The organism is Leptospira soteropolitanensis (assembly GCF_026151655.1).
In the GTDB taxonomy this organism is placed as follows: domain Bacteria; phylum Spirochaetota; class Leptospiria; order Leptospirales; family Leptospiraceae; genus Leptospira_A; species Leptospira_A soteropolitanensis.
The window spans coordinates 173,014-230,684 of record NZ_JAMQPN010000002.1 but is presented as its reverse complement, the minus strand read 5'-3'; the positions used below and the strand labels follow the sequence as shown (position 1 = coordinate 230,684).

The following is a 57,671-nucleotide window of genomic DNA, read 5'->3' as shown; positions in this document are numbered from 1 at the left end:
ACGAAATGTGGGGCCAAAACAGTAGACTTTCGAGTGAGCAAAGGCTGCCGTTTCTAAATACAATTGTCCCGTTTGGGCCAGATAAGCCTGTCCTAAATCGAAATATTCTGTGGAAAAAAGAGTTCCGGCTGATTCGCCAATGGAGCCTGTGAGAATGGGTGTGTCGATGAGGGTGTATCCGTCATTACGAAAGAATTCTCTGATGGCAAAGGACAATTCGGATCGCACTCTTTGGATGGCAAGTTGGCGTTTGGAACGTAACCATAAATGTCTATGATTGTGTAAAAAATCGGGTCCATGTTCTTTCGGAGTGATCGGGTATTGGTCGGACTCACCTACTATGGATAAAGCGTGTAAAAACAATTCCTTTCCGCCCGGTGCCTTGGCATTCTCTTGTAAAATACCCTCTACCACAAGTGAGGTTTCCTGAGGAAGGCCTTTGACCTGTTTGAAGATATCTTCCCCTAAAAATTCTTTTTCTGCTACCACTTGGAAGATTTTTCCCTCGGAGCGGAGTTGGAGGAATTGGACATGGTTATTTCCTCGGAGTCCTTGGACCCAACCTTGGAAGCTATGAGTGGAAGTGGGATGAGAATTGGATTTTGATGGATCTAAACTTGGAATCATTGATGGTTTTTTCTGTTTGCCAGTTCAATTTTCTCTGAAAATTTGAACTTACAGAATGAAATCTAGCATCCTATTAGACGGTAAAGCGATTTCCGAAAAAATTCGAAATCGAATCGCAGAAACATTAGCGAAAGCAAAATCCGAAGGCAAAGGGGTTCCCACTCTTGCCACCATCCTTGTTGGGGATAACCCTGCATCGGAAACTTATGTGAACATGAAAGTAAAAGCCTGCGAAAAAGTGGGAATGGGTTCTCGGTATGTTCGGATGAAAGAAGAAACAACCACAGAAGAGCTGTTAGCCGAAATTAAAAAACTGAATGCAGATAATTCAGTTCATGGAATTCTTTTACAACATCCAGTACCGCACCAAATTGATGAACGTTTGTGTTTTGATGAAATTGCTTTAGAGAAGGATGTGGATGGTGTGACTACCATTTCCTTTGGAAAACTTTCTATGAATAGTGAAGCATATTATCCGTGTACTCCTTATGGAATGGTTTTACTCCTTCAAGAATATGGAATTGATGTAACTGGTAAACATGCAGTCGTTGTTGGACGTTCTCCTATTCTTGGAAAACCTATGGCAATTATGCTCACAAATTTAAACGCTACAGTTACTTTATGTCATTCGAAAACTAAAAATTTACCTGACCTTGTGAAACAAGCAGACATTGTGGTAGGTGCAGTTGGAAAACCTGAGTTCATAAAGGCTGATTGGATTAAGGAAGGAGCAGTGGTTTTGGATGCTGGCTATAATGTTGGCAATGTAGGAGATATTGAAATTTCCAAAGTAAAAGACAAAGCTTCTTATTATACGCCAGTACCTGGTGGAGTTGGTCCAATGACAATTTCAGTTCTTCTTTTACAAACTATGTATAGTTTTTTAAATCAGTTTTCACCTAAGTTGGATTCCCATGCCTCAAACCGTTAGTTTTGATGAATGTTTCCAGACGGTTCCAAAACTTGATCCTCCTTCGGATTTAGATAGTTTTTGGAAAGAAGGAATTTCCGAATTAAAAAAAGTTCCCATCAAAGCCAGTTATAAAACCGTTCTGAAAGGTTCTTTTATTTGGGAATCACTGAACGATGTGAGTTTTCAAAGTATCGGCAATCATGTGTTACATGGGAAATTGGCTATCCCTAGAAAAAGGGGAAACAGGCCAGTCATTGTTTATTTTCATGATTATTTAGCGCTTCCAGAAGAAATTCAAAAAGGGTATTCTGATTTGGGAGTGGCACAGCTACATCTCACCTTACGTGGTCATGGTGAAGAAATGATTCATGCACCCATTGATCCGGTTACAGGAAAAGCACCAATTGGCTGGACTCCTAATTATTTTGCGTATGGTCTCGACCAAAAAGAAGAGTTTTATATGCGTAAACTTTATTTAGATGTAATTCGTACGATTGAATTTTTACGTTTAACCGATGGAATTGATGGTGATCAAATTATTTTGCATGGGAAGTCATTAGGATCCGCACTTTCTGTCTTTGGAGCAGCTTACTCAGATAGAATTAAAGGACTCATTTTAGAAACACCTTCCTTTTGTTATATAGACAAAGACCAGATTTCTTTAAAAGGAAATCCTTGGGTGAGAGAGCTTACACCTTTTTTGGAAAAGAGAGCTACTAAAAAAATAGATTATAAAAAGGAACTTGCTTATTTTGATGCATTAAACTTTGCAAAAAAAATAAAGATTCCGGCACTATTCTCTTGTGGTATGGAAGATGTGATTTCCCATCCAAAATCTACATTTGCTTTGTTTAATCATATGAATTGCGATAAACGAATGCAGTTGTATCCTACAGAAGGAAACGAAGCAGGAAAAGATAAACAACCTCAAGCCAACCTTGAGTTTGTTAAAGAAATTTTTGCCTTATGACAGTTGTTCCTTTTGTATTTCAAAATTCAAAATCGGGTAAAAAAGAAAAATTTTTACCAAAAGATCCTTCTAATGTGACCATTTACTCGTGTGGGCCAACGGTTTATAACTTTGCCCATATTGGAAATATTCGATCTTTTTTGTTCGTAGATGTTCTTCGGCGCTCTCTTTTGTTAGGTGGTTATAAGCTGAATCAGTCAATGAATATCACTGACATAGATGATAAAATTATAAACGAATCAATAAAAAGAAAAATAAGTGTAGAAGAATTCACAAAACCTTGGACAGAGGCTTTTTTTAAAGATTTAGAAACTCTCCATGTTCAGAAATTAGAACATTACCCGAAAGCCACTGAATCCATTGACGCAATGGTTGGACTTGTGGAAACATTGAGTTCCAATGGACTTGTTTACGAAAAAGATGGAAACTTATACTTTTCGATCCAGAAATTTAGTCGATACGGGGAACTATCTAAAATTGATGTTTCTGGTATGAAGGCAGGGGTTCGTTATGATGCTGATGAATACGAAAAGGACGACGTAAGAGATTTTGTCCTATGGAAAAATCAAAAGAGTGAAGAAGAAAAATGTTGGCATACTCGGATTGGAAACGGACGTCCTGGTTGGCATTTAGAATGTTCAGCAATGATTCGAAAGGTTTATGGTTCTGGTGTTGATATTCATACGGGAGGTATTGACCTCCTCTTCCCTCATCATGAGAATGAGGCGGCTCAAAGCCTTGGTGCCTACCCAAATGAGGAATTTGTTGGAACATGGCTTCACTGCGAGCATTTGTTAGTTGATGGTGAAAAAATGTCAAAAAGCAAAGGTAACTTTTACACTTTGCGAGATATTTTAGAGAAAGGATACGATCCGAATTCAATTCGTTATCATTTGATTTCTGCACATTACAGAAGTAAGTTGAACTTTTCTCTTGGCAAATTGGAAGAATCAAAAATTGCTATGGAACGAATTCAGAATACGATTTACCGCGTATTAGAAGTGGGAAATTTATGGGATACTGTTCCCGAAAAGTTTGAAGAATTCCAATTTTCTGCTTTAGATTTACAAAATATAAATTTGGAATTTATGAATTCTTTGGCTGACGATTTGAATGTTCCGAAGGCTCTTGCTTCTGTATTTGAACTTGTTCGCATTGTGAACCAATATTTGGATTCTCATGTTTCAAACATTGATACTCTGTATTTAAAGGAAATAGCTCATTTGTTTTTTAAAATCAATGAACTATTTGCTGTATTTCAGTTTAAAAAACAAAGTCAGGATTTGGACGGACTTTCGGAAGAATGGATCTTAGAGCAGATTGCAATAAGAAAGACGGCCAAACAAAATAAAGATTTCTCTTCTGCAGACAGAATTCGTAAAGAATTGGAAGAAAAAGGGATAGTTCTTGCTGATACAAAAGATGGAAAAACCACATGGAAAAAAGCCCAGTAGAAATCCTTTTTGGAAAACGTAATTTTTTTGAATTTTTGGAATCCTTAGATCAAATGGCTCCCGAACGAGGGATTAAAACCATTCGTGAAGTCATCATTAAAGATTCACTTGGAAATGAGGAAAAACAAAGAATCCGAAGTTACCTTCCTAATTCAGTTAAATTTACAACTACATCTACTCGAGAACTAGATCGGATTGCCTCAGATAAAAATCACCAAGGTTATGTAATCATTCGAACCAAACAGAAAGCTTTTTCTTCATTAAGTTTTGAGAATTTTAAACAAAACGTTGAAGCAGGGGAAGGTCCTATTTTAATTTTAGATAGGATACAAGACCCAGGAAACTTAGGAAATATTTTGAGAACCGCCGAATGTATGGGAGTAAAACATGTATTAATGTCTGATAGGGATACTTCCCCTATTACTCCTGTTGTGGAAAAGGTTTCTGCCGGAGCGGTCCACCACTTACAGATTTATCGAGTTGCCAATCTTATGCATGGAATGGAGTTTTTGAAAAAGAACGAATATTGGATTCTTGCAACGGATGAGGAAGGAGAAGAATCCATTTGGGAAACTTTACCTGAGGCATCGCAGATGGCTGTCATTATGGGAAATGAAGGGGAAGGTGTGAAACGTTTGCTTTTGGAAGAAGCAGATTATGTAGCAAGGATTCCACTTTTTGGATCTGTCACTTCTTTGAATGTTGTGGTTGCTTGCGGAATTACTTTAGATAGGATACAAAATGTTTCGCGTTAGGCGAAATAAACTATCGACTTTCGTATTTTTCTTCATTGGGATTTTTGTATTCCAATCTTGCATTTATGATTTTTATAGAAAGGAATTTGTTTCTGAAAAGAAAAAGAACTACGAATTGTTACTTCTCGCTTGGCTTGGTCTTATGCAAAATCCAAACCAAAAACTTTTTGGTTTTGTTCCTGGATTCTCTAGAAATTTGTCTGATGCGCAATTTGTATCATCTGATTATTTTGCAAAGACCGGCAAAAAAAAGATAATTTTTATTCATGGTTGGAATCCAGCAGAAAGAGATTCTGATCCTGTTACAAACGACGAAAAAAAGATCCAGAATATAAAAAATACTTTTTCCAACGGAATGATTCATTTCCAGGAAGGAAGGGAGTCTGCCATTAGTGAGTTTGATCTTTATCTTTACACTTACCGAACATCCAATAGTATTCTAGTGAATGGAAGGCAATTTCACTCTACTCTACGTTCTCAGTTTTCAGATTCTGACCAAGTATATATAGTAGCACATTCAATGGGAGGACTAGTGACTCGGATGGCTTTGGCACCAGAAAACGGATTTTTACCTTTTGTTCGTTTGGTAGTAACCTTAGCAAGTCCTCAATTTGGATCCCCATTTGCTACTCCCAGTTTTTTAAACAGTAATCCCTTTTTAAATGAGTTAGGAAGTTATCTTGTGGGAACGCAAGGTGGTTCGGAGCTTGGTCATACCAACCAAGGCGTAGGGCAAACTAATTTGGCGGGAGCAAACAATCCGGTTTTAGATGCTTTGAATCAATCCTATTTAAGTTCCGGTTTGAATGGAAGATTTGTGAGTTTTGCCGGAGTGATGAGTGATTGTAATGTCGGAGAAGCCGAATATTACAAGGCAGGTTGTTCCATTTTGAATAACGCTAGTTTTACGCAGTCTGATGGGATTGTACCCATCAATAGTGCTTTACTTGGGAATTTATCCTACAAACAGATCCAAGTGGCAGACGTTGACCATTCCATGATGGCCTTCCAAACAAAAAATGTTGATGATACGAAAAGCAGAAATCTATTTATGTCAGTGATATCTGAAATCAGAAATTCCCCTTATTAAATTAGATTCGTGAAAGATTTTTAAGTTTTTTCTTGTAACGATTGGATTGAAAAATATAAGCCAAAGAATCCTAAAAGAAAGGTCGGTAAACCAATCAAAATTTCTCCTTCTTTCCAAACCAAACATTGGATCGAATATAATCCCCCAAATACAAAACAAAGACCGGAAATAGTCCCTAAAAAAGAGACAATCAAATGATTCGGATAAATGATTTGTTTTTGCTCCTTTTCTTTTTTAAATAAACCTTTCCAAAAGAAAAAAGGAGGTTTCGTTGTTTCATAAAATCGAACTAAAACATCTTGTTTGGTAGTAGGTAAAACATAAGTAGAAAGAATCAGAATGATGCTAGAAGTGATTGCCGTATAGAAAATAGAATATGGAAATACTGCTTTTAGATAAACAGCAAAAAGTAAATATAAAATCGGGGAAAGGATAAAGGCCAAAATTTCTGTCCATGCAGAAATACGCCAAAAAAACCAACGGGCAATTAAGATAAAACCAATCCCGGAAGAGGCCTCAAGTAAAAATACCCAAGCACCTTTGATGGTTTCCATTCCATAAACAGCAAGAAAAAAGGAACAAACCGCTGTTAGGATTTGGATTCCATAGGAGATTTTGAGATAATAAGAATCTGGTTTACCAACTTTTGTCATTGGTTTTAATAGGTCATTGACAAGGTAAGAGGCTCCCCAATTCAAATGTGTTGCTAAAGTTGATAAATAAGCCGCAAGAAAGGCACTTAGCATAAGACCCATCATTCCACTAGGCATTCCTTCTTGTAGTACCATAAGGAATCCTTTCCCACTTTCTGCTTCAGAGAGATTGGGATAAAGCACAATCGATACGAGAGCAACTAGAATCCAGGGCCAAGGCCGAACAAAATAATGGGCAACCACAAACCAAAGAGAACCTTTTAGTGCAGCGTTTTCATTTTTTGTTGCAAGGATTCTTTGGGCTATGTATCCTCCTCCGCCTGGTTCCGAACCGGGATACCAACTTGACCACCAAAGTACTGTTAGTAAGATTAAGAAATGATCCCAAGGAAGGGTTCCCGATTTCCCATTCGGAAGGAATAAAATTTTGTTTGCATCTAACTTATGTTTTAATCCTTCCAATCCACCAACGGAAGGTAAATTTACTGCGAAATAAGCAAAGAGGATACACCCTATCCATGCTAAAAAAAACTGAAAGACATCGATATAAGAAATTCCACGAAGTCCCGCAATCGAAGTATAAAACACTCCAAACAGTAATAAATATATGAGTAATTGTGGGCTTGTTAGATTCGGGAAAAAAACTGGAATGATTTTTAACATGGCTAAATTGACCCAACCGAGAATCACAAGATTGAGTAAAAAACCAATCACAAAGGCTTTGAATCCTCTTAAAAAATCTGCTTCTTTTCCGCTATAACGTAGTCCTATTAGTTCTAAATCGGTCGTTGCGCCGGATCTTTTCCAAAGTTTGGAAAAGAAAAATACTGTGACAAATCCACCCACAGCCATATACCACCAAATCCAATTACCAGAAATTCCTTGTCCTCGTATAATTTCCGTTACAGCAAGTGGTGTATCTGCCGCAAACGTGGTGGCCACCATTGCTGTACCTGCCACAAACCAAGACAAACTTCCTTCTGCTTGGAAGTATTCTTTAGTGGATTTTTGTTTGGAGCGAAAACGAAATAAAAGAAGGACAATAATGACAAATGGAGAGAGGAAAAAAACAAAATCTAGAAAATGGAACGGAATCATAATCTCACTTTGATTCCCATCTCTTTCATTGTTTGTTTTGTTTCTTGAATTGAAAATTCACCGAAGTGAAAAATGGAGGCGGCAAGTACGGCATCGGCACCACCACGAAGGATGACTTCTGCCATATGTTCTGGATTCCCTGCACCACCGGATGCAATGATTGGAATGGAAAGATTGGAAGTAAAAGACTTCATCAGTGTGATATCAAAACCATCTTTGGTTCCATCTTTATCCATTGAAGTCAGTAAAATTTCGCCGGCACCCATTTCAAAAGCTTCCTTACCCCAATCTAAAGCTTCTCTACCAGTTTCTAAGCGTCCGCCATTGAGATATACTTCATAACGTTTGCGTTCTGGATGAAATTTTACATCAATCGCACAGACGATACACTGAGATCCATAAATTTCACTAGATTCCTTCAGTAGTTTGGGATTTTGAAAGGCACTTGTATTAATGGAAACTTTATCGGCTCCCTTGTTTAAAACAGCCTTTACATCCTCAACGGTTCGAATTCCGCCACCTACCGTGAAAGGAATAAAGAGTTTATTTGCCACTTGTTCTACTAAATGTAGAAGAATGTCTCTTTTATCAGAAGAGGCAGTAATATCTAAAAAACAAAGTTCATCTGCTTTGTTTTCTTCGTAAGCGACTGCGCAAGATACAGGATCACCAGCATCGATTAGGTTTACAAACTGTACGCCTTTTACGACCCTTCCCCCTTTGATATCCAAGCAAGGGATAACTCTTTTGGTAAGCTCGTCCATGTTAGGCGATCTCTTGGGGAAGTGCCAACTTACACAATTCTAGTTCCGAAACTGATTTTGCGAAACTTAAGAGTTTTGTTTCATCAAAATGTTCTGATGTAATCTGTAAACCAATAGGAAGACCATTTGAATCAAGGCCCGCAGGACAACTGATCGCAGGAACCCCTGCTAAGTTCACAGATGTAGTCAAAATATCCGCCTGATACATTTGAATTGGATCTTTTGTTTTTTCTCCTACTTTGAATGCAGTTGTCGGAGATGTAGGTTGAAAAATAATATCTACCGATTTAAAAAACTCTGCATATTGTTTACGGATAAGAACCCTTGCTTTTTGAGCTTTACCATAATAAGCATCGTAATAACCAGAACTGAGTGAGAATGTTCCAAGTAATATACGGCGTTTGACTTCAGCACCAAATCCTTCGGTTCTAGATTCAGAGTATAAATCTTCTAGTTTCCCAGCACCTTCTTTTCGTAATCCATAACGAATCCCATCAAATCGGCTTAAATTTGAAGAACATTCTGCTGTTGCGATCAAATAATAAACGGGAATGGCATACTTTAACAATGAAAAATCAAGTGGAACTAATGTTGCCCCTTTTGATTCTAAGTCTTTTAAGATATCCGTATAACGTTTGTTTACATCTGGTGAGAAGTTGAATTCTTCTGACTTCATCACGCCAATTCGTTTGCCTTTCCAATCAATGGAGGAAACAGAGTTTGCTTCAAATGAAGTTACTTTGGCAGTAGTTTGGTCTTTATGGTCTAGACCTGAGAGGATCTCCATAAGGTCGGAGATTCCTTGTAAGTCATTCGAAAAGGGACCAATTTGGTCAAGACTAGATGCATATGCGATAAGTCCATATCTAGAAACTCTTCCATAGGTAGGTTTTAAACCCCAAATACCACAAAGGGCGGCTGGTTGTCTGATGGAGCCACCAGTATCCGAACCGAGAGAAACTGGTAACATAGAAGCTGCCACAGCTGCCGCCGAACCACCGCTAGAACCTCCTGGAATTCGATTGGTATCAAATGGATTTTTTGTCGTTTGAAAGGCACTATTTTCAGTTGAAGATCCCATTGCGAATTCATCCATATTCAAACGCGGGAATAAAACGAAACCCTTTTCTTTGAGTCTTTGAATGACTGTGGCATCATAGGGAGAACGAAAGTTTTCCAGAATTTTAGAAGAACAAGAGGTGATCTCACCTGTAATACATATATTATCTTTGATTCCGATGGGAATTCCATCAAATTCAGAAAGTAACTTTCCCGATTTTCTTCTATTGTCACTTTCTTCCGCTTGTTTTAAGATATTTTCTTTATTTAATTCAAGGAAGGCTTTTACTACCTTGTCAGTAGCTTCAATACGATTGATATAAGCGGTAACTAAGTCTCTCGATTTTAAAGATCCATCATTAAGTTTTGTTTTAATTTCGGAATATGTTAAAAAAATTAAATCTTTCATGTTTCAATTACCTTTGGAACTACAATGTATCCATTTTCATAAGATGGTGCAATTTTTGATAAATCGTCCCGTTTTAGATTGTTTTCAGCAAAATCCTTTCGTAGTTCATAAAAAATTTGTTCATAGATTTCATCATCACCGACTGCCGAAGTGTCTAGATTTTTGATTTCATCTACATATTGTACAATCCGAGAAAAGTCATTTAACATAGAAGAAACTTCCGCATCATCAATGTTAAGTTTTGCCAAGTTGGCAATGTTTTTTAATTCTTTTTCATCCATAATATTTCCTCAGTATGCATTCCTATCAATAATTGCCTTAAGCGGTGTTAATAAAATGATTTTTATATCGAGAAGTAAAGACCAGTTCTCAATATAAAATATATCTGCTTCAATACGTTTTTCAATGGATGTATCTCCACGAAAACCCTGAATTTGTGCCCAACCAGTGATTCCTGCTTTTGCTGCGTGGCGTCTCATATATTGTTGGTGTTCATTTCTAAATTTTTCTACATAAAATGGTCGTTCTGGCCTTGGTCCGACAACGGACATATCTCCTAACAAAACATTGAAAAATTGAGGCGTTTCATCTAATGATAGTTTTCGTAAAACGGAGCCAACGACAGTGACACGAGGATCATCCTTAACTGTCCAAAGTGTATCGGATTTTTCTTTGGTTTGCACGATCATGGATCTAAATTTTAGCATTCCAAAAACTTTGTTATCGAGCCCCACCCTTTCTTGTTTGTAGAAAATTGGCCCTTTACTTGTTAACTTCACAAGTAAAGCAATGATTAGATAAAATGGGCTAAATAAAATAATGAAAAATAAAGAGAATAAAATATCAAAAATTCTTTTTAAGACCAGATTATATCCGAGTCGTAAAGGAATATTCCGAATGGATATGATGGGAATTCCATCCAAAACTTCCACTCTTCCTTTCGCTGTCACTATTTCTTCATAACTCGGAATGACTTTTAGGTCGATGCCGTAAAAATCAGCAATGTCAATGACTTCTTTAAGAGAATCACCTTCTTCATGCGATAAGGCATAAACAATTAAATCTAAGTTGTTATCTTTTACATAAGATTCTAAGTTTCCGGTATTTGTTACTGTTTTTAGTTTTTTTGGAGAAAGATTCTTTTTTCCTGCTGCAAAACCTTTTACCGTATAACCATAGATAGAATGTTTTTGGATTGTTTCCGAGAAGTTAATAGCGGATTTACCTGTTCCAATAATTAGAACAGATTTTAAATTGAATCCTCTGCTGCGTAAGTATTGCATAAAGGATCTTAAAATATAATGTGAAAATGATGTTAGAATCACTGTGCATATTGCAAAGTAACCGATAACCAATCTTGAAAAACTTTCTCCTCGAAAGAAAAACAAAAGAGATAATACCACAAGGAGGTTTAATATGACACCGGTAATAATTGCGAATAGTTCATCGGAAAAAGATAATCCTCTTCTTGGATGATATAAATCGATAGATAAAAATGATAAAACTTGAGAAAACCCAAGTACGATTCCAAGAATTATATAATTGATGGGATCAATTGTTTGAATTTGAAAAGCAGAATCCGGCGAAAGATAATAACGAATGACATAGGCGCAAACAAAACTTGTAAGAGCAATGAAGAAGTCTGTTACAAGGAATAGGAGTTTGAAGGATTGGCTTCTTTCTTTTAGCATTTTTAACTCTCTTAATCGGTTAAGTCTGTTGACGTTCCATCAAGTGGACGTTTTCTAAACCTATACAATCTGACTCTTGTTGCCTGAGCAGATGCGGAATCTCCAAAACTAAAATTAGTTAAGTTAACAGAAAAGTACACGGACTGATCGTAGAAAGTCAATTGGTTGTTCATGGTTAGCCCCCCAGGAAGAGCTCGTAAATTCATACTATAACCCAAACGATATTCCCAGTTGTGTAGATCAAGTTTTAAGGTCATCATAAACCGATTGATATTAAATACTGTTTTTTGCCTTTCATTTTGGCCTTTCGCACCTGTGCCCGACGCCAAATCTTCCCAAATCGTTGTTTGGTCGTAATTGGTTCCAGTTTGAGAGGTATACAATTCAGGACTAGTATTCATTGCATAGAATTGACCTTGAGCAAGCGCTGTCAGTCGCCAAGGTTCAGTGACACGTGAATCAAGTTCTAGTTCGATTCCTGAATATCTTGTTACCTTTACATCAGTTTTAAAGAAAAATCTATAACTATCTAAATAACTGTCTTTATAAACGTGATACCACGTAGATCCAATTTCTAAACTTCTAAAAGCGCGAATGATTGGCCAAGAGAATCCACCCATTTTATAAGAAAGAGTGAGGTTGTTTGATAATGATCTATTTTGAGGAGTGTGGTGGACGTAATCATTATTAATAAATATACCAGAGTAAAAATTTCTTTTTCTTTCTAAAAGGCTTGGTCTACGTGTTGTAAATCCATCTACAAAATCAAAAAATCCGCCTACTCTAACTACGGTATAATACCATCTTTGCATATTGGTAAGACCAGGATTATATGAACTTGAAAATTGTCTTAAATCTCTTATCGTTCTTACAGAGACATCCCAATCATTGAGTGCATAACTTTCCAGGGAAACTTCCGCCTCGTGTTGGCGTAAATTTCCAAGAATAGGATCTTTTGCTTCCGCTTTATCTGCATCCAAACGTCGGTAGGTAGTGGATAAGAAAATTTCAGGAATACCCATTCGAACCGTATGCGACTGCCTTACATATTGGTAGGATTGTTGTTTTAATAGTGTAGCGTAGGCTTTGTTTACGTCGCGATCTGGGCTATTCAAATCATTACCCGATCCCGGAAATTCCACAGTTTGTTTGGTAGCACCCATATAAACCGACGGTGTAAATGACATATAAGCACCCATAGTAATGGGAGATCGAAACCCGGTTTCACCAATTACGTTCGTTTGCGATCTTAATACAAAATCTTGGTATTGGCTTCTCGGATCCACTACACCAGTGGTTGGATTGGTCCTTTGTTGCGGAGGTCCATAAATTCGATTTATATTAGTTTGAAAAAACAAATCCCAATATATCGGACTACTGGTTCCTGGCACCAAACCAATGTTACTGGAATTTCTGATCGTGACGGCAGGTAACGTGTCTTGTGCAGCAAAGTATTGATTGGCTTGGATTTGGTAAACGAGAGTTCTACTCATCGCAATTCCAACACTCAAATCTCCACGGTTTTCCGTGTAGTTTAAGTTCCAGTTTAATAAGTTTCTAATTAAACCAAAACGAACATCTCTATAGGAATACAGAGACTGAAGGGAGTTTGATGGTTGGTAGCGGTTTCCAAATTCGTAATCAAATTGGCGATTACTATAGTTTTCATATTGAACTTGAACGTTTCTCGTATAATCGCGAGAAAAGTCGTTAAATTTTGCGTTTAATCGTAAGTCTGTTTTCCACCAAGGATCGTAGTTAACGCCTGTATTACGGTAAGGTAATCCAGTATTTGGAAACATTTCCCCTCGATCTACGTTATTTGTGACAGCAACGTTTCCAAGTCCACCATTACGAAACCTGTCCTCATATACTGGTGTGATCGTATTATTCTTATAATTTGCATAACCTAGATTGATATTGTAATTTAGGATGGGAGATACTTTCCACATCTCTAACTGTGCGGCTTGTCCCGTTTTTTCATACATGTCAAAACGAAACTTATATCCATTTGCAAGGAAAATGCTATTTGGATAGGAATCCGACCATTGGTAAGAGTTTTGCCAAAACCAACCTTGTGTATTGTTTTTACCAACTTGTGTTGTAACTCCGTTTCCTGATTCGGAATTGTATAACACAGGAAGCCAGAACATGGTTGTTCCACCTACCTTATATGAAACTCGGTAAGCAACAACGGATTTATCATCATGAATAATAATCTTTTTTGCTTGAAATGATTCGTGGGGAAGTTCCGCATTACAAGCAGTAAAGTATCCCATCTCCAAGAGGTAACGTTTTTCATCCAAACGTTTGATCTTTTGCCCAATGAAATAGGATGGGAACATACTTAATTTAGAATTATAAACAACACCTTGGTTGATTTTTAAGTCATAAATCATTCGGTCGCCGTTTACTTTTGCGGTTCCGTCTTTGTATTCAACTCCGCCTTCTGCATAGATCTCTTGGCGACTAGCATCGATGGAAACTGAGTCCGCGACTAATTCTCCCGAACGAATTTTTAATCGGACTTTTCCGCGAAGTACAAGAACTCCACCTTTTGTTTTATCGATGTTTAAAAGTTGTCCTTCTGCTGCGTTTTGAATCTGAATCGGCGGACCTTTTTTGGTTTGTGTACTGAGAAGAGCTTCTGGAGTTAACGCCTGTTCTTCTTCTGGCACAAGGGCTTCTCTCAGTCTTTCTCTTTTGGTATAAATGGTTCCTGATGGATTCAGTCCTAAGTTTCTGAGATTGTCTTCTACTTCCCTGTCCGTCATGGAATCCACAGATTTTCTGACGAGTCCACGTTGTACTTGAGCTGTAGTTTGTTTTCTTTCTTCTTCTTGGGAGTTTTTGGGGGCACCAGACTGGTCTGGAAATATAAGTTTTAGGCTATTGATGTCCTGCGCCAGAATTTCCATTCCGAAGAGAAAACCATAAAATAATATAAGAAAACGAATGGATTTTTGCACAGTGGGCTTCGAAAGTATAGAACGACAGTTTTACACCTGTCGAAAAAATCAATGGAAAACCAGGCAGAATTTCCCTGGGGGATCTTGTATTTTACCGGAAAAAGAGGTTGCATAAGGATTCGTGTAATGGACATAATCAAATGGCTCAATCCTTGGGCATCCGGGAGTTTTCAATGGCAAAAACCTACTCTGGAGAGCGTATTCCTGGTACTTTGCGGTACAATCTCAAAGTGAGAGAGGGAAACACGGAACATAGTTTCGTAGTCCCAGAACCAGCAATCCAAATTCCCACAGAAGGTTTCGGACCAGATGAGAGTGCAAACAGGTTAGCTCTAGCAGTTCTTTTAGATTTCACCAAAAATCCGCAATTGTCTTTTTTATATTATAAAGATTTTAATTTTTTTTTGGCGGGTTTGTTTTTAGAAGACAATTGGATGTTACATTCTAGCCGAATCGAATTATTCTTCAAAATATTAGAAGAAACTCCTCATGTTTCAAAAACATTAGTATCCGGGAAGCGTTAACAATCGTTAGAGTGGTTTAATGATAGGAAGGGTAAAAAACCAGGAAGAGGATTCTTCATCCCTGTACATTTTGCCCTTATGTTCTATAACAATACTTTTTGTTACTTCTAATGAGTTCATTTGAGAAATTCCCTTCATTAAATCCTCTTCCCCGTTGTCTTTAATTTGGACGAGAATATGACTCGATCCATCTTCCTCTATTTGTTTCAAAGTGATGGTAATTTTTCTACCAATTGTATCTTCTCTTGTATTGACTCGGACTCTCGCATCTTGCATGAGATTGAGTAGGACTTGTTTAATTTTTTGTGGTTGGCAATAAGCCAAGGGAACATCACCCAACTCGATTTCGCATTGGATTCCTTCTTTCAAAAAATATTGGTGAAGGAAAGAACGAGTATCGTTTAAAATGGTCCCTAAATTGGAGTAATTCCACTGTGAGGAAGTGGATTGGGAATAGGAAACTAGGTTTTTGATAATTTTTGCGATTCTTTCCGATTCTTCTGCAATCTTACTTGCTTTTTCTCCCAAGGAAGGATTTCCCAATTTTTTAGCTTCCAATGAAATTAAATCTGCCAAATTGATAATTGATGTGAGTGGGTTATTGATTTCATGGGAAATTCCGGAAGCAACCAGTGCAATTGTTTCCCATTTTTGATTTTCCGCAAGGCGACTCTCCACATTCCGAATGTGTTTTTGTACTTGTGATTTATAAATAGCCATTTCTACAGATATATACAAATCACGGCTGTTAAATGGTTTAATTAAATAACCAAAAGGCTCCGTTGCTTTTGCACGGTTGATGGTCGCCTCGTCCGAATAGGCAGTCAGGTAAATGACAGGGATTTCTTTAGTTTTTTTTATGATTGCAGCAATTTCGATCCCATCCATAGGACCATTGATCATAATATCCATTAAAACTAAATCAAAGTGTTCGTTTTCAATATGTTCGATGGCTTCATTGGCATCCGAAACATAAATGGCATTATATCCATATTGTTTCAATGTGGAACAAATATTTATGGCTATGATCCTTTCATCCTCAACTACAAGGATTCTTTTAACATCTGTTCCTTTATCTGTACCCACAACTGTTGTCATATATTTTTAAACCGGATTCATCTATCAAATACAATAATAAGAGTTTGTCAACAGAATCCGTACAACAAATCTCTGTATTGTGGATGAGGATTTAAACAACGCGCAAAAGTCTGTGATTTTATCCCCCGATGGCCCGATCCTAGTCGTGGCAGGTGCAGGTACAGGGAAAACAAACACACTTGTCAATAAATTGGCGACTCTCGTTCAGAACGGTTTTGAGCCTAGTTCACTACTCCTTTTAACTTTCACGAGGCGGGCCGCCAAGGAAATGTTGAACCGTGCTTCAAAAAAACTAGACACAAGGATGATGGCAGTCAGGGGCGGAACCTTTCATTCTTTTTGCCACCAATTCCTTCGGAAGTATTCCCTAGCTGTTTCCCTCAATCCTAATTTTACCATTTTAGATGAAGATGATGCCACAAGCCTTGTTGGGATGGCTAGAGACCAGGTAGTATCCAAACAATCGAAAGTCCGGTTTCCTAAAAAAGAGACACTTACGGAAATTTTTTCCACTAGATTTAACTTACAAATATCATTAGAAAAGGTACTTCAAAGAGATTACCCTATGTTTCTTGGTCTAACGAAGGAAATTCAGGAAATTAAAACAAAATTTGGTGAACTCAAACTAAAACACAATTCTTTAGATTTTGATGACTTATTAGATTTCACACGAAAGATTTTAATGGAAGAGGAGTCGATCCGCGAACGTGTCGGAACTCAGTATAAATACATATTAGTTGACGAATACCAAGATACAAATCGTATCCAGGCACATATCGCATGTTTGTTGGCAAGTAAACACCAGAACATCATAGTGGTAGGAGATGATGCCCAATGCATTTACGGATTTCGTGGAGCCAACATTCATAATATGTTGGATTTTCCAAAGATATTTCCTAACACAAAAACAATTCATTTAACAGAAAATTACCGAAGTCATCAATCCATTTTGGATTTGGCCAATGCTATCCTTGATCAAAGCAAAGAGAATTATAAAAAACATTTAATCTCGCATAACCAGATTTCTTTTGAAAAACCCAAACATATAAAATTTGAATCGGCTGAAGAAGAAGCAGAATGGATCACAGATAAGATTTTGAAACTATATGAAGATAATGTTCCACTTTCTGAGATGGCTGTTTTATTTAGGGCAAGTTATGTTTCCAATCTTTTGGAAGTAAAATTAAGTGCGAAACAAATTCCTTTTCGTAAGTTTGGAGGAAAACGATTTTTAGATTTGGCACATGTTAGAGATTTACTTGCCTACCTTCGGATCATTGATAATCCAAAAGACATTCTCTCCTGGAATCGGGTTTTACTTTTGGAAAAAAATATCGGAAAAAAATATTCTCAAATTCTATATAAAAATCTGGAAAATTTTGATTTTTCCTGGCAAGGCATCGAATCCTCTTCTTCCTTTTATTTGGGCATTTCTGAAGGTGCAAAAGCCTCCTTCCAGAATCTAATTCGTTTGGTTCAACCACTGTCCAATCTCTCAGGAAATAGTATGGATATCGTGGAAAAAGTTTTATCCCACTACTTTCCAATTTTAGAAACGGAGTATGATGACTTTGAAAAAAGGAAACAGGATTTAGAGTCTTTGAGAATTCTAACAAAATCGACTCCTAATCTTTCCGATTATTTAGCCAACCTAACACTTGATCCCACTGAAAAAAAAGACACAAGCCCTATCGAAACAAAAGAAGATGAGTATTTAACTTTATCAACAATTCACTCCTCCAAAGGATTAGAATGGAAATATGTTTTTATTATGCAAGTGGTAGAAGGTAGTTTACCGAGTGCGAGAGTGAAAACAATCCAGGAACTAGAAGAAGAAAGACGATTGTTTTATGTAGCCATCACTCGCGCTAAACAAGGACTATACTTATCATCGCCAGTTTTTTCTGATAAAAACCGATTAACTACCATCAGTCGCTTTCTTTCTGATTTATCCAACCTTCGAGATTTGGTGGAAGAGATAGCCCCAGAATTCACAGAGAAACCGAAGGAGGAAAAAAAGTCAAAGATAGAAAACGACCGGTTCCAGGATATACAAAGATACTTTTTGAATTGATTTATAAAAAATTACCTTCTAGAATGGGTTTATCTTTGGGGGAATTATGAAATTTTCTTTTTGCAGTTTTGTTTGTGGAGTGGTTCTTTTGCCGATGTTTTTCTCTTGTGCTTCGCAAGATACGAAAGATGTCTCTGACACTGCGAACCAAGATTCGAAAACGAATTCACGAGCACTGAATCTGGAAGATCCCGAAAAAGGTGGAAAAAAATTCGGATGTATCGAAGGAAACTGCGTTAACGGCATTGGAAAATATGTATACGATAATGGCGATATTTACACTGGGTCTTTTAAAAATGACCTTAGGGATGGTGCCGGTAGTTTTCTCTATTCAGACGGAGAAAAATTCAGTGGTACCTACTTAGAAGATAAAAAACAAGGTCCCGGTGAATACAGTTTCAAAAATGGGGACAAGTATGTGGGAGAGTTTCAAAACGGACAAATCAACGGAAAAGGGACGTATAGTTTTAAAGATGGTAAATCTGTTTCTGGTGATTTCACATCGGATGGTCAAGAAGGTATCGGAGTTCTGACCGATGACGGTAAGGCAAGAAATTGTAAAATCGCAGGAAGAAAACTTCTCTGCGAATAAGCTTCACCTTACAATTGGCAGTTGGGACGTTTCCCTTCTGCCTTCGCCTTTTCCCATAAAACAAGTGCATTTGGCATAGCTGCGTTTAAGTTTTTCATTCTAGTGGCGTCAGAGGGATGAGTAGAAAGAAGTTCATTGGTTTTACTTCCACCAAGAGCACTCATATTTTTCCAAAGTTCCACACTTTGTCTTGGATCGAATCCCGATTTTGCCATAATTTCTAATCCAATCAAATCAGCTTCTGATTCGTGTTCTCTGGAAAATGGTAATAAAACGCCAAACTTAGCGCCTAGTCCAAGAGCTCCTGCCACAGTGGGTTTTCCTAGGCTTTCCAAAATTTTTACCGATCCACCGGCTAATTGGTTTTGCGAAACTCTTTCATTTCCATGACGTGCTATCACATGTCCAATTTCATGTCCGATGACGGCTGCTAGTTGGTCTTTGTTTTTTGCTACGAAAAACATACCTGTATAAACACCAATTTTCCCTCCAGGCAGAGCAAAAGCATTAGGTGTGTTGTCTCTAAACACAACCACTTCCCAGGAATCTACCCCCGTGGTATCTGTTGTGACTGCTAACTCAGCAGATACGATGCAGTTAACATATTGGTTGGAAGTGGTAGCAGAATCGATCGGAGTTTTTGTTTTCATTTCTGAAAAAGCAACAATCCCCATTTCGTTCATTTCTGCATCATTTACAAGGATGATTTGTTTTCTTCCCGTGGGTGAAGTGCTACATTGATTTAGGAAAGTAAGTGCTAAAAAAAATACTAATTTTCGAATCATTTTGCTTCCTGTTTGGCATAAAATTGTTTGATAAATGGGATTACATCTTCACTTCCAATGGGTTTGGATAACCAATAACCTTGAATTTTATCGCATTCGTATGACCTGAGAAGTTCTAATTGTTCCAACTCCTCTACACCTTCAGCAACAACCGAATAACCAAGGTCATGCGCCATATTGATAATAGAAATTAATAAAAAACTTTCCTTAGATCCTTCTTCCACGTTACTAAGAAAGGACTTATCTATTTTGACAATTGATAAAGGTAATTTTTCTAGATAGGAAAGCGAAGAAAATCCTGTTCCAAAATCGTCCAAAGCAACTTTAACTCCAATATCAATCAGATTGGAAAGAATTGGAACGGTCTCCGATAGATTTTTCATCGCTAAACTTTCAGTAATTTCAACTTGTAAAGAGGTGTATGGAATTCCTCTGCGATTGTGCAGATCCACGATCCAATGGAAAATATTCTGATCAAAAAACACTTGAGGACTTAAATTGACGGCAATGGAGATGGGAAAACCTTGTTTGATTTGAACTTCCTCTATTAAATTAGCTGCCTGTTCTAATACGAATCTTGTGATAGGGACAATTAAACCTGAATCCTCCGCGAGTGGGATAAATTCAGCGGGAGAAACCATTCCCCTTTGCGGATGTCGCCAACGAACCAAAGCCTCCCAATGCCCTATTCGATTTTCTTTTAAATCTAAAACAGGTTGGTAAAAAACAAAAATTTCATTATGGGTTAAGGCTTTCTTTAAATCATTTTGAATTTCTAATTGGAAATGGATTTTTTCCTGCATGGCTTGGTTGAAAACGGATACCGTTCCCACTTTTTGCGATTTTGCATGGAACATGGCAATCTCTGCATTTCGTAAAAGTACATCAGCATCTTTACCACCAAGTCCAAAGGCTGAGATTCCGCAGGAAGCAGTTAGGTATATTTCGTAACCACCCAGTGGAATGGGATCTCCTAACCTCTCAAGAAGTCGCATTGCATAACTAATTCCTTCATCAATAGCCAAAAGATGAGTTAGCAAAATCGAAAAATTATCGGCACCGAGTCTCGTGATGATAGCATCACTATCAGAAAATTGTTTTAGTCTTTCCGAAAAGATGACTAAAATTTGGTCTCCCGCCTCATTCCCTAATGAATGATTGATTCGTTTGAAATTATCAATATTAATACAAAATAAAATCGGATAACCAGTATTTTTCGCATTGTAAGCGAAAATTTTTTGTTCAATGCGTGCAAGAAATAAAGCTCTGTTGGGAAGTCCTGTTAGATTATCATAAAAAGCATCGTGGGTTAATTGTTGTTCTGCGAGTTTCCTGTCCGTAATATCATGATGGATTGCGATATATTGAAAGATAGAGCCGTCTTGCCTAGTAAAAGGAACGATCGTAGTATCCGCCCAATAGTCGCCGCCGTCTTTTTTTATATTTCTAATTTCGCCACGCCAAACGTTTCCTTTTTGGATTGTTTCCCAAATTTTAGCCCATTCTTCTTTTGTTTTGTCTGCCGATTTTAGAATTCTATGATTTTGTCCTATCAGTTCAGCGGTTGTATATCCAGTTGCCTTTGTAAATGCTTCATTGACATAAGTGATGATCCCGTTTGCATCAGTGATAGAAACAATATTGGCTTGGTCTAATGCAAATTTTTGGAGTTGGATTTCCTTTAAGGATTGGTATAAAAAAGTTTCTGTAGTGTTTTTTTCTTTTCTGTATACCAACTCCCTTCTTTCTCTTTCTAAAACTTCCGCTAGGCGAAGTAAGTTCTTACGATCAATGAGATCGTTAACACCCGACTTCATATAACTTAAGTTTTTTGTAAAATCTTCAGGGTCGCTGAGTAAAATAACAGGGATGTCAATTTTTTTATCATTTAGGTATTGGAGGTAAATGGGAATTTCCGAATGAAAAGGTTCTCTTGTGCTACAAATAATAGCATCCCAATCTTCTTCATGGACCGTTGTTTCCCAAGATGTATAGGATTCAACCACACGGTAAAGAGGACTTAGACCATTGGCCTTCATTTCTCTTACTAAATCAAAGACACTGTTAGAATCGTTTTCGAGTATTAAAACGCTGATTGGACTGCCCATTTTATTTGCCGAACTCGGCTATCTCTACATTTATGATTCGTAATTTTCTTAAAATCTCAACCTAAAAATGATTCGAAAAATCAAGTAATTTTCGTCCGATATGCAAAGTGCATCCGAAAACTTTTGAAACTACTTATATCAGAAAAGATTATTTAGAGCATGAACTGAGGAAATTACTCTTGGACATGAGTGATTTGGATTATAAAGGACTGAATGATTATGACAAGGGTGGTTACGATGGTTTTAACCAAGCAATCACTTTGGTTTTAAAAAGGCTACAAACCTAGGGTTTTTTCTAGTCAAAAGGGTTTTAAAGTCCATGCAACAAGTTTCCACAAAAATTCTTTACAAATTTGGCAAGTAAACAGATAGTATACGTGCCAGTAGGAAGTTCAATGAATTTCACAACAAAACAAGTTAAAAATCATACAGTTGTTACTCTTGAGGGTTCCCTCGATATTTATTCTGCACCCGCACTTAAAAAAGAACTCCATAAAATCATAGATGACGGGGCAGAATCAGTAGCAATTGATATGGTGAATATCAAACTATTGGATTCTTCCGGAATTGCTTTGCTTGCCAATCTTCAAAAGAAACTCAAGTCAGAAGAGGGTCAGTTTTTCCTTCTTAATGTCAGCCAAGATGTTATGGTCATTTTGAAGTTATCTAGTTTGGATAAATTCTTCACTATCTTAGGTGGAGAATCGGAACTTCCTTAAAATCCCAAATTTCTAATCTATTTTAAAGCCGAAATGACTTCACCTCAGTCCGAAGGATTGGGGATTCAGTAGATTTGGGACTTGTCCAGTCTCCAGAAGTATTTTGAATCCAACGGGGAGATTCGGCTCTCGTTCCGGAGTCAGTGACAATCTTTACAACTCCTCTATCACTGGAAACTTGGACAGAAACCACCAAATCGTAAGGAAGGTTCAGGCCAAAGGTCCCTAGTTGTAAAATTGCCAGGTTCCCTTCAATCTTCACTTCCTCGCAAATGACCTCTCTTCCATCTCGTAGCTTTACTTTCAATTTGAGTGGAACTTGTTGTGTCTGCTTTTTTGTAACCTGGGGAAGTTCCGCTGTTTTTACCTCAATCTCTCCCGTTTCAGGAACCAGAGGTATCTTTTCTTCCGATACAACAGCAGCTAACTTGGTTGTCTCTTCTTTGGAATCTTCTAGCGATACTCGGATATCTTCTTTGATTTGGTTGATTTCTTTTGTTTCCTCCGCAGAAAGGTTGGATGCCGTTTCCGCTTTTAGCACCTTTTCTATGATCACAGGTTTTAGGACTAAACTTTTTCCTACTTCAATGTTTTCGGCGGCTTTAGAATCGCCGAGTTTTGTAGCTTCTTCTTTAGAAAATGCCACAAGAGATTTGTTTTCTTGGTAAAAATTTCCAATGAGTAGTAATCTGCGGTTGGCACGAATTGCTACTTCTTTGTTTTCTTTCTGCTTAACAAGTTGGATGTATTCTTTAACAGCATTTGATGTTTTACCTAACTCTTCCATTGATCTTGCTTTGATATAGGATTGGTCTTTGGTTAAAACAGGAAGGGATTCTAAGGTTTTTAAAGTTTCTTCGTAATCTCCACTTTGGAATAACGAATATGCTAATTCATCAGGAGACTTTTTTTTGTTTTTTAGATCTCCTTTTTTCTTCTCCCCTTCTTCTAAAAAACTGACTAGAAGGCTTGCATTTTCCGCATAGTGAGTTCCTGGAAATAAATCAATAGCTTTAGAAAGTTTAAGAAATGCTTTTTCTCTTTCACCCATCATCACCAAACAATAACCATGATGAAGAAGTGTGAATGCCATCTCATCCGATAAAGAAGATGTGACAGACTCCTCTAATTCCTGATACTTTTTAGAGGCTATTGGATACTTTCTAGTTCTTTCCATATAGAATGCAAATTGCAATCGTATGATTGTCTTCTGTTGTTCTTCTAACTCTAAAGCTGGTTTAAAATTTAAAAAACGAACTGAATTAATAACGTAGAGGCCAAAACGGTCCTTCCAACTCATCTTTAAATCTAACCCTTCGGTCTCGGAGTTCATAATTCCAGATTCCAAAATGTTGACTTTTACCTCAGACATATAGTCGTCTTTGGAGAGGAACATTTGTTTCAATCTTTCTCTTAAAGTTTGAGAGGAAAGTTCGTAATTCATCAATTGATCACGAAGGATTCCAAATCGTAGTTCCTGTAACTTTACGCTCACTATAGACTCAGAGGCCAAAGCGAAAAAGAAAAACAGAATAAAGAAAAGTGAAAAAAAGAAAATCTTTTTCATTCCGGTACATCAAGGACAATCATAGTTACATCATCCTTGTATTCCTCATGTTTTTCTTCGAGTAATGCCATCGCTTTTTCTACAATTTCGGCATTGGAGAGGTGAACATTATTTAGAACTACTTCGGTAAATCGTTCTAATCCAAAAAGTCCACCTTCTTTGATGGGAGTTTCTACCACACCATCTGTATAAAGTACAATTTTATCACCAGGAAGGACTGGAAAAGAATCTAAAGAATACTGGATATCATCCCCCATACCCAAAGGTGGACCAGAACTATCTACATAGGTAATTTCTTTTGTAGATGGACGAACAATGAAAGGTGCGTTGTGTCCTGCATTGACAAATTTAACAACACCAGGCTCCTCAAAAACTACAAAAACTCCAGTAGCAAAAAAGGATGCTTGGAGACGATTGGCAATGACCTCTCCAAGTTGGTTGATTGCTTGGATTGCAGAATGATTTTCTTTCATAATGGCTTGTAATGACATTGCCATAACAACCGTTACTAGGGCCGCCGAAACTCCGTGACCAGATGCATCTGCCAAAAAGAATCCATAGTAATTTTTTTCAGGGAATTGGAAATATTGGTATAAATCTCCTGAAACTTCCCGCATAGGTCTATATAACTTACCAATGTTGAATTTTTTATACTTTTTCACAGAAGGCAAAAATAACTCTTGTACTTCTTTTCCAATTTGTAGTTCTTGATTGATTTCTTCATTAAGTCGAGTAATGGTTGTTACCTTGTTTTGGATCTCTTCTGCCATTAAGTTAAATGACTTTCCTAAACTATCTAACTCATCATTACTTTTAAAGTCCCAATTCACTCTGGATTCTAAATTTCCAAGAGCCATGTCTTTCGAAGCAATCTCCAAAGAACCGACCCGTTTGAATATGGCCCGATAAACAAGAACGGCAAAAATGATATGGAAGACAATCCCCCAAAGAACTGCATATCCAACTTGGATATAAAGTTGCTTCAATCGGTCTTGGATGGATGAGATATTAAAGTGGGTATATAAAAAAACTTCTTCGTTATTCGAAAGTTGTATTGGTAATAAAAAATCGACCGTAAAATCGGATTCATTTAAATCCAAACTATATCTTGCTTTGAATAAATTTCCTTCTTTATCAGCAGAGACTTCTTTTGTTTTTTTTAGAACTGATTCTGTAATGACTTTTACATCGGGTCCCGATTCTGGTTCGGATAACACAGTTTTGCCATTAGAATCGAAAATAGTAAAAGCATTGATCTCATATAATTTGAGTGTTTTTCGAAAGACCTCAAAGTTTTCATCTCGTTCTCTGGACAATCCAATCGTTTGGATATCAGTTAGAATCGTATTTGCGAGGTTTTCTGACTGGAATTGAAAGTTTTTGAGAAGCAAATCGGATTGATTTTCAAAAATCATCACCGTAAAAAAGATGATATTGAGTAAGGCAAGAAGGGAATAAAAGAGTCCAATCTTAAAGCGGAGAGAATTCGTCGTTTTGATTTTGCTTTTGTTCACGGCAATTACTTGTATTGTCGATAATCAAGTGATAGAAATCTATCACAAAATTGAGAATTTCCATTGGTTTTAGGCACCCACATATCCTTCCCATCCCTTTTTCGAGTCACCTCTCTCGTCTGTTTTGCGGTGGCCTGTATCACCTCCCTTTCTGCGGATCGAATTCGGCTGAAATCAGGAGAAGTACTGAATGGAAAGGTAGTTAATGTAACGGTGAGTCATGTGGAATGGCAAGACCAGGGAAAACGTTACAAATTCTTAAACACAGATGTTTTGGGTATCGATGTTGGATACGATGGTCTACCGGCTTGTGCAGATTATAAAACATTCGGAGTAGAAGACTGCGATTTAATTCTCACCAAATTAACAAAAACATCTGCTAGTTTTTCTAAAAAAAGCAGTCCTTTGGAATTAGAAACAATTCCACTAAAAAAAATTTCGACTCTACAGGTAAACTCAGACTCTGGACTTCCTATGGAACGCTACATTGATTCTGGTGTACGAGGAAAATGGGTTTTTGGAGACAAAGAGATTCTTGGAGTTTTCAAATCCTTGGAACGCGGAAAAATCACCATTGAAAGCGAATCTAAAACTATAGTCACCTTTGATCCTTTAGATTTTAAATCCTTGGAGATCCAAAATAAATCAGTGATTGTTAAGGTGATAAAAGAAGAAACTCCTAAAGTGATTCCTGGTTATTCACCCATAGCTGAAAAAAAATACGGCAAAGCAGCCTTTGTTTTTGGTGGTGCTTTATTGTCGGGACTCGGGATGTTATATGAATACAATGCATCGGTGAATGCAATTAATAAAGATATTGAATATATTCCTTCTGGTGATGGCAGGGTTTTTATTTTTGCAAATACGTTAAGTACTGATCATTATGATTTTCATAGGCAAAGGTTTCTCATTTATTCCGCAGTTTTCACAGCCATCATTTCTTATAGTTTGATTGATAGTTTTTATTTAGGAAGTATCGAAACGAAAAAAGAAAGTAATAGTGGAGTATATTTAAAACCCTATGTAGATATGAGACCAAACTTAACTCGATTCAGTGGGATTTGGCAACCTTTTCAAAAACCAAACGATAGTATGTTTTATGGTTTTAGCTTTGAGTCTCGTTTTTAAATTATATAAATCAAACAATAGATTTTCTTAAAAATAAATTTTTAAAGTTTTGTTTAAATCTTAAAAAATGCCATTTTAGTAGAAAGGAATAAGGAATTTTGTCCAATTGGCACATCGCCCCACAATTCCCTTCTTCATTTTCTTTACACCAAAGTATTGTTCCAGATAGCCCAACAAAACATTGTAATCCAATCCATAGATCGAATTTTGCCTTAGTATTTTCTGGAAACATTTGCGAAGTCGGTAGATAGAACATATTGGCTTGGATATGAAAAATAGCAGAATTTTCTTCCGTATTTGGCGTATGTAAATCAACGGAACTAAAAAGTGGAACTTCGAGCATTCGATCTCTAAAAAAATAAGGATTTATAATTCCCGCAAAGAAAAACATCAAAGATAGGATGGTCGGATATAATACAAATAAAGCAAAATAATCCTGAAGGGCCAAATCCGGAAACTTATGTGAAATCCAATCAGGGGAATCTATCAGAAGGAAAACTGAAAGAATTCCTGGAACTAAAAAGAAAACTGTGAGGATTGAGTGTCTTAAATTAGGATATTGTAATAGTTTGATATCAGATGTGGATATATGTTTTTGGATATTTTGAATCCAACCTTCATGTCGGTTGTGACGGCTTAGAATTTCGTATTCTTCCATACTCATGTTCATAAGTTTTAGGATATGGCCGGGAACGAGTACCCGAGATTTTGCAATGGTTAGTTCCAATAGAAAAAAAAGTGAAAGTATACAAATGGGAAGTATGATAAGTAAATCGATTTCTTGAAATAAGGATAGATTATATAGTCCGTGAATGCCAACACAAATAATAAAACCAAAAAGTAACTTACCCCATTTGAAAATGGGGTTTTTGTGAAATAAAAACATCATTAGGTAAGCACCGATGAGTCCGCCGTTCATCATATGAATGGGCAATGCTGTTATGGAACGAAGGACCTGAGACCAAAGCCCCGTATTGATATAGTATAAAATATTTTCTACTAACCCAAAACCTCCACCTAACACCAATCCATAAAAAATTCCATCGGTAACAGTAAATTCATCCTGATTTTTTCTAAAAAAAAGGAATATTCCAAGGAGTTTGGCAAACTCTTCAATCAAAGCAGAATGAATGAATGCATTCCAAAAAGGCGGGAAAATGGGAATCCAATTCAAAAGTAAAGCTTGTAAACCTATCGCAATACCTGCACTAAAAATAGAAAATGCGAACGCAGTGTATTGTAAAAATGATTCTGTAAATCGATAAAAATGAAAGCGATAGAAGGAATAATAAAATCCTAAAGTAAGAAAATTTATGAGTAAAATGACCAGACTGGGGATAGAAATTTGTGTGATCATTTGGTATGATTAACGGCAAAAATACTTCTAAAATCAATGAGAAATGCTAGAGAAATTTGGTTAAACTAACCTTTTTACAGCCTTACGTAAACCTTCAATCGTTAAGGGAAACATCGGAACTACGTCTTCAATTGCCTCGATGGTAGGAGCTCCCCAAAATCGTTTGGGTTCGGGATTGAGCCAAACCGATTCAGGGAAATATCCGACTAATTCTTTTAATGATTCCAGTCCACTTTTTGCCTTTCTTTGTTTTTCTTCAGAACTAGAGCTATGATACGCATAAGGATTGTAAGGTGTACCCATTAATTCGTAAGGTGCCATATAGGCATCACCGACAAAAATTAGTTTTGTGTTTTTGCGAAACTTTTCCTCAAATTGTTTGAGTGAAATACGGGTTTGGAACTCGTGATTCGCGTATAAATATTCATGAAAGATATTGTGAAAAAAATAATTATGAACTTCTTTGAAATGGTAGAGACCGCGACTGGCACTAAATAATTTGCTCACTCTGTCAGAATGAGGGGTCATACTCCCACCTATATCCATGATGAGTACAAGGCGAAGTGAATTTTTACGTTCTCTTTCTTCAATAAGTTCGATCTCACCGCCGTTTTCACAAGTTCTATTAATGGTTTTGTCTACATGGAGTTCTCTTCTTCCTTCTTTTTTTAGAAACCTAAGTTCTTTTAGTGCAAGTTGAATGGATCTGGTATCTAAAATTTCATCTTCGCGGTATGCTTTGTACTTTCTTTCGTTCCATAAACTAACACCAGAACGGTTCCCCTCTCCTTCCGTATTCCCACCTATAGAGATTCCGTTGGGATTGAAGCCGGAGTTACCGAATGGTGAGGTTCCTGATGTACCTATCCATTTGCTGCCACCATCATGGCGTTCTTTTTGTTCTGCTAACCTCTTTTTTAATTCCTCTATGACTTCTTCCATACTCAAGTTAGGTGCATTTAGTTTTTCTCTGTCACTTAGATGTTTAGGAATATTTTCTTCTAACCATTCAAAAAGTATGTCGCGGAATTGAATTCTTTGTTCCTTCCACGTTCCAAAGGTTTTAGAAAAAGCAAGATCATAACTATCGTAAAATTTTAGGTCTTTAGCAAAGTTAAGTCGACCAACTCGGTAAAGCTGGTCTAGACTCATATAGCCCGAGGGGTCTGTGAGTTTTCTTAGGCTTTCGAGAAAAGCAATCAGTTCTCCTGTGGAACAGGGAACCGACTCTCCTCTTAGGTTATAAAAAAAATCCAAAAACATATTAGTTCAAATAAACTCGGTAATCTTCTTCTGACTTAAATAAGGTTCCTGCAAAAGGAATTTTATTTGTTTCTAAATTTTCTCCCGATACCAGTAGGACTTGGATCCAATCAAGCAGTTCGCTTGTGGAAGGTTTTTTACGTAGGCTCTCAATTTTTCGGATGGAATAAAACATAGCTAATGCTTTTTCCATAAACTCCGTTTGGATGGAGGGAAAATGAGCCTTGATAATTTCTTTCATTGCTTCTCGTTTCGGAAATTCAATGTAATGGAAAATACATCTTCGTAGGAAAGCATCTGGAAGTTCTTTTTCGTTATTCGAAGTAATGATGACGATTGGTCTTTCTTTCGCTATGATATGTTCTTTTGTTTCGGGGATAAAAAATTCCATTTTGTCTAATTCTAGAAGTAAGTCATTGGGAAATTCAATGTCCGCTTTATCTATTTCATCAATAAGAACAACTGCTTTATTTTCTTGCGAAAAAGCTTCTCCCAAAGCACCTAAGCGAATGTAATTTTTTACGTCCCTAACTCGAAGCATGGCTTCCTCCTCCGGAAACCGCGAATCGTTCAGTCTTGAGACGGCATCATAAAAATACAAACCTTCCTTGGCAAGACTCGTGGATTTGATATGCCACCGGTAAAGAGGAAGGTTCTTTGTCTCCGAGAGGAAACTGGCAAGGAGTGTTTTTCCTGTCCCAGGTTCACCTTTGAGAAGGAGTGGTCTCTTTGTAATTTCTGCCACTTGGACGGCTTCTTTCAGATCTTCTGAGAGGATATATTCAGCCATAATACCTACCTTTTGGACTCCAATCTTTTCCGAAAAACAGGGGAATCCACTAAAAATTGCTTTTTGTAAGAAATTGAATTCCCATATTGAGGAATTGGAACGATAGTAAAACTATGGGCGAATTTGATAATACAAAAAGGGCAATTGGCGTTGGGAAACTGGATGAGTCTGCAAGAAAAGACATGTTCAATAAGTTTGTCAGTGCCGGCGGGGAAATCATAAAAGAAAAACAACCTCCAAAAGAAGACGAGACAAAGAAAAATCGCCCAGAACCAAAGGTGCGCACAAGCACGGTTTCACGTGGAGGAGAGGATAGCCGTTCGGGAAACCGAGGCGGAAGCCAAAACAAATCATCCGATTCGTCCAATTCTAGATCGCAGGCAGACTCCAAAGCCCAATTTGAAAAAGAAATCAGTAGTTTCTCTGCCAGGTTCGGAATCAAACTCAAATGTTGGCTTGCCCGTGTGACTCCATTTGGTTCGAGCGACCTCACTCCAAAATTTATGCATGATTTTAGCATAAGGGCCAAGCAAGCGTTAATCGAACTTCAATACAGTGGGAACGAACTTTTGGCCAACCAACAATACTCACCGCAACTGAGTAAAGCTTTGGACAGAATCAATCCCCTTCTTGTTGAATTACTTGCGATGGGACAAAAATTATATAATGGCCCTGAGTTAACAGATATTACCGATCCCATTATGGTTGCACCAGAATCTCCTGTTGCCATTGAACGAGTTAAAAACCCAATTTATGCACTTTTTAAAAGGATGTATATTCTTTATCCTTACCAAGAAACATTGAAAAAGTCTTTTGTACAAGCGTATGATGAATTACAAAAATTAGAGGGGAAACCTTCCCTCATTTATGCAAACAAAAAACGAAAGGTAACACAAGAGATTGATATTCTCTTTGATGGTTTTTTTGACCGATTGTATTTAGTTGTTTTGCGAGCAGAAAATAAAAATATCCCACTTATTTCACGTTATATGGAAAACCTTCTTGGTATTTTACCAGAGGATAGACCTGGACAACGAAAATCTGGTGAAAACGTTCCGGGTGGAAAACCAGTTGAAACTAGGGATGAGAAAAAAGAAGAAGAATCCAAAGATGCTGAAAAAAAGGAAGAAGAAGTTCCTTTATCGAAAGAACAGGCCTACGGAATGCGTTTGATGCAAATGTATTCCATTCCCAAACTTCGCAAAAAATTTGATCCAAAAAATGAATACGCACATATTCCTGATTCTGACAAAGCCCTACTATCTCTTTTTTATTTTTATGAATTTGATGATGAATATTCATTTGTAATGACTACAAAAAAAATAGATATCAAACCAGGCTCTGTCAATGGAGTAAAGGTTGATTATCGTCAAAAGATGTTGGATATCTATGAAGGTACAAGAACCATTATAGACCAATTTAGAATCTATAACGATGTGATTAAAGAGTTAGAAAAACACAAAGCCAACCCTGGCGCAAACTACATCGAAGCCTCGAAAAAGTTAACTGGAATTGAACAAAAACGAACTGGTCAATCTAGAACAGTGCGAATGGCGATTAAAGAATTTAGTTTAAAGTCAAGAGATTCACTTCTCATTCTGATTAAGGATATGAAAAGCAAAAAGGAAATCGTCGCCAATATGAATGACGTTTTAACTCTTGATTCTATGGAGTCGCGGAAACGACTCAATAAAAAAGCAGTAAAACAATGCATTATGGAAGCATATTGTTACCTACTTGCTTTGTATGACCGCCTTGACACAGGAGATTTATTCGGTGGACTTGTGGAACTCACCCCAGACCAAATGAAATCTTCTTTTGGAGTCGATTTAGGAAATGCAAACAGCGAATCGGGACAAACGGAAATTGCCGATTTGGATAAAGAGGGAAACGAAGAGGCAATTCCTCAAACAAAACTGACGAGTGATTTGGAATCCCAAGATAAGACGGAAGATTTGTCTAATGAAGAAAATGACAATACAGACGAACCTTTGGATGATGACATATTACCAAGTGGGAATCCTTTTTAATGGCAGTCATCAAAATCGCAATTTTTCAAAAAAACTTACACAAACGAATCAGTCCTGAAGAAATTTCCAAAATCCAACAAACTAAGGCTCATTTTTTAATTTTCCCAGAAGGTTATCCTCACTTCTTTCAAAGTGATTCACCGGAAAATGCCACTAAACACGAAAAGGAATACCAAGATCATCTATTGGAAATTTCCGAATCGTTTTCTGGAGTCATTCTTGGCGGTAGTCATTATCGAAAAAATGAAGATGGAAATTTGGTTTGTGCCCTCCCCATTCTTCAGTCGTTAGTGTTAGTTGATTTTTATGAAAAAAAATCTCCTTCTTCTTTAAAAGAACCTGGGGTGGATCCGGGAAAAACGGAGTCCATTTTTATTATGGGTGGCCTTCGTTTTGGTCTTATTGTAGGTGAAGACTTAGAGAATGAATCCATTTGGGAAGAATTTAAAAAAGAAGATATTGAGATTGTATTTTATTTATCTCATACAGATGAAAGACGTTCCTACGAAGAAGACCTTACCTATTTTGCTTCTTTAGCAAAGGAAAAATCTATCCATTTAATTCGTGTTTGTGGCCCGTCTGAAGGAAAACCGGCGAGAAGTTTATATGCATCTCCTTCTGGAATTAACTGGAAAGTGGGAAAAATCGAAGAGGATAAAGATGTATTAAAAACTTTATCAGTGAATGTGATGAGAAGTTATCTATTATAAAAAAGAAAAATGAAATGGGATCAAATTTCAGAATTTGATCCCTAAAGAAGTAAACTTATTTTTTGTCTAACTCTTTCCAGTCCATAGTTAAAAGTAGAATTACGATCCCTATGGAAACACAAGAGTCTGCCACATTGAAGGCAGGCCAACGATCAAAGAGTAAAAAATCAGGCCATTCAAAATCTAAAAAGTCAACCACTCCAATGTATTCAATTCCGGGTTTTTCAGGAGTGAATCCAAATCGAAATCCAACACCTGGTATTTTTACAAAAAATTTATCTAAAAAATTGCCAAAGGCACCAGCCATCACAAAATTCCATCCCCAAGCATGGCCCAAATCGGCATTTTGCCACCGGTAAAAAATTAAGAACACAATGGCAAACCCAGTGGCGAACAAAGATGGCAATGCATTGTCTTGAAATAAACCAAATACGAAGCCAGTGTTGAAAGTTAAAGACAATCGGAAAAAATCACCTAACACGGGGATGCTTTCATGTGCTAACATTTTTGTAATAATGATATATTTGGATGATAAATCTAAAAAAAGTCCAAATGCAACAAAGGCTAGGTATCCAGGTTTGAAGACCGAAAAAAATGGGGTTTTAGGTAGATTCATAAATTAGAGGTGGTCCGTTTATTTTTGTTTCCAGTAACTTAGACTTGATTTGGCTAAAGCCCAAAAACTAAGTCCTGATAGTATGTAAAATAATATGCTTGGTTCTTTCCAGAATTTTTCAGAATAATACATTCCGAAAAAGAAAAATATCGAACCTAAGGCTCCAAAAGTAAAAATTTCTTTTAGCCTCAACTCTTCTTTTCTCGAGGAATCTGGTGTTTGGAATTCTCCTCGATTCCATTTGTATAAAAATTCATTTAGTTCCTTCGGTAAGGAAAATAGGCTTGTAATAAACTCCTCACCTTCATCTTTCCAAAGTTTTTTTAAGGAACTTCCTTTTAGAACAATTTGTGAAAAGGGTTTTTCTGCATAATCGATCATGGAGCGAGTTGGATCCAAATATGATGAATTTCCGAGTAACAAAGCAAGCACACGGTGGAGGCTTAAAAAATTGGGAGGAAGTTTTAAACTGGAAAGCAAACGTTTTAGACTCACCTGAATTTCCTTTAAAAAACGAAGGTCTTCAGCAGGCCGCAGTGTATCGAGTCCAATGTTTCGAAAATGGTCAGTGGATTCCAAAATACGATTTAGTTTTTCGAGGGAATACTTTACAATTTGGATCAGTTCTTCTTTTGATAAACTTTCTGTCACGGCCCCTAACTCAAACAAGGATTCTGTGATCAAATGATAATCTTTTCTCATCGCACCAATTAGAATCCTTTCCAGGATACGCGTTTCTTCTTCGGAAATAGACTGAACTGCTCCAAAATCGATAAAACAAAGTTCTCCCGTATCCATAAAAATTAAATTTCCTGGATGTGGGTCCGCATGGAAGAAGCGGTATTCGAATATCATTAATATATAGGCCCTTACTAATTTTTCTAATTGGGGGCTTTTTTTGGAATGTGGATCGACGGGTCCCAGTTCGTAAATTTTATTTCCTTCAACAAATTCTGTGACAAGCGTATGTTTATTACAAAGTTCATCAATAGGATTAGGGAAATAAAAATCCTTTTCTAGAGCAAATAGTTGTTTGGTGTATTTTAAGTTTTTTAGTTCACCCCGAAGATCAAGTTCAGCTCGGATCATTGTTTTTAATTGTTCATTTACTTCTTTGGCAGATATTTTAAATACAAAACGGTCGATGATCCATATAACTCTTGAAATGGTTTTTAAGTCCCGTATGGCATCCGCTTCTATCCCTGGATATAAAGTTTTGATTGCGACTTTTTTGTTTTGATAATAACCGATATGAACTTGCGCTGTTGAGGCGCTAGCATAAGCTGCAGTATCTAAATTTGTAAAAATTTCAAACATGGACTTCCCATAATCATTAAGCCAACGTTTGTTTATGTCCGCAAAATCTCTCGGAGGGATTTTGTCTTGTAAGTCTTGTAACTCCCATAAAAATTCTTCCGGTAAAACATGGAACAAATTACTTACAAATTGACCAATTTTGATATATACGCCACCTAACTGAAAAAAGAGGATTTTTGTTTCTTTTCCTTTTCTTTTTAAAAAATGAATTCGCGCTGATTCATAATTTGTTTGGCTTTTGAATTTTCGTTTGATTTTTGTTAATACGAGGTATTCGAACCAAGTGCTAAATAGAAAAAAATAGATAGAAGCCGACCTATTTTGTTTTGATTTCATCTTTTTTTCCTATAAATAGATTCTATCATATTTAGAATTTCAATATTGTCTGAAAGAGTTCCTTCCATTTTTTGTTTGTTCCCTTTGATTACTTGATAGATCTCATCATAGATCCCGAGAAATGCATTTGCTGTCTCTGGACTTGGAAAATCTGGAGGATCATACGGGGATAAACTTTGAAATCCTTTGTACAACTTCGAAGTTTGTGATTGGAAAAATTGAAATCCATCATTGGAACAAATGATTCTATGTGAGTCGGTATGTAAGTCTAGTTCAAATTGGAAATACTTTCTCCCACCACTGACATCTAAAAAAACATCTACCCCTTCCATAGATCGAAACCAGGCCACTGCTCTTGATTCGGTGGCCCCTTTTTTGGGTCTTTCTAATCTGGAATCTACTAATTTTGATTTTCCTAAAATCCAATGGAGAAGATCTACCGCATGGGTTCCGTCATGGAGTAAGGGACCTCCTCCTAGTTTGGAAAATGCAAGGCCTGGGTTTTTTGCCGAGGTGAACACGGAAGCACGAATCGATTTCAGTTTTCCTAGATTCCCTTTTGTTAGTTGTTCTTTAACGTATTTGTAACTTGGATGGTAACGCCTTTCATGATTGATCCAAATTCTGGTATTGTATTTGATTGCATGTTTTTGGATCCTTTTGGCTCCTGATTCTGTAAGGGCCACTGGTTTTTCGATTAATAAATTTGGAATTCCTTGGGTGATGCAATGGATTGCCCAGTTTTCGTGAGAAACACTCGGAGTGGAGATCACAGCCAATTGGATGGATTTTGGTAGAGAGAATTTCGAAGGATCTGGGTGAACCGTTTCGGCAGGCAAATTCCAAGAGGATTGAAAGGATTCGCATTTTTCAGAATGGGAATCTAATCCCAAGATAAATTCGAATCGGTCTTTTCCCCAATCAGATTGGAGGACCCCCATATGGGTGCATGGTTTTTTACGAAATGGATCCGTTTCTAAACTGGAGCAAATCCGCCCTAGACCGATCAGGATGGTTTTGATTTTGGATCGTTTCATTTATCTTTTTCTTCCAAATCTTTCTTTCTGAAAGAATCTGGCATAGAAGCTATGATCGCACCATTTGAATATTCCTTGTCAACTATTCTAAGTTTGTTTTCCAAAGGACCGCACTTGGATCTGAAAGAAAACCTTACCTTTCGTTGGATCACAACCTCTTCTGTGGAAGCAAAACCAAGGTCATTATTTATTCCTTTACGCGGAACAAGAGATGGTCATGAATTTATTCCAGATGCACTTGCAAAAGGTGCTATTGCTTTTCTTTGTGAAAAGAACCATCCCATTCTAAAACAGTTGTCAACTGAAAGTAGGTCCAAGGCAATTATCGTTAGCGACAGTTTAAAAGCATTGGGACTTCTTGCCCGTTATCATAGAAATCGATTTAATCCTATTGTCCTAACCGTGACAGGTTCATCTGGGAAAACTACTACAAAAGATTTGTTAGGTGGTCTTTTTGGTTTCCTAAATCGAAATGAATTAGTTGTTACTGAAAAAAATTATAATAATGAAATTGGACTCCCTTTTACTTTATTTAGAATCAATGAAAAAACGAGAGTGGCCATTTGTGAATTAGGAATGAACCATAGAGGTGAAATTTCTCGTCTCTCTGAAATTGCTCTACCCACTCATGCGTTAATAACTAATATCGGATCCGCTCATATAGAAAATCTAAAATCAAGGGAAGCCATTGCCGAAGAAAAAATCGATATCATTTGTGGAATGAAGCCGAATTCAGTTTTATTTGTTCCCGATGATTTGGATTTTTTGAATCGAGTCAAAATTAGAACCAAAAAACAAAACATTCAATTAGTGGTTTGGAACCATAAAGATAAACCAGTTTTAAAGGTTCGTAAAACACAATCTACTGGATTCCAATTGGATTGGAAGGGAACAGGAATCCAATGGAAACTACCTGGATCAAAACTTCTCAGTAATGTACGTGGAATGGTGGCAGTGGGAGTATATTTTAAAATTCCTTCTGACCAAATTTCCAAAACCATTCAAAATTATAAAAGTCCTGACAAACGTTTGAATATCAATAAAGGATATTTTACGATTATTGACGATTGTTATAATGCAAATCCCGAATCTATGCTTTCTAGCATTGGTGCAGCTGAACAATTTGCCGGAAATCGTAATCCTGTATGGATTCTTGGTTCCATGAAGGAACTTGGAAAATTTACAAAATACTACCATGAAGAAATAGGAAAAGAAATTCGAAGGATGGACAAAGGTATCTTACTAGGGTTTGGTGATGAAACAAAACCTATGGTAAAAAAAGTTCCTGGGTCAAAACATTTTACTGACGTTTCGGAACTCATTGAATTTGTAAAATCTACTATTCCTAAAAATTCAGTTTTACTCGTAAAGGGGTCTCGATCAATGAAAATGGAAAGAATTGTACAAGCCTTAGAAAGATTTAAGGGTTGATGCAGAAATGGCTCATCCTAGATTACACGTATGCCAACAAATCTACCCAAAGTAGCTGTGATTATGGGATCTCATTCTGATTGGGAAACTATGAAAGAAGCCTGTGATATTCTGATAGAATTTGGAATTCCTTTTGAAAAAGAAATTGTTTCTGCACACCGCTCACCGGAACGAATGGTGGAGTTTGCAAAATCGGCAAAACAAAATGGGTTTGGAGTCATTATTGCTGGAGCTGGTGGGGCTGCACATCTGCCTGGAATGACCGCATCACTTACTACCCTACCTGTGTTAGGTGTTCCTGTTCAATCTAAAGCACTCAATGGAATGGATAGTTTGCTTTCTATTGTGCAAATGCCAAAAGGTGTTCCTGTAGGAACCCTAGCCATTGGAACCAGTGGTGCTGCCAACGCAGGATTACTTGCGGTTCGCATTCTTTCCCTACTTGACAAATCTCTTCATAATCAACTTGAATCTTATGCGGAGACAAACCGCAAATTAGCTCTTTCCAAAAATGACCAACTTATCTAAAGAAAATTCGACTACAAAAATTGGTGTTTTAGGTTCGGGCCAACTTGGACAGATGATGTGTTTAGAGGCCCTACCACTCGGTTACGATTTTTTTTGTTATTCTCCCGAAAAGGAATCACCATGTGAAAAGGCAGGTGCTACTGCGACTGTTGCTTCGTATGAGGATCTATCTAGCTTAAAAACCTTTCTTTCTAAAATCGATGTTTTGAGTTTTGAATTTGAAAATATCCCCAAATCCACTCTAGATTTTTTAGAATCGGAAACAAAACAAATTCAAATTTTCCCACCGCCAAAAGCTCTAGTCATTGCCCAAGATAGATATTTGGAAAAAACACATTTTCGTAAATTAGGTTTTCGAACTGCTGATTTTTTTCACCTAACCCAAAATACTACAAAATTTGACATAGCCATTCCCTACCCTTGGATCATCAAAACACTACGTTTTGGTTATGATGGAAAAGGCCAAGTCAAAGTAAAGGATGCGGCAGAATACAAAGACTTTTTACATAACGCATTCCCCAAAGGAGATGAAGAATACTTAGTTGAAGAAGTGATACCCTTTCACAAAGAAATCAGCATTATTCTAACTCGCTTCCGGAATGGTGAAATTGTTTGTTACGGTGCTGTAGAAAACGAACATAAAAATCATATTTTAGATCTTTCGATTTTTCCGGCTCGAATTCCTGTTGGATTAAGTTTAGAAGCAACGGAAATGGCTTCTAAACTGGCAGAATCTCTGGACTATGTTGGAACTATGGGTGTGGAATTTTTTCTAAAAGAAAACCATTTGTATTTAAATGAATTTGCACCTAGACCACATAATACAGGACATTTTACACAAGACTGTCAAAGTTTTTCGCAATTCCATTTGCATGTTTCTGCTATTACTGGAAACAGTCGACCAACGGACGTTAGGCCAAAACCTACACTTATGAAAAATATTTTAGGAAACGAATATAATGAAAGTTTGGCGATCGCTCGAGAACTATTAAAAGATGATCGATACAAGTTACATCTTTATGGAAAAAAAGATGCTAAAATTGGAAGAAAGATGGGACATATGAATTTTAAAGGAAATTTAGAAGAAGTAAATCCTCTTTTCCATGACTTATAATTAATTATGATTGGTTCTTTAGTAGTTGACGTCCCCAATCTCTGACGTTACCTGCTCCTAGACAAAGTAACAAATCTCCCTTTTGTAATTTGTCTTTGATTACCAAAAGGTCTAAATCCATTTCTCCTTTTAAATATTCTGTATTCTTAGGATCAAGGAATGGGATAAATGATTCATGGTTTATCCCTGCGATCGGAGATTCACCGGCAGAATAGATGGGAAGCATCAGTAAACTGTCCGCAAGTGTAAGAGATTCAGCAAGTTCTCTTAGTAATAATTGAGTGCGCGTGTACCTATGGGGCTGAAAAAGAACAATCAGTCGCCCTTTCGATTTTAACTTATTTTTTAGGGACCGAATGACCATAGAAATTTCTGTTGGATGGTGCCCATAGTCATCCATTACGGTCACTCCATTCCAATGACCTAAAATTTCTTGCCTTCGTTTCACGCCGATATAACGAGAGAGGATCTCAGATGAAATTTTTGGAGAAACACCTGAAACATAAGAGCCCACTAAAGCAACAAGACCATTGGTTAAATAATGAACTCCGGGATAAGGTAAATGTAAGTTTAGGTTTTTAGTTTCCAAAAATGAAAAAGTTAGATGGTCATCTTTGATTTGATAGATTACAGGGATGAGATGATTTCCTAGTTTCGTTTCAAGATTTCGATACCAATCTGATTTTGTATCTTCCGCCTCTAAACAGAGAAAAAGCCGAAATTGGGGTGATGGAATGATTGCCTTAGTTTTATTTAGAAGAACGTCTCGTATGCCTTGGTCTTTCGCATATAATACAACATCACCTGGCGTTCCAAAGGAAATATATTCTAAAAATGCATCTTCTAATTTTTCTCTGGTTTTATAGTAGTCTAGATGGTCATTGTCAATATTTGTTAATAATCGGATAGAAGCTTTGTGTTTTAAAAAGGTACCGTCTGATTCATCGGATTCGTAAACGGCGAAATTCCCACTCCCGATTTTTCCGCCTCTTTTTTCCAAAAGACTAGTGTCTCCACCAATCATTATCGTTGGATCCATTCCAACTTCTGAGAGAATTTGAGAGACCATTGTTGTGGTTGAAGTTTTTCCATGACTGCCAGCAACGGAAATTGATTTCTGGTTCGAAACAAGAAGATGCATAAATTCCGATCTGTGTTTAAGTGGAATGTTCTTTTTCTTAATATCCTCAAACACTTGTTTGTGTTTGTCATTAATTGCGGAGCTATAAACAACCATCTCTATCCCCTCTAAGGCAATGAGAGATATATCATTCTGAATTAAAGCGCCGCGTTTTTTTAGATATTCTGTTGTATCGGTATTTTTTTGATCGTAACCAAGAACAGGAAGTTTTAAGTCCAATGCCATATGAGCAAGGCTTGACATTCCACTTCCGCCAATTCCCAAAAATAAAATAGGACCTTTCATTGTATTTAATTTATAGATTTATTAGTTAAAAAAATAGGAAACGGTTTGGTATGCCGCATTCACATTGGATAATGCTAATGATTTATGACCCATGTCCTTAAGAATTTCAGAATGATCCTTCCATCTTAATAGAATTTGTACCAGTTTAGTTGGATCTTCTGATGTGGAATGAATAGTTTCAGCTGCTCCTTGTGATTCGATAAAATTAGCATTTTCTTTTTGGTGATTGTCTGCCGCATAAGGGTATGGAATAAGAATCATTGGTAGACCATAAACTAAACATTCCGCAAGAACGCCTGCCCCGGATCTAGCTACAACTAAATTAGCCCATTCATAATTAGGTTTCATATCATTTGCATAGGAAATAATTTCGGCATTACCCACAGACTTACGTTTTGTTTCTTCATAAAGCGAAGTTCCTGTTAACAACCGAAATCTATATTTATTAGCGATATCTGGATTCTCCATTGCTTTTAATATCATTTGATTGAGCTGTCTTGCTCCTTGAGATCCACCGAGTACAAGTACGTTTACTGTATTCTTTTTTCCTTCGTGCAAGTTTTCATTCTGTCTGATGTTCAAATGTTCTGGAATGACTCGTTTACGGATCGGATTTCCAATCGTTTTTCCAGCAATGGAATAACCTTCTGCTAAAGGAAAACTGAATGCAACTTTTTCAGCAAATCTTGAAAAGATACGAGTGATTTTTCCCGGAACACAATTTTGTTCACATAGGTATAATTTCTTCCGAAAAAGAACTGCATATAAAATGGAAGGAAGGCTAGAATATCCGCCCATTCCAATCACTGCTTGTATCTTTAGTTTTTTAAAAAGAAGAATGGATTTGATAAAAGGGACTAGGAATAAAAAAGGATAAACTAACGAGCGAAGACCACCTAACTGCGGAACATTGTGCCAAAGAACAGTACAAGGAGGATTGATTAAATCAGGGTTGTCTTTATTTCGGATCAGAGAGTGTAAATATACTGTTTCGAATCCAAAGGATGTTTTTTTTTCTGATAGAACTTCGGCAAGTGCCACGCCGGGAGATATATGTCCACCAGTACCACCGGCTGCGATTAGAACGGAACCACTCATAATACCAAATTCTCTTTACTCGTGATGTTGGCAAGAATTCCGAATAAGATAAAAATTGTTATGAGAGAGGATCCGCCGTAACTTAAAAAAGGTAAGGAAATTCCTGTTACCGGAACAATTCCCGTTACTACAAATAAATTTAATATCGTTTGGAATCCAAAAAGAATTAAAATCCCAGCTCCTAAAAAAAAGCCAAGTTTGTCTTTTAAACGTTGTAGGAGGAAATAAATTCTTACAAAAAGAAAAACAACAATAAGGAGAAATATAGAAAAACCCAGAATACCAAAGTCTTCTACAAAAGAAGCCATCACAAAATCTGTATGGCTATATGCCAAATAACGATGTGCATAACCCGAACCGACTGGGCGTCCGAAACTGCCGCCATCAAAAAAAGCTCTAAAACTTGTTACTAACTGGTGACCTTCATCAAATCGAAATTTATAAGGATCTAACCAAATTTCTAAACGTTTTTTCCTATATCCTACTTGGGTCACAAGGACAACGAGTAGAGGTAAAACTGAGGCCCCTAAAATAAAAAGTCGTTTCATCGGAAAACCAGCAAGAAGTACAAAGAAAAATAAAACCAAAAGTAGTTCAATCGTCGTACCAAACGCTGGTTCAATGACGATTAAAACCAAAGTGGAAAAAATGAGCCCAATAGAGACAATTTTTTTTCTATCCCACTTAACTTTTTTAAAATCAAAATTGTAAAAAAAATACGAAGAAAAAAGTAGAATGCTGATCTTAGAAAACTCGGAGGGTTGGATTTGAATTCCACCAATTTGAATCCAACGATTAAAACTCCTACCATAACTTGTTCCCACTGATTTTCCGAGTCCAGGAATAAAAACGGAAATTAGTAATAACAAACTAATCACAGAAAATAAAAAAGACCACCTAACTAAAAATTGATATGGAATTTGGCTAAATACCAAAAAACAAAAAATTCCGACCAAGCCCCATAACAACTGTTTGTTAAGATAGTAATTTGGATCGGTGAACTCTCTTTCTGCCGGGATGACAGAAGCACTGTACATAATAACAAGCCCCATTCCAAATAATAAAAACATTCCATAAAGTAATGGTCCGTCAAACCGCGAATTACCAAATCGAAACTGGTTTTGAACCTTTCGGAAGATTTCCATATGTATTTTTTAAGACAAATCTACTATTGGATTTTTAATGTTGATAATGTAATGATAGCTAAGATTATTCCAATAATCCAAAAGCGGATCACTACTTTCTCTTCAGACCAACCTGACAATTCAAAATGATGGTGGAGAGGAGCCATTTTAAAAATTCGTTTCCCAGTTAATTTGAAAGATCCGACTTGTAGAATCACACTAATGGCTTCTGCAACAAAGATACCACCAAGGATTACAAGGAGGATTTCTTTTTTTAACATAATGGCAACAAGTCCAAGAGTGGAGCCTAAAAACAAAGAGCCTGTATCTCCCATAAACACTTGTGCTGGATGGCAATTGAACCATAAAAATCCAAGGAGAGCCCCAGAAAGCCCCGCCAGAAAAACAGCGTATTCGTGAGACCCAGGAAGGTAAGGTATATGCAAATAATTGGCCGCAGATGGTGTTCCTGATACATAGGAGATGAGCGCAAAAGTAGCGGTTGCAATCACAACAGTTCCAGAAGCCAATCCATCGAGTCCATCGGTTAGATTTACAGCATGGGAACTACCGATGAGAACAAGAATCGCAAACGGAACGGCAAGGATTCCTAAATTCCACACAGGACCCTTAACAAATGGAAGAAACAAATCAGTAATGGTAAATACAATCCCTTTTGTCGCAACAGTATTTGATTTTCCAGTAAAATAAAAATAGAGGGTAGTGATCGATACAGCAAAGAAAATGGTAACAAGAAACTTTGTCCTTGCTCGCATCCCTCCTTTGATTTTTTTCACAGATTTCATATAATCATCTGTAAACCCAAGTCCTGCAAATAAAATGGCTGAAACAAGAAGTAACAAAACATTTAAATTAGAAAGATTTCCCCATAACAGAGTAGAGATGGTAAGTGAAAGAATCATAATCAGTCCTCCCATCGTTGGTGTTCCTGATTTTGCTGCATGAGACTGTGGACCGTCGTTACGGACAGATTCACGAAACTTCAAAGAAAGAAGAAACGAGATCAATGCTTTTCCAAAAAGAAAAGTGATAAACATAGAAGTAAGGCCCGCCATCATCGCACGGAGAGTTACATAACTAAAAACTCTAAGGAAACCATAATCGTTTCCGAACGATTCATAAATCCACTGGAACATTTTATTTCCCCTATCGACTAAAGTCCTAGATTCTGAAAAGCATTCTCTATCTCTTCAAAATCTACAAATTTTGTTTTTTCTTTTCCTATGATTTGGTACGTTTCATGGCCTTTGCCTGCGACTACTAAAATCCCATCACGTTCCAATAATCCGACCGCCCTTTGTATGGCTACCCTTCGGTCGGTTATTTTTTCATACCTTTGAAATCCTCGTGAAAAACCGGATTCAATTTCATCTAAAATGGCTTCTGATGATTCTGTTCTTGGATTGTCTGAGGTTAGAATGACAAGATCAGCTAAGTTTTCTGCAATCCTTGCCATTTGCGGTCGTTTGGTGCGGTCCCTGTCTCCTCCACAACCAAACAAACAGATAATTTGTTTGGGAACAATTTCCACACAACTCTTTAAGATATTCTCTAATGCATCGGGTGTATGAGCATAATCGACAACGGCAATCCTTGATTTATCGGGAAAAGGTACCACTTGAAAGCGACCGGGTACTGTAGGAATATTTTCTAAACAGGAAATGACTTCCTCCCAAGGAAAACCCAATTCGTAGGCAATGGCCAGTGCAAAGGATGTGTTAAAAACATTAAAGTTGCCGAGTAAATTAGTTTTGATACTTCTTACTTCAACAAAAGGGAGATTTTTTGCTTTTTTATGGAACCTGTATTCACTACCTAATAAAGAAAGTTTTGTATTGGTATAATTGAACTCCCCAGATTTCCCCAATATATAAATCGGCGATTTTAATTTTGCCTCGGCAATACGTTTTATCATTGTATTCCCGTAAGAAACATCACCGGCAACAAGGCCAAATTTATTTTTTACTGAGGACTGCTCCAAAAGTTGAAAGATTTTAAATTTACTTTCAAAGTAATCTTCCATACTCGGATGAAAATCTAAATGGTCTTGGGTCAGGTTTGTAAATCCTGCGCAAGTAATTTCAAGACCAGCCACTCTTCCCAATTTCAATCCATGACTGCTCATTTCCATAAATACATATTCAATTCCTTCCTCTAACATTTGTTTGAGTAAGAGGTTAAGTGAAGAAGCATCCGGAGTTGTATATCCCGATTCTAAAACTCGGTCCATGATTTGAATTTGAACTGTTCCTATGAGAGCAGCATTCTTCCCCACTTTTCTTGCTAGGTGAAAAAGGATAAAGGTTAACGAGGTTTTTCCGTTGGTTCCGGTTATTGCCACAAGTTTCATTTTTTTTGCGGGATTACCTGCAAGAAAACAGGCAATTTTTCCATGTGCTTCACCCACCGAATCTTCTGATTCCAAGATGGCAGAAAATAACTCCAAACCCTTTAATTTCAAATTCCGTTTGGAAACAAGGACGACCTTGGACCCAAGATCCACTGCCATTTTAAGAAAGAGTTCCTGATTTTCGTTTGTATCTTCAGGAAGAACAAAGATGTCATTTGGTTTTAGTTTTCGACTATCACCCCAAATATAATCCACTTCCAAAGAATTTTCGCCTTTGATTTGTTTTAGGTCGGGAATCCGTTTTAAAATTTCTGATAGTTTCATTCTTCTTCTCTAAGTCCCTTTTCGGGGATGGGCGGGAGCTCTATGGTGACGGTTCGATTGCCCAAGCTAATGGGCAAAAACTGGTAGGTTCTTCGGTAGAGAGTTTCAATTCGTTCTGCAGATGTGTAAGTGACGATACCGATTTTTAATTCATCATTTTTGCGTTTGAGTTCTTCTTTCGTGGCGGTTCTTTCGTGAATTTGTCTTGTGAGTCTTGCTTTTGTGAGTCCTTGCCAAACAATCGAATAAAAAAAAGCAAACAAAGGAAATAAAACTACCAAGGGTTTTAACGGTGAGAGAAAACCTAAAACCAATTCTGGCAAGTTTTTGATTTTTTCTTTCACCTTTCCCATCTCTTATTTAATATCGGATTTATCTTTTGGATCCCTCTTAATTTTGCAGACCTGGATGCCCTGTTTTCTCGTATTTCTGTGTCTGTTGGTAGAATGGGTTTTTTAGTTAAAATTTCAAAATGTTCGGTGGCCTTTAGGTCGCGGAAAGTCCATTTTACAATTCTATCTTCTAAGGAATGAAAGGAGATACAACTAAGAACTCCTCCAATTCTTAACAAATCTGCAAGAACTCTAATTCCCTTTTCTGCATGTATTAGTTCTTCGTTGACCTCAATTCGTAGTGCTTGGAAAATTCTTGTAGCTGGATGTGTTTCTTTAGGCCAAAACTTTCTTGGAATAGAAGCCTCAACCAGTTTGACTAAATCAGTATTAGTCTCAAATTTCTTTTTATGCCTCGCCTGCACTATGTTATTTGCAATTTTCAAGGCCCAACGTTCTTCCCCATAGTCCCAAAACACTTTTTTTAAATGCAGGACTGTACTATAGTTCACTACATCGGCAGCAGTTTTTCTCCCCACTTGTGGCTCTAGTCGCATATCCAAAGGTTCATCATTTTTAAAAGTAAACCCTCTGCCAGAATGTAGGAAGTGAAACAATGAAACACCTAAATCCACCAGAGCTCCATCAAGCCCAGGACAACCGACCGAATCCAAAATGTCCTGGTCCACTTCAGAAAAGTTCATTTGAAATGGGTGCACTCGATCAAGAGATCCAATCACTGAGACGATTTCTTTTTTTGCCCGTTCTAACATGACGGCATCACGATCGATAAGGATGAGCTTCGCCTTTGGAAAGGTTTGCAAAATGAGTTTGGAGTGTCCACCTTCCCCTGCAGTTCCATCAAGAAACCACAAGGGTTCCGTATTTTCTGTTTTTTGGAGTAATTCGATCACTTCTTTGGGAAGTACGGGGATATGAGGAGATTCTGACACTGTTACTTTCTTAATGTATACTTGTCAAAATCCTTGCAATCCTTTAATCCTTTGGGGAGATTGAAAGTACAAATGAGTTCCTATGAAGAACATTCGCTGCGAAAAAACCTGTTCAGCATAGGAAAATTGGGTTATGCCAAAGGGGATAGACCCAATGTAGACTGCATTCTCTGCGGGGTTCGAGACAAAAACGAAATTGTGCCAAACCTGACCATCGCAGAAACGGAACTTTCGATCGTTTCGGTGAATCTTTTTCCTTATAATCCGGGCCATATCATCATCTTTCCCAAACGTCATATCATCCATTACTTAGAACTCACTGAAGAAGAAGCATTAGACATCCACCGTTTGACACAGAAAACGATGAGAATCTTAGAGAAACAGTGGAAAGTCCAAGGATTCAATATTGGTTACAACCTAGGGAAAAATAGTGGAGGTTCTATTCCCCACATTCACGAACACATTGTGCCTAGATTTCCAAATGAAGCAGGCTTTTTAGATGTTCTTTCCAATACTAGAATTGTCATCTATGAACCTTACCAAATGTGGGATGATTTAAAAAAACTTTGGGCAAAAGAAGACTAAAATTCTTAGTCCTTCTTTTGGTAAATTGTGTGCCCTAAAAATTTAAAACTATCCGAAATTCCAAACATGGTTTCTGAGTGACCGAGGATTAGGTAACCTTTCGGTTTCAAACTGAGTTCAAAATTTTGAAACAGGGTTTTCTGTGTTGGTTTATCAAAATAAATAACTACGTTTCTACAAAAGATCAAATCCAATTTCTCAGAAATGGGAAAGGGAAAGTGTAAGAGATTGATTTGCCTAAAGTCAATGAGAGCTTTTAGGTGAGGTTTTGCTTCATAATAAACAATATCTTTCTCCACAGTTTTTATAAAATGTTTCGCCTTTAGAGCGTCAGAAACTGGTTCCAATCGTTCATCCCGATACACACCCTTTTTAGCAGTAGCAATGACTTGCGTATCGATGTCTGAGGCATAGATCTTACAATTCCAACCGGGTTTTGTTTGAAAGTAATCATATACAGTTATGGCAATCGAATACGGTTCCTCTCCCGTGGAAGAAGCGGAACACCAAATACGAAGGTTTTTTTGACCACCGTTTGCCGCTGCTTGCTCTAATGCGGGAAAGTATTGGTTTTTTAAAAATTCAAAGTGATGGTTTTCACGAAAAAAGTCAGTTTTGTTTGTTGTTATGCGATTAATGAGTTCTTGCATTTCATCGGTCGCAAACTTTGGATCCAATTTTAATTTAGCAACATAGTTTTCAAAACTAGTGATTCCTAAAGTACGGAGTCTCGCATTAAGTCTGGACTGGACCATGATTTTTTTATGCGGTGCTAAAAAAATACCCGCTTGTTTGTACACTAAATTTTTAATGAATTCAAATTCGGCATCGCCGATTGTGTTTAAAGATGTTCGAAAGTCCAATTTTCCCTCGTAAGTGATTCGACACTCTTTTCCCGTTCTGACAAGTTGTTTTTTAGAAGAGAATTTATATAATGAAAATAGGCATCGTAAAACACCTGAATGCCCGCCCCCTCACCCTTTATTTTGAACGAACTTCCGGATATACACCGGTTTATGAAAATCCTAGTGTTCTCATCGAACTTCTCAAACAAGGTGAGTTAGACTGTGCCCTTGTTTCTTCTGTAGAATGTGTGAGAAATCGTGAAAGTTTAGATTTTACAAAAATTGTGGGTGTATGTGCCAGAGATGTGGTTCGGTCGGTTCTATTTTTTCGGCATGAATCGGAATCAGGTCTACCTAAGGTGGTGTATACGGACAAGGGCTCTAGGTCGAGTGTCGCTCTTTTACAGTGTCTGCTTTATCGGGAGTTTGGGAAACTAGTAGAAGTCATTCCCACGCAAGCCGCAGAAATATCTCAAATGATGAACAAGGGAAAAGGATCTCATCTTTTGTTTGGGGATCATGCCTTATTACAAACGCCAGTTCCCGGTTACCAAGTGATCGATCTTGCCGAATGGTGGAACCAGTCCACTGGATTGTATTTCTGTTTTGCTTTTTGGGCCTTTCCTAAAGGTAAGGTTTGGGATGATCGTCTTTTTTTAACAGCTCTAGAATATGGCCTAAAGGAGTTAGATTCTATCATCAAGGAAGAAAAAAGACTTCCTATCGCCATTACTGACCGCTACCTCAAACAAGAATTACATTATATTCCAGAACAGAAAAATCTCGATGGTTTTGATTTGTTTATTAAAACTGCGAAAGAATTAAAACTCGTTTAGAAAAAACGAATTTTATATTCCCAAGTTTTAGATTCTGGATTCTCTAAAGTTTCGGGTAAAGGGATTTGGTAAGTCAAATTTCCAAGTCCGATAAAACCTCTGTTAGAACTACATTCGGAATCCTTGGGAAATAAAACTTTAAACTGAATTTTCCCCTCCTTTAATAGCCTAGAAGTTTCAGAAATAATTTTTTTCTCACCAACACTTGTCTCCAAAATGGCATTATCCGTTAAGTTAGGAAAATCTCGTTTTACGGTAAGTGACCTAGGTTTGGATTTGATAGAAAAAGTTCCAATCAATACGCCTTCTAAATGTATAGGATCCTCGAAATCGAGTTTGTAAGACACTTTTCCTTTGCGTTTGAAATACATATCGGTAGTTTCCGATTTTTCTAATTCTCTGAACGTAAAGTCTCTAACTTGCAGATTGTGATTCGATTTTTTTTTGACAGAGGAGATGATTTCTTCTTTAGAAGTTGGTAAAAATTTAATAAGCGAATCGTTTGAATCTTTTTTCAAAGGTACTGTATAGGAAATCTCCACAGTACCAGAACTTAATTTACGAAAGAGAATCGTCTCTTCGTATTCAAAACAACCTACAAAAAATAATATGAGTAATAAAGGAAAACGGAACACACCCTAGGCATCCCATACAGAAAGCCTAGGGTCAAGGACTATTTGGAAACGGGATAAGCTTCGTTTCCGTGTTCTAAAATATCCAAACCTAACAATTCTTCTTCCTCGGAAACCCGAAGTCCGATGGTTTTTTTGATGATATAGAAAGCAACAAAACTAGTTGGAAAAGCCCAAAGAAAGGCTGTCACTACACCAATCGCCTGTGCGGCAAATTGTGCAAATCCTGCACCAGAAAAAAGTCCTGTTTCCAAGCTAAAAAGACCCACAGCGAGTGTTCCCCAAGCTCCACAGACCCCGTGAACAGAAACGGCTCCGACTGGATCGTCAATTTTGATTTTGTCCAAAAAGAGAACCGAAACGATGACAAGCACTCCTGCAACGGCACCTATACAAACTGCCCCAGTGATACTTACCACGTCACAAGGAGCGGTAATGGCCACAAGACCTGCCAGTCCCCCGTTGAGCGTTAATCCAATTTCCGGTTTTTTAAATAACAACCAAGTTAGTATCATCGCTGCAATGGCCCCAGCGCATGCTGCCATATGAGTCACTACAGCAATCCTTGCAAAGCTCCCACCTTCTATAGAGGTCGTAGAACCGGGGTTAAATCCAAACCATCCAAACCAAAGGATAAAAACTCCTAGAGCTGCCATAGACATATTATGACCAAGGATAGGATACACTCTCCCATCAGTTTGGAATTTCCCCATCCTTGGACCGACAACGATCGCTCCAGCAAGACCTGCCCAAGCTCCAATACTATGAACCACTGTAGATCCAGCAAAATCATGAAAACCCACTCCTTCGCCAGCTCCAAGTCCCAGTGATTCTAAAAATCCAGTGGAAATTCCAAGAAGACTCCCCCAAGCAAAGGATCCAAAGATAGGATAAATAAAAGCAGTGATGATGATGGAGAAAACCAAATACGCAGAAAACTTAGTCCTCTCTGCCATTGCCCCAGAGACAATCGTGGCTGCGGTCGCAGCAAAAACAATCTGAAAGATAAAGAAAGTATATTTGGAAGGATCCATATTACCATCTTCTGTATTGATCAGACTTTCTGCAAAAGAAGGGACTCCTACACCAAATCCTGTTAGAACTTGGGGACCAAACATAATCGAAAAACCAATCACCCAATAGGCAATTGCCCCCACGGTTAAGTCAGAGAAGTTTTTCATAAGAATGTTTACTGCATTTTTTGCGCGTGTGAATCCGGCTTCCACGTAAGCAAACCCTGCTTGCATAAAAAATACAAGAAACGCTGCAATACAAGTCCAGACCCAGTTGGCTTCTTGTTTTGTGGTTTCTAGGGCAAGTTTTGTTTCAGCGAGAGAAGATTTGATACTGGCCATTTCTTTGGTTAGAGTTTCTAAACTCTCTGCATCTTTTGTCACTTCTTCGGCTCCAATTGCTGAACCCAAAAGAACGATTGTTAAACTAAAAAATATTCCAAACTTTTTCATAAACTTTCCTTAACCGACTTTTTGCGAATGAGATTCTAACCTTAAAAGTGAAGTTTTTAACTCTAAACTTTGAGGTGTATTTTTTACGCCTTGTTGCAACACTTTGATTGCTTTTGGTTTCGCATTTTCTTTCAAATAACATTGTGCAAGGAGTATACTTGCTTTGGCAAAACTATGATCACTCGATAAAGCCATCTTTAACGCTCGTTTTGCTTCTGAAATCATTCCAGCTTTATAGTAAGCACGTCCCATCATAAAATGGGAAGCTGCCGTATTGTCTCCTGAGGTTCTTAAATATTCCTCTAAATACCGAATGGCCTCGTTATATTTTCCATCCCTATAATACATTTTTCCTAAAAAGACAAGAATTTCTTTTAAAGAAGAATCGATACTGAAAGCTTTAAGTGCTTGCGCATAAGCTTCTTCCATTTTCATTTTGGAATTGGATTGTTTCGCCATTTGTATGTAATGCGAAGCTTCTGGAATTGAATCCCCACAATAGAGAAAGAGAAAACTCAAATCATCACCATTTGGAACATCTCCTTGGTATGCCCTAAAACGTTCCACAAAGGCACTAGCTAATTTTTTAAGATCAACCTTTCCCCTTCCTTCCATAACCAGACGTTCTCTTTCGTCCTGTAACCAAGTAAGGATTCTGTCTACTCCCACTTCATCTTTTAAATGGTTTCTTTGTTCACTAAATCCATCTGAGATTAAAAGTAAAAAATCTCCTGGTTCGAGTTTGCCTTGTTTTTCTTCATAATCAATTTTCCTTACAGGAAGAATTCCAAGTGGAACGCCTTTTGTATCATATTGAATGAAAGTATCATCTGACGCTTTATAGTGTAACATTCGTTGGTGGCCTGCATTCACATAACCAAACGTATAATCACTAAAAATCCGTACCATAAACGCAGTAAAATACGTAGATTCTGGAAGTTGTTCTCTTAGTTTTTCGCCCAGTTCTTCCATAATTTCCGTTAGCCCAAGACCTGCCATAACAGACCTACGGAACTGGTGGTGAATAGCCATCGTGACGAGGGCTGCAGGAATTCCATGTCCCGAAACATCAATGTTTATGGCAGTTAAGGAATGGCCTTGTCTAACAATATCAACAAGATCACCGCTCACTTCTGCCATTGGTTCATAATGGCTTGCAAAATAGATTCCGTTCCAAGCACTTAGGTCCTGAGGGAGAATTTGGCTTTGGACATTACGACCCATTTTTAAATCCCATTCTAATTGATTTAAAATGGCAGCCTCTCTCGCTCTTGCTGTTACAAGTCCTTCAATAAGCCTAACCCCATAAAGAGCTAGAGCCAACTGAGAAGTGAGGGCTTCTAAAATTTCCAAGTCGTCGACAATATAAAAATTTTCACGTTCACTTTCTACAGCAAGGGTTCCAAGGATTTCCTCTTTTTGCATGATAGGAACACACATCACTGATTTGGTGGTTTCCCCCTCATCAAAGTAATGCGCTGACCTAGAAAGATCGTTAACAAGAATCGGTTCTTTTGTTTCAAAAACAGTTCCCGAGTAACCTTCGCCCATTTTTAGATTTCTACGAGGGGGTTCTGTTTCTTTGACAAATTTGACGGGAACAAGATATTCCCCATCCCAGAGTCGGAGTGTTGTATTGTCCGACTCAAAAATTTCCTGACAGATCAGGATGACCTTGGAAAAGAGTTGGTCTTCTCTATCTAAATTAGCAAATTCTTTGGAAATGTAGAGAAGGATCGCAATTTTATCTTTATCTGTTAATCCTCCCACGACTTTGTTTTGTCCGCGGAAGTTGACGAGCATTCGTTTGGAAACTTTGAAATCAACCATATAGGATACCTTTCTGATTTAGATGCAAGTATCGTACCGACAGTGCATCTCGCCTAAAGAAGTCGGATTATCCTATATTTCTCTACATTATGTGTTTAAGTTCAGCAAAACCGATAAAAATCATTTATAGAAATCGTCCAATATGCCTAAACTTTAAGCAAATGGTGTTCTTCATTGAAACTGAATTTGGATTTGAAAGGCAGCTCTTGTCTCCGCACCGTCCCTTTCTGGAACACCAAGCCCTGACCTTTGTACGGACACTGAATATAAATACCCTTCCCCCAATTCTTTTGGAAAAATAGATCCTGCCATTCCCATAGAAACTGTATAAAAACCTCGCAGTGAATTTTCAGCACGAAACTCTCTGCCGAAACCTGAAATAAACTGGAATGATTCTATTTTGCCAATCGCTAAACCAATGTTACCTGCATACATCGTATGTATTGGATATTGAAATGAACTGTCCTTTCCATTCAATGAGATATGTGAATTTTCATAAAAAGTTCTATTCCCTTCCATTTGAAAATCGATCCATTCATTAATTCTGTAGCCTAAACCAACTAACAAACGCTCCGGTAATCTTTCCTTTAATTTTTCAGTTTTTAAATATTTGTCAAATCGGTAAGTTCCTGGTGATTCTAAAATCACGCCCAACCGAAAGTCTCCATATTGAAATGCAGCAGATGCTGATACATTCCAGGAGTAAGAGCTATAACCACCAATCCGACTTGACACTCCAGGCCCTAACTGCAAACCAAAAGATAGGTTTTCATTCCACTTCCAATTGATAAAACCTTGAAAGGCATAATTGGAAAAACGTTCGTCTGTCGGAAAGGATCTAAGGAAAATAGGTTTGCCACGAAATCCAAAACCTAGTGAATCTGAATAAGAATAATAGGCGGCTCCTGAGAGATACAAAGGAGATATTTTTGGATTCGCATAACTTCCGTTTATACCTCCGTCAATCAGGTGTTTGGATTGGTTCGTCAAAAATGCGGTATTTCCATATATACTTCCCAATGACTGGGAGGAGACCACTCCGCTGGATGAAAGACCTAACAAATAGGCGGAAGGGTACGCGGATTCGTATCCAGAAACCTGAGCAAGTAAACTCCCTCCAAAACTAGTGGAAAAGAATAGGGTCATGACAGGGAAATACCATTTTCTTTTGAAAATCATTTACTGCCATTACTGCAAAGATTTATTGGAAAGAAAAGGGATTTACAATGACAAAACCTATGTACAAACAATTTCGTTCTCCACAAGGTTGGTATTCTTTTCTCTTTCCTGCCACTTGGGAACATATGGTAGTCGAAGAAATTCCCGCTTTTTTCCATCCCAATGGCGGAGGCGCACTTCAAGTTTATGCTTTTGAATCCAAACAGGAAGATTTTAACGTAGACCAAGAATTGGAGAACTACTTAAAAATTCATGAAATTGACTATGACGCCGAAAACGTTGCGGTTTTTGAGAATAACGAAGGTTCTTCTATTCGTGCCTGTGAATTTTTAAAAGAAGACAGAGTATGGATGGTTTATATGGTTGCCAACCAATCTAGAATGCTCCTTGTTACTTATAATTCTGATGAAGAAGTCGGAGATGAACTTTTCCAACAATTAACCAATATCATTAGTTCGGTTCGGTTTTTGAATTAAATTATTCGCCCTTTTTTACTTTACAGAAACCAAATTTCTCTTAACTTCAAGTTCACTCTTTCGTGTCAAAGTTAGGAGAAAATATGAAAAAAATAGGTTACGGAATTCTAGCTCTATTGGGCTCCATTCTGCTTATCGTAATCATTGCGTTAGTTTTTGCCGGGAGTTTTATTACTCCGAGTTTCCTTGTCAAACAAATTGAATCTGCCATTAATGTTAGGGCCCATGTAGAATCGGTCAATATCAACCTTTTTAATGTTCTATCTGGAATTGAAATTGAAGGGATTGTCCTTGCTCCTAGAGATGAAATTGCAAATAAAGGCACTCCTTTAGAGGAAAGAAAATTGAAACCCAAAGGCCTGATTGAATTAGGGAAGGCTGATGTTAAAATTTCCTTCTTAGCCCTTCTTACTAAAACCTTAAAAGTAAATAAAATCGTTCTAAAAAAACCAGAAATTTCCCTTACCATGAACGAAGACGGTGGGAACAACCTAACTTCGCTTTTTAAAACACCAAAAATTGTTAATGGAGAAAAGAACCCTGCACTCTCTGCAGAAGCTCTTGCAGAAAAAAAAGCAGCTTTGGAAGAAGAGGAAAAGGAAAAAGCAAGTGCTCCAGCTTCCGGGCCATTTTCTATTAAAGACATCCCGATTGCCATTAAGATGGGGCTTGTAGGAATCCAAGAAGGAAATATCCAAGTAAACATGCGAAAAACGGGACAACAGATTTTGGTTCAAAAATTGGATTTAGAATTAAAAGACATTGATATTGATGGAAGTGATTTAGGTTCGCATAACAATGTCAATGTGAATTTTGATGCTGATGTTACAATCATTGGTAGAAACAAAAAGGAAGCGGCAAAGTTTTTATTAGATACCGAAGGAAAAGTAACACCTTTTGTCGTAAAAACAGGGCTCGTAAATCCTAAAGTAAATTATGAAGTGACCATGAAAGAGGATTCTTTTCTTTCTGGATTTGCGGCTTTTGATGCCATTGCAGGTGAATTACCAGCTATGAACCAAGCTGGCCTAAAACTTGACAAACTCAAAGAAAAAGCAGAATTAAAAAAAGATGTGTCCTTTCATGTCGAATACAGCAATGGAAAAGTTACTTTTTTAGATGAACCAACATTTCCTACCAAAAACTATGACCTACAAATCACCAAAGGGTCATATATTGTTACCACAACCAATTACCATGAAATGAAAATGGGAATGTTGTACGATGAAGAGGAATCAAAAAAATCCTTAGCATCTGTTGATGAAAAAATCAAACAAGCGATGAAAGGCCAAGGGGACCCAAAAGCCATAAGAAACAAAATTGTAGGAAACTTAGTAAAAGACGACCGCTTGTTTATTCCATTTCGTACCTATGGTGACATCCGTAATCCGAATGTGGAGCTTGGGGTAGGACTTGGATCATTAACGGATTTAATTGGCGGTGCGGTGAAGGAAGCCATCAAAGGAAAAGCAAGTGAGGCTTTGAAAAAACTTCCAGGTGCGGGCGATGCCCTCAAAGGATTGGGATTTTAATTCAAAATCTTCATACATATAAAAAAGGGACTAACTAATTAGTCCCTTTTTACTTTCGCATACCAAGTGGCCGAGGTAGGATTTAAATCTTAACGCCCACTACTAGATCTTTTTCTCATACTTGCATCCAAAACTTTTTTACGAAGACGCAAACTTTGCGGAGTTACTTCCAAAAGTTCATCATCATCTAAAAATTCAATGGATTGTTCCAAAGTGAGTTTCTTCGGTGGAACCAAACGAATTGCTTCATCTGAACCTGAAGCACGAACGTTTGTCAGTTTTTTCTCACGGACAGGGTTTACTTCTAAGTCGGAGTCACGGCTATTCATTCCGAGGATCATTCCTGGATAGACAGCTACTTGCGGTTCAATGAATAATTCCCCACGTTCTTGTACTTTCCACAATGCATAAGCAGTGGATTCCCCAGAGTCCATAGAGATAAGAGCTCCGTTTTTACGACCAGGAATTTCGCCTTTGTATTTATCAAATCGTAAGAAGCGACTAGACATAACCCCTTCACCACGAGTTTCAGAAATAAAATGACCTCGAAATCCAATGAGGCCTCGTGTCGGAATGATATATTCGACACGAGTGATTCCAGATGTATGTGCATCCATTCCTGTTAACTCACCTTTTCGACGGTTCAGTTCTTGGATACAAGCACCAGTGTATTGGTCCGGTAGGTCCATCACAAGTGTTTCGTATGGTTCAATTTTTTCGCCAAGTTCATTTTGTTTGATGATTACTTCTGGTCTAGAGACTTGGAGTTCATACCCTTCTCTTCTCATGTTTTCAATGAGGATGGATAAATGAAGTTCCCCTCGTCCTAAAATCTTAAATCGATCTTTATCTTCCGTTTCTTCTAAACGTAGTGCTACGTTAGTTTCTAGTTCGCGGTCCAAACGTTCGCGTAAGTTTCTTGTTGTTACAAACTTACCTTCTTTTCCAGCAAACGGAGAGTTGTTGACCATAAAGAACATGGAAACAGTTGGTTCTTCTACTTGAATCGCAGGGAGTGGAAGTGGATTTCCAAGATCACAAACGGTATCTCCGATGAACACGTCAGGAATTCCTGCCATTGCTACAATATCACCAGATCCCGCTTCATCGATCTCGTAACGTGTGAGTCCTTCGTAACCATAAAGTTTGGTGATTTTATAATTAGCAGTGGTTCCATTTGTTTTAGCTAGAGTGACATCGGCACCTTTTTTCATGGTTCCTTGGTAGATTTTACCAATGGCGATACGTCCAACATATTCGTTATAATCAAGGGCTGTGACTTGAAACTGCAGTGGTTTTCCTGTTTCGATTTTGACTGGAGGAACATGAGAAAGAACTTTATCAAGGAGAGGTTCGATATTGACGCCTGGAACTTCAGACAAATCATTCACTGCCCAACCTTGTTTTCCTGAAGCGTAGATGATAGGAAAGTCTAACTGCTCTTCGGTGGCCCCAAGATCGCTAAACAAATCAAATACCTTGTCTACTGAATATCCAGGTCTTGCACCTTCACGATCGACCTTGTTTACAACTACGATCGGTTTATGACCGAGTTGGAGTGATTTTCCGAGA

Annotated in this window: 51 protein-coding genes (2 of these 51 only partly in view); 20 read left to right on the top strand and 31 right to left on the bottom strand. The window is 37.5% G+C overall.

All coding sequences use genetic code 11. The annotated features are described in order from the left end of the window. Positions 1 to 627: the 5' portion of an asparagine--tRNA ligase gene (gene asnS / locus ND811_RS05770; protein ID WP_265351162.1), read on the bottom strand. The gene continues 675 nt to the left of window position 1, outside the view; only the first 627 of its 1,302 coding nucleotides appear in the window; it begins with the start codon at positions 625 to 627; its stop codon lies off the left edge, out of view. Positions 628 to 682: 55 nt separating this feature from the next. On the opposite strand from asnS, the gene folD reads away from it, so the two are divergent. The 5 genes from folD to ND811_RS05745 are packed head-to-tail and all read left to right on the top strand — an operon-like array spanning position 683 to position 5,809. Further along, a complete protein-coding gene (folD, locus tag ND811_RS05765; protein ID WP_265351161.1) occupies positions 683 to 1,558 on the top strand; it encodes a bifunctional methylenetetrahydrofolate dehydrogenase/methenyltetrahydrofolate cyclohydrolase FolD in 876 nt (291 codons plus the stop codon). Next, the gene (locus ND811_RS05760; RefSeq protein ID WP_265351160.1) at positions 1,542 to 2,510 is read left to right on the top strand and encodes an acetylxylan esterase; all 969 of its coding nucleotides are present in this window, start codon (positions 1,542 to 1,544) and stop codon (positions 2,508 to 2,510) included. The genes folD and ND811_RS05760 overlap by 17 nt, the downstream gene beginning before the upstream one ends. Continuing rightward, on the top strand, positions 2,507 to 3,964 hold the full coding sequence (gene cysS, locus ND811_RS05755) for a cysteine--tRNA ligase (RefSeq protein ID WP_265351159.1): 1,458 nt from the start codon (positions 2,507 to 2,509) through the stop codon (positions 3,962 to 3,964). Before ND811_RS05760 ends, cysS begins: the two co-directional genes overlap by 4 nt. After that, positions 3,946 to 4,719 carry a 23S rRNA (guanosine(2251)-2'-O)-methyltransferase RlmB gene (rlmB, locus tag ND811_RS05750; protein ID WP_265351158.1) on the top strand — a complete coding sequence of 258 codons (774 nt, stop codon included), beginning with the start codon at positions 3,946 to 3,948 and terminating at the stop codon, positions 4,717 to 4,719. Before cysS ends, rlmB begins: the two co-directional genes overlap by 19 nt. Continuing rightward, positions 4,706 to 5,809 (top strand): lipase family alpha/beta hydrolase, encoded by a 1,104-nt coding sequence (locus ND811_RS05745; RefSeq protein ID WP_265351157.1) that lies wholly within the window; start codon positions 4,706 to 4,708, stop codon positions 5,807 to 5,809. The genes rlmB and ND811_RS05745 overlap by 14 nt, the downstream gene beginning before the upstream one ends. A gap of 20 nt (positions 5,810 to 5,829) precedes the next feature. On the opposite strand, the gene ND811_RS05740 is transcribed toward ND811_RS05745, so the two are convergent. Genes ND811_RS05740 through ND811_RS05715 form a run of 6 tightly spaced genes read right to left on the bottom strand, consistent with a single transcriptional unit; the run spans position 5,830 to position 14,401 of the window. Further along, positions 5,830 to 7,560, bottom strand: a complete 1,731-nt coding sequence (locus ND811_RS05740; protein ID WP_265351156.1) for a sodium:solute symporter family protein — start codon at positions 7,558 to 7,560, stop codon at positions 5,830 to 5,832. Then, entirely contained in the window at positions 7,557 to 8,324 is a 768-nt protein-coding gene (hisF, locus tag ND811_RS05735; protein WP_265351155.1) for an imidazole glycerol phosphate synthase subunit HisF, read from the bottom strand. Before hisF ends, ND811_RS05740 begins: the two co-directional genes overlap by 4 nt. Before the next feature lies 1 nt (position 8,325). After that, entirely contained in the window at positions 8,326 to 9,792 is a 1,467-nt protein-coding gene (gene gatA / locus ND811_RS05730) for an Asp-tRNA(Asn)/Glu-tRNA(Gln) amidotransferase subunit GatA (RefSeq protein WP_265351154.1), read from the bottom strand. Further along, positions 9,789 to 10,073 (bottom strand): Asp-tRNA(Asn)/Glu-tRNA(Gln) amidotransferase subunit GatC, encoded by a 285-nt coding sequence (gene gatC, locus ND811_RS05725; protein ID WP_265351153.1) that lies wholly within the window; start codon positions 10,071 to 10,073, stop codon positions 9,789 to 9,791. The genes gatA and gatC overlap by 4 nt, the downstream gene beginning before the upstream one ends. Positions 10,074 to 10,082: 9 nt before the next feature. After that, complete coding sequence (locus tag ND811_RS05720; protein WP_265351152.1) at positions 10,083 to 11,483, bottom strand: undecaprenyl-phosphate glucose phosphotransferase; 1,401 nt, start codon at positions 11,481 to 11,483, stop codon at positions 10,083 to 10,085. Positions 11,484 to 11,494: 11 nt separating this feature from the next. Next, positions 11,495 to 14,401 carry an LPS-assembly protein LptD gene (locus tag ND811_RS05715; RefSeq protein WP_265351607.1) on the bottom strand — a complete coding sequence of 969 codons (2,907 nt, stop codon included), beginning with the start codon at positions 14,399 to 14,401 and terminating at the stop codon, positions 11,495 to 11,497. Positions 14,402 to 14,625: 224 nt separating this feature from the next. Between ND811_RS05715 and ND811_RS05710 the strand changes: the two genes are divergently transcribed. Continuing rightward, a complete protein-coding gene (locus tag ND811_RS05710) occupies positions 14,626 to 14,976 on the top strand; it encodes a hypothetical protein (RefSeq protein WP_265351151.1) in 351 nt (116 codons plus the stop codon). Between the two features lie 6 nt (positions 14,977 to 14,982). Here ND811_RS05710 and ND811_RS05705 read toward each other — a convergent pair whose 3' ends face one another. After that, on the bottom strand, positions 14,983 to 16,074 hold the full coding sequence (locus tag ND811_RS05705) for a response regulator (RefSeq protein ID WP_265351150.1): 1,092 nt from the start codon (positions 16,072 to 16,074) through the stop codon (positions 14,983 to 14,985). Between the two features lie 79 nt (positions 16,075 to 16,153). Between ND811_RS05705 and ND811_RS05700 the strand changes: the two genes are divergently transcribed. Further along, positions 16,154 to 18,148 carry an ATP-dependent helicase gene (locus ND811_RS05700; RefSeq protein ID WP_265351149.1) on the top strand — a complete coding sequence of 665 codons (1,995 nt, stop codon included), beginning with the start codon at positions 16,154 to 16,156 and terminating at the stop codon, positions 18,146 to 18,148. A gap of 46 nt (positions 18,149 to 18,194) precedes the next feature. Continuing rightward, entirely contained in the window at positions 18,195 to 18,740 is a 546-nt protein-coding gene (locus ND811_RS05695; RefSeq protein ID WP_265351148.1) for an MORN repeat-containing protein, read from the top strand. Positions 18,741 to 18,748: 8 nt separating this feature from the next. Here ND811_RS05695 and ND811_RS05690 read toward each other — a convergent pair whose 3' ends face one another. Then, complete coding sequence (locus ND811_RS05690; RefSeq protein WP_265351147.1) at positions 18,749 to 19,525, bottom strand: M48 family metallopeptidase; 777 nt, start codon at positions 19,523 to 19,525, stop codon at positions 18,749 to 18,751. Further along, on the bottom strand, positions 19,522 to 21,633 hold the full coding sequence (locus ND811_RS05685) for an EAL domain-containing protein (protein ID WP_265351146.1): 2,112 nt from the start codon (positions 21,631 to 21,633) through the stop codon (positions 19,522 to 19,524). Before ND811_RS05685 ends, ND811_RS05690 begins: the two co-directional genes overlap by 4 nt. A gap of 107 nt (positions 21,634 to 21,740) precedes the next feature. Between ND811_RS05685 and ND811_RS05680 the strand changes: the two genes are divergently transcribed. Both ND811_RS05680 and ND811_RS05675 read left to right on the top strand, forming a co-directional pair. Beyond that, positions 21,741 to 21,920 carry a hypothetical protein gene (locus ND811_RS05680; RefSeq protein ID WP_265351145.1) on the top strand — a complete coding sequence of 60 codons (180 nt, stop codon included), beginning with the start codon at positions 21,741 to 21,743 and terminating at the stop codon, positions 21,918 to 21,920. Between the two features lie 108 nt (positions 21,921 to 22,028). Then, a complete protein-coding gene (locus ND811_RS05675; protein ID WP_002974097.1) occupies positions 22,029 to 22,352 on the top strand; it encodes an STAS domain-containing protein in 324 nt (107 codons plus the stop codon). Positions 22,353 to 22,374: 22 nt separating this feature from the next. On the opposite strand, the gene ND811_RS05670 is transcribed toward ND811_RS05675, so the two are convergent. Then, on the bottom strand, positions 22,375 to 23,919 hold the full coding sequence (locus tag ND811_RS05670; protein ID WP_322113441.1) for a tetratricopeptide repeat protein: 1,545 nt from the start codon (positions 23,917 to 23,919) through the stop codon (positions 22,375 to 22,377). Continuing rightward, a complete protein-coding gene (locus tag ND811_RS05665) occupies positions 23,916 to 25,433 on the bottom strand; it encodes a PP2C family protein-serine/threonine phosphatase (RefSeq protein WP_265351143.1) in 1,518 nt (505 codons plus the stop codon). The genes ND811_RS05670 and ND811_RS05665 overlap by 4 nt, the downstream gene beginning before the upstream one ends. 63 nt (positions 25,434 to 25,496) lie before the next feature. Between ND811_RS05665 and ND811_RS05660 the strand changes: the two genes are divergently transcribed. Continuing rightward, the gene (locus tag ND811_RS05660; RefSeq protein WP_265351142.1) at positions 25,497 to 26,561 is read left to right on the top strand and encodes an LB_137 family protein; all 1,065 of its coding nucleotides are present in this window, start codon (positions 25,497 to 25,499) and stop codon (positions 26,559 to 26,561) included. A gap of 10 nt (positions 26,562 to 26,571) precedes the next feature. Here ND811_RS05660 and ND811_RS05655 read toward each other — a convergent pair whose 3' ends face one another. The 3 genes from ND811_RS05655 to ND811_RS05645 form a co-directional block, all read right to left on the bottom strand. Further along, entirely contained in the window at positions 26,572 to 27,918 is a 1,347-nt protein-coding gene (locus ND811_RS05655; RefSeq protein WP_265351141.1) for a PrsW family glutamic-type intramembrane protease, read from the bottom strand. 60 nt (positions 27,919 to 27,978) lie between these two features. Continuing rightward, positions 27,979 to 29,070 carry a VWA domain-containing protein gene (locus ND811_RS05650; RefSeq protein WP_265351140.1) on the bottom strand — a complete coding sequence of 364 codons (1,092 nt, stop codon included), beginning with the start codon at positions 29,068 to 29,070 and terminating at the stop codon, positions 27,979 to 27,981. A gap of 112 nt (positions 29,071 to 29,182) precedes the next feature. Continuing rightward, positions 29,183 to 29,971: an AAA family ATPase gene (locus ND811_RS05645; protein ID WP_265351139.1), complete on the bottom strand. Its 789-nt coding sequence runs from the start codon at positions 29,969 to 29,971 to the stop codon at positions 29,183 to 29,185. A 113-nt stretch (positions 29,972 to 30,084) separates the two neighbouring features. Here ND811_RS05645 and ND811_RS05640 point away from each other — a divergent pair, with 113 nt between their 5' ends. Together ND811_RS05640 and ND811_RS05635 are read left to right on the top strand one after the other, a co-directional pair. Next, entirely contained in the window at positions 30,085 to 32,001 is a 1,917-nt protein-coding gene (locus tag ND811_RS05640) for a hypothetical protein (protein ID WP_265351138.1), read from the top strand. Next, positions 32,001 to 32,711, top strand: a complete 711-nt coding sequence (locus ND811_RS05635; RefSeq protein WP_265351137.1) for a carbon-nitrogen hydrolase family protein — start codon at positions 32,001 to 32,003, stop codon at positions 32,709 to 32,711. Before ND811_RS05640 ends, ND811_RS05635 begins: the two co-directional genes overlap by 1 nt. A gap of 55 nt (positions 32,712 to 32,766) precedes the next feature. Here the strand turns inward: ND811_RS05635 and ND811_RS05630 are convergent, their stop codons facing one another. Genes ND811_RS05630 through ND811_RS05620 form a run of 3 tightly spaced genes read right to left on the bottom strand, consistent with a single transcriptional unit; the run spans position 32,767 to position 36,017 of the window. Then, positions 32,767 to 33,327, bottom strand: a complete 561-nt coding sequence (locus ND811_RS05630; RefSeq protein WP_265351136.1) for a lipoprotein signal peptidase — start codon at positions 33,325 to 33,327, stop codon at positions 32,767 to 32,769. Positions 33,328 to 33,345: 18 nt separating this feature from the next. After that, the gene (locus ND811_RS05625) at positions 33,346 to 34,980 is read right to left on the bottom strand and encodes an ABC1 kinase family protein (protein WP_265351135.1); all 1,635 of its coding nucleotides are present in this window, start codon (positions 34,978 to 34,980) and stop codon (positions 33,346 to 33,348) included. Continuing rightward, entirely contained in the window at positions 34,977 to 36,017 is a 1,041-nt protein-coding gene (locus ND811_RS05620; RefSeq protein WP_265351134.1) for a Gfo/Idh/MocA family oxidoreductase, read from the bottom strand. The genes ND811_RS05625 and ND811_RS05620 overlap by 4 nt, the downstream gene beginning before the upstream one ends. Before the next feature lie 51 nt (positions 36,018 to 36,068). Between ND811_RS05620 and ND811_RS05615 the strand changes: the two genes are divergently transcribed. From ND811_RS05615 to ND811_RS05605, 3 genes are read left to right on the top strand one after another with little or no spacing between them, the layout of a single operon-like run. Next, complete coding sequence (locus tag ND811_RS05615) at positions 36,069 to 37,448, top strand: UDP-N-acetylmuramoyl-tripeptide--D-alanyl-D-alanine ligase (RefSeq protein ID WP_265351133.1); 1,380 nt, start codon at positions 36,069 to 36,071, stop codon at positions 37,446 to 37,448. A 30-nt stretch (positions 37,449 to 37,478) separates the two neighbouring features. Next, positions 37,479 to 37,976, top strand: a complete 498-nt coding sequence (purE, locus tag ND811_RS05610; RefSeq protein ID WP_265351132.1) for a 5-(carboxyamino)imidazole ribonucleotide mutase — start codon at positions 37,479 to 37,481, stop codon at positions 37,974 to 37,976. Then, entirely contained in the window at positions 37,960 to 39,090 is a 1,131-nt protein-coding gene (locus tag ND811_RS05605) for a 5-(carboxyamino)imidazole ribonucleotide synthase (RefSeq protein WP_265351131.1), read from the top strand. Before purE ends, ND811_RS05605 begins: the two co-directional genes overlap by 17 nt. 4 nt (positions 39,091 to 39,094) lie before the next feature. Here the strand turns inward: ND811_RS05605 and murC are convergent, their stop codons facing one another. Genes murC through rsmH form a run of 7 tightly spaced genes read right to left on the bottom strand, consistent with a single transcriptional unit; the run spans position 39,095 to position 46,718 of the window. Next, a complete protein-coding gene (gene murC / locus ND811_RS05600) occupies positions 39,095 to 40,516 on the bottom strand; it encodes a UDP-N-acetylmuramate--L-alanine ligase (RefSeq protein ID WP_265351130.1) in 1,422 nt (473 codons plus the stop codon). A 21-nt stretch (positions 40,517 to 40,537) separates the two neighbouring features. Next, positions 40,538 to 41,614, bottom strand: coding sequence for a UDP-N-acetylglucosamine--N-acetylmuramyl-(pentapeptide) pyrophosphoryl-undecaprenol N-acetylglucosamine transferase (locus ND811_RS05595; RefSeq protein ID WP_265351129.1), 1,077 nt, complete (start codon positions 41,612 to 41,614; stop codon positions 40,538 to 40,540). After that, positions 41,611 to 42,759 (bottom strand): FtsW/RodA/SpoVE family cell cycle protein, encoded by a 1,149-nt coding sequence (locus ND811_RS05590; protein ID WP_265351128.1) that lies wholly within the window; start codon positions 42,757 to 42,759, stop codon positions 41,611 to 41,613. The genes ND811_RS05595 and ND811_RS05590 overlap by 4 nt, the downstream gene beginning before the upstream one ends. 23 nt (positions 42,760 to 42,782) lie before the next feature. Beyond that, entirely contained in the window at positions 42,783 to 43,895 is a 1,113-nt protein-coding gene (gene mraY / locus ND811_RS05585) for a phospho-N-acetylmuramoyl-pentapeptide-transferase (RefSeq protein WP_265351127.1), read from the bottom strand. A gap of 17 nt (positions 43,896 to 43,912) precedes the next feature. After that, on the bottom strand, positions 43,913 to 45,433 hold the full coding sequence (locus tag ND811_RS05580) for a UDP-N-acetylmuramoyl-L-alanyl-D-glutamate--2,6-diaminopimelate ligase (RefSeq protein WP_265351126.1): 1,521 nt from the start codon (positions 45,431 to 45,433) through the stop codon (positions 43,913 to 43,915). Beyond that, on the bottom strand, positions 45,430 to 45,786 hold the full coding sequence (locus ND811_RS05575; RefSeq protein ID WP_265351125.1) for a hypothetical protein: 357 nt from the start codon (positions 45,784 to 45,786) through the stop codon (positions 45,430 to 45,432). The genes ND811_RS05580 and ND811_RS05575 overlap by 4 nt, the downstream gene beginning before the upstream one ends. Then, entirely contained in the window at positions 45,774 to 46,718 is a 945-nt protein-coding gene (rsmH, locus tag ND811_RS05570) for a 16S rRNA (cytosine(1402)-N(4))-methyltransferase RsmH (RefSeq protein WP_265351124.1), read from the bottom strand. The genes ND811_RS05575 and rsmH overlap by 13 nt, the downstream gene beginning before the upstream one ends. A 72-nt stretch (positions 46,719 to 46,790) precedes the next feature. Here rsmH and ND811_RS05565 point away from each other — a divergent pair, with 72 nt between their 5' ends. Beyond that, a complete protein-coding gene (locus tag ND811_RS05565) occupies positions 46,791 to 47,303 on the top strand; it encodes an HIT family protein (RefSeq protein WP_265351123.1) in 513 nt (170 codons plus the stop codon). A 5-nt stretch (positions 47,304 to 47,308) separates the two neighbouring features. Here the strand turns inward: ND811_RS05565 and ND811_RS05560 are convergent, their stop codons facing one another. Then, the gene (locus ND811_RS05560) at positions 47,309 to 48,166 is read right to left on the bottom strand and encodes a CheR family methyltransferase (RefSeq protein ID WP_265351122.1); all 858 of its coding nucleotides are present in this window, start codon (positions 48,164 to 48,166) and stop codon (positions 47,309 to 47,311) included. A 71-nt stretch (positions 48,167 to 48,237) separates the two neighbouring features. Here ND811_RS05560 and ND811_RS05555 point away from each other — a divergent pair, with 71 nt between their 5' ends. Beyond that, a complete protein-coding gene (locus ND811_RS05555) occupies positions 48,238 to 48,984 on the top strand; it encodes a menaquinone biosynthetic enzyme MqnA/MqnD family protein (RefSeq protein ID WP_265351121.1) in 747 nt (248 codons plus the stop codon). Here ND811_RS05555 and ND811_RS05550 read toward each other — a convergent pair. The 4 genes from ND811_RS05550 to ND811_RS05535 form a co-directional block, all read right to left on the bottom strand. Then, the gene (locus tag ND811_RS05550) at positions 48,981 to 49,619 is read right to left on the bottom strand and encodes an LIC11874 family lipoprotein (RefSeq protein ID WP_265351120.1); all 639 of its coding nucleotides are present in this window, start codon (positions 49,617 to 49,619) and stop codon (positions 48,981 to 48,983) included. The two genes, ND811_RS05555 and ND811_RS05550, sit on opposite strands and share 4 nt — an antisense overlap. Before the next feature lie 38 nt (positions 49,620 to 49,657). Continuing rightward, positions 49,658 to 51,082, bottom strand: coding sequence for an ammonium transporter (locus tag ND811_RS05545; protein WP_265351119.1), 1,425 nt, complete (start codon positions 51,080 to 51,082; stop codon positions 49,658 to 49,660). A 9-nt stretch (positions 51,083 to 51,091) separates the two neighbouring features. Next, complete coding sequence (locus tag ND811_RS05540; RefSeq protein WP_265351118.1) at positions 51,092 to 52,912, bottom strand: SpoIIE family protein phosphatase; 1,821 nt, start codon at positions 52,910 to 52,912, stop codon at positions 51,092 to 51,094. Between the two features lie 171 nt (positions 52,913 to 53,083). Next, a complete protein-coding gene (locus ND811_RS05535; RefSeq protein WP_265351117.1) occupies positions 53,084 to 54,091 on the bottom strand; it encodes a hypothetical protein in 1,008 nt (335 codons plus the stop codon). A 47-nt stretch (positions 54,092 to 54,138) separates the two neighbouring features. Here ND811_RS05535 and ND811_RS05530 point away from each other — a divergent pair, with 47 nt between their 5' ends. Further along, positions 54,139 to 54,567, top strand: a complete 429-nt coding sequence (locus ND811_RS05530; RefSeq protein WP_265351116.1) for a hypothetical protein — start codon at positions 54,139 to 54,141, stop codon at positions 54,565 to 54,567. 83 nt (positions 54,568 to 54,650) lie between these two features. Further along, the gene (locus ND811_RS05525; RefSeq protein ID WP_265351115.1) at positions 54,651 to 56,099 is read left to right on the top strand and encodes an AsmA family protein; all 1,449 of its coding nucleotides are present in this window, start codon (positions 54,651 to 54,653) and stop codon (positions 56,097 to 56,099) included. An 89-nt stretch (positions 56,100 to 56,188) separates the two neighbouring features. Here ND811_RS05525 and typA read toward each other — a convergent pair whose 3' ends face one another. After that, positions 56,189 to 57,671 carry the 3' portion of a translational GTPase TypA gene (typA, locus tag ND811_RS05520; protein WP_265351606.1) on the bottom strand. It continues 326 nt past the right edge of the window, so the window shows 1,483 of its 1,809 coding nt (coding positions 327–1,809); the start codon falls outside the window, past its right edge; its stop codon occupies positions 56,189 to 56,191.

Bases quoted from the DNA above. Each gene is read 5' to 3' on its own strand.
- folD (WP_265351161.1), top strand. From the start codon at position 683: ATGAAATCTAGCATCCTATTAGACGGTAAAGCGATTTCCGAAAAAATT.
- ND811_RS05760 (WP_265351160.1), top strand. From the start codon at position 1,542: ATGCCTCAAACCGTTAGTTTTGATGAATGTTTCCAGACGGTTCCAAAA.
- cysS (WP_265351159.1), top strand. From the start codon at position 2,507: ATGACAGTTGTTCCTTTTGTATTTCAAAATTCAAAATCGGGTAAAAAA.
- rlmB (WP_265351158.1), top strand. From the start codon at position 3,946: ATGGAAAAAAGCCCAGTAGAAATCCTTTTTGGAAAACGTAATTTTTTT.
- ND811_RS05745 (WP_265351157.1), top strand. From the start codon at position 4,706: ATGTTTCGCGTTAGGCGAAATAAACTATCGACTTTCGTATTTTTCTTC.
- ND811_RS05740 (WP_265351156.1), bottom strand. From the start codon at position 7,560: ATGATTCCGTTCCATTTTCTAGATTTTGTTTTTTTCCTCTCTCCATTT.
- hisF (WP_265351155.1), bottom strand. From the start codon at position 8,324: ATGGACGAGCTTACCAAAAGAGTTATCCCTTGCTTGGATATCAAAGGG.
- gatA (WP_265351154.1), bottom strand. From the start codon at position 9,792: ATGAAAGATTTAATTTTTTTAACATATTCCGAAATTAAAACAAAACTT.
- gatC (WP_265351153.1), bottom strand. From the start codon at position 10,073: ATGGATGAAAAAGAATTAAAAAACATTGCCAACTTGGCAAAACTTAAC.
- ND811_RS05720 (WP_265351152.1), bottom strand. From the start codon at position 11,483: ATGCTAAAAGAAAGAAGCCAATCCTTCAAACTCCTATTCCTTGTAACA.
- ND811_RS05715 (WP_265351607.1), bottom strand. From the start codon at position 14,401: ATGGAAATTCTGGCGCAGGACATCAATAGCCTAAAACTTATATTTCCA.
- ND811_RS05710 (WP_265351151.1), top strand. From the start codon at position 14,626: ATGGCAAAAACCTACTCTGGAGAGCGTATTCCTGGTACTTTGCGGTAC.
- ND811_RS05705 (WP_265351150.1), bottom strand. From the start codon at position 16,074: ATGACAACAGTTGTGGGTACAGATAAAGGAACAGATGTTAAAAGAATC.
- ND811_RS05695 (WP_265351148.1), top strand. From the start codon at position 18,195: ATGAAATTTTCTTTTTGCAGTTTTGTTTGTGGAGTGGTTCTTTTGCCG.
- ND811_RS05690 (WP_265351147.1), bottom strand. From the start codon at position 19,525: ATGATTCGAAAATTAGTATTTTTTTTAGCACTTACTTTCCTAAATCAA.
- ND811_RS05685 (WP_265351146.1), bottom strand. From the start codon at position 21,633: ATGGGCAGTCCAATCAGCGTTTTAATACTCGAAAACGATTCTAACAGT.
- ND811_RS05675 (WP_002974097.1), top strand. From the start codon at position 22,029: ATGAATTTCACAACAAAACAAGTTAAAAATCATACAGTTGTTACTCTT.
- ND811_RS05670 (WP_322113441.1), bottom strand. From the start codon at position 23,919: ATGAAAAAGATTTTCTTTTTTTCACTTTTCTTTATTCTGTTTTTCTTT.
- ND811_RS05655 (WP_265351141.1), bottom strand. From the start codon at position 27,918: ATGATCACACAAATTTCTATCCCCAGTCTGGTCATTTTACTCATAAAT.
- ND811_RS05650 (WP_265351140.1), bottom strand. From the start codon at position 29,070: ATGAGTCTAGACCAGCTTTACCGAGTTGGTCGACTTAACTTTGCTAAA.
- ND811_RS05645 (WP_265351139.1), bottom strand. From the start codon at position 29,971: ATGGCTGAATATATCCTCTCAGAAGATCTGAAAGAAGCCGTCCAAGTG.
- ND811_RS05640 (WP_265351138.1), top strand. From the start codon at position 30,085: ATGGGCGAATTTGATAATACAAAAAGGGCAATTGGCGTTGGGAAACTG.
- ND811_RS05635 (WP_265351137.1), top strand. From the start codon at position 32,001: ATGGCAGTCATCAAAATCGCAATTTTTCAAAAAAACTTACACAAACGA.
- ND811_RS05630 (WP_265351136.1), bottom strand. From the start codon at position 33,327: ATGAATCTACCTAAAACCCCATTTTTTTCGGTCTTCAAACCTGGATAC.
- ND811_RS05625 (WP_265351135.1), bottom strand. From the start codon at position 34,980: ATGAAATCAAAACAAAATAGGTCGGCTTCTATCTATTTTTTTCTATTT.
- ND811_RS05620 (WP_265351134.1), bottom strand. From the start codon at position 36,017: ATGAAACGATCCAAAATCAAAACCATCCTGATCGGTCTAGGGCGGATT.
- ND811_RS05615 (WP_265351133.1), top strand. From the start codon at position 36,069: ATGATCGCACCATTTGAATATTCCTTGTCAACTATTCTAAGTTTGTTT.
- purE (WP_265351132.1), top strand. From the start codon at position 37,479: ATGCCAACAAATCTACCCAAAGTAGCTGTGATTATGGGATCTCATTCT.
- ND811_RS05605 (WP_265351131.1), top strand. From the start codon at position 37,960: ATGACCAACTTATCTAAAGAAAATTCGACTACAAAAATTGGTGTTTTA.
- murC (WP_265351130.1), bottom strand. From the start codon at position 40,516: ATGAAAGGTCCTATTTTATTTTTGGGAATTGGCGGAAGTGGAATGTCA.
- ND811_RS05595 (WP_265351129.1), bottom strand. From the start codon at position 41,614: ATGAGTGGTTCCGTTCTAATCGCAGCCGGTGGTACTGGTGGACATATA.
- ND811_RS05590 (WP_265351128.1), bottom strand. From the start codon at position 42,759: ATGGAAATCTTCCGAAAGGTTCAAAACCAGTTTCGATTTGGTAATTCG.
- mraY (WP_265351127.1), bottom strand. From the start codon at position 43,895: ATGTTCCAGTGGATTTATGAATCGTTCGGAAACGATTATGGTTTCCTT.
- ND811_RS05580 (WP_265351126.1), bottom strand. From the start codon at position 45,433: ATGAAACTATCAGAAATTTTAAAACGGATTCCCGACCTAAAACAAATC.
- ND811_RS05575 (WP_265351125.1), bottom strand. From the start codon at position 45,786: ATGGGAAAGGTGAAAGAAAAAATCAAAAACTTGCCAGAATTGGTTTTA.
- ND811_RS05565 (WP_265351123.1), top strand. From the start codon at position 46,791: ATGAGTTCCTATGAAGAACATTCGCTGCGAAAAAACCTGTTCAGCATA.
- ND811_RS05555 (WP_265351121.1), top strand. From the start codon at position 48,238: ATGAAAATAGGCATCGTAAAACACCTGAATGCCCGCCCCCTCACCCTT.
- ND811_RS05545 (WP_265351119.1), bottom strand. From the start codon at position 51,082: ATGAAAAAGTTTGGAATATTTTTTAGTTTAACAATCGTTCTTTTGGGT.
- ND811_RS05540 (WP_265351118.1), bottom strand. From the start codon at position 52,912: ATGGTTGATTTCAAAGTTTCCAAACGAATGCTCGTCAACTTCCGCGGA.
- ND811_RS05535 (WP_265351117.1), bottom strand. From the start codon at position 54,091: ATGATTTTCAAAAGAAAATGGTATTTCCCTGTCATGACCCTATTCTTT.
- ND811_RS05530 (WP_265351116.1), top strand. From the start codon at position 54,139: ATGACAAAACCTATGTACAAACAATTTCGTTCTCCACAAGGTTGGTAT.
- ND811_RS05525 (WP_265351115.1), top strand. From the start codon at position 54,651: ATGAAAAAAATAGGTTACGGAATTCTAGCTCTATTGGGCTCCATTCTG.